Here is a 55465-nt window from a genome sequence, read left to right as displayed (position 1 = left end):
CGCGTCGATCGCCGTCTGGTCGACGCTGCCCAGCACGGTCGCGGTGCGCACCTCGGGGTAGCCGGCGCGGGCCCGCCGGAAGGAGTCCATGAAGGTGTTCGTGCGGTCGCCGAGGGCGGGCACCACACAGCCCCGCCCGGCCACGTCCGCGGTGACGCGCTCCAGGGCCTGCTCCGCCTGGCTGTGGTACGAGGTGGCGTCCTCCGCCGCCCGCTGGTCCCCGGCCGGCGCGTGCCCGCCCGCCTCCAGTCCCGAGTCGAGCAGCGGCGGCAGCTGGTCGCCCGCGATGGTGTCGGGCCTGATCAGGGTGACCGGCCCGCAGCCGTCGGCCAGGGTGCGGCCGAGACCGGCCAGCAGTGCCGGCTGGCCGCCGTTGACGGGGTAGGACAGGGGACTGGTGAACTCGTCGGTGGTGATGCCGTAACCGCCGATGTACGGGATGCCGGCGCCCTCCAGGGTGGGCAGGAACGAGTCGGCGTACTGGCTGTAGGAGCCGACGACCGCGACGGCGCCCTCCTGGACCGCGCGCCGGGCGCACCGCGCGGCGGTCACGGTGTCGTTCTTGTCGTTGCAGGTCAGCACGGTGAGCCGACGCCCGTTGATGCCCCCCTGGGAGTTGACCCAGCGGGCGTAGGCCTCGGCGAGCGCGGGCATCCCGGGCTTGTTGGTGGCCTCGGTGTCCTGGGGCGCCCACGTCATCACGGTGACGGGGCCGTCCCCGGAGCCCCCCGTGGCGCCGGGGACCACTCCGCACCCGGCGGCGAGCGACGCGCACGCCACCAGCGCGCCCGCGCCCAGGGCGCCGGTCCTGACGGGCCGGTGGAGGAGGCGGGGGAGGGGAATGCTGCGGATGCGTCGCCTGCCGGTCATGCTCCCGCACGATTCCGCCACACGGCCAACCCCGGAGCGACCCATGGTCGACGCAGGGTGACACAGGGGTGAATTGCGGGGTCCGCTACCACCCGTGCGGGGCGGAAACGTACGATCGACGATCGTGCAAGGTTCGGAGAACTCTTCCCGTCGCGGCCGTCGCTCCTCCACCATGGGCGGCATGCCACTCAACGACATGCCGTGGTGGCGCTGGCGCAGCAATGTGCGCTCCGCGCTGCACATGCTCTCCGATCCCGCCTTCCAGCGGGACGTCTGGCTGGCCGGGGTCGGCGGCTACGGCGACGTCACCGACGCCGTCTACCGGCTGGTCGAGGACACCTGGCTGGACAACTGGTCCGCCGAGAAGTACGTCGGCACGATCTTCCGCGACTCCCAGGAGGCGGCGCTCGTCGACACCGCGGTGCTGCGCGTCCTGCGGATCATGCATCAGGTCGGCCCGGACGCGCCGGTGGCCGCCTATCTCGAGCACGAGGGGTGGCCGGAGGCGGTACGGGCGGCGCGGGACGCGCACGTGCGGATGGCGGCGAGCGACGGCGACGACCCCGACGCGCCGCCGAGCACCCTCGACGCGCTGCGGATCCTGACGCGGTCCGCGTAGCGGAACGGCCGGCCGGCCGTGACCGCGCGTGTGGGACCCTTTTGTGCATGAGCGAGCAGTCCACCCGAGTCGCGGCCCCGGCCGACCAGTACGTCCTCACCCTGTCCTGCCCCGACAAGCAGGGCATCGTGCACGCCGTGTCCAGTTACCTCTTCATGACCGGCTGCAACATCGAGGACAGCCAGCAGTTCGGCGACCACGACACGGGGCTGTTCTTCATGCGCGTCCACTTCTCGGCGGACGCCCCGGTGACCGTGGAGAAGCTGCGGGCGAGCTTCGCGGCGATCGGTGACTCCTTCCACATGGACTGGCAGATCAACCGGGCCGACGAGAAGATGCGCATCCTGCTCATGGTCAGCAGGTTCGGGCACTGCCTGAACGACCTGCTGTTCCGCGCGCGGACCGGCGCGCTGCCGGTGGAGATCGCCGGGGTGGTGTCCAATCACACCGACTTCGCCGAGCTGGTGGCTTCGTACGACATCCCCTTCCACCACATCCCGGTGCCGAAGGACGGCAAGCCGGAGGCCGAGGCCCGGCTGCTGGAGATCGTGCGCGAGAACGACGTCGAACTCGTCGTCCTCGCCCGCTACATGCAGGTCCTCTCGGACGACCTGTGCAAGCAGCTCTCCGGGCGGATCATCAACATCCACCACTCCTTCCTGCCGAGCTTCAAGGGCGCGAAGCCGTACCACCAGGCGCACGCGCGGGGTGTGAAGCTGATCGGCGCGACCGCGCACTACGTCACCGCCGACCTCGACGAGGGGCCGATCATCGAGCAGGAGGTCGAGCGGGTGGGACACGACGTCACGCCCGAGGGGCTCGTCGCGATCGGCCGGGACGTGGAGTGCCAGGCGCTGGCGCGGGCGGTGAAGTGGCACGCGGAGCGGAGGATCCTCCTGAACGGGCGACGGACGGTGGTCTTCGCCTAGGAGCTCGATCCGTCCGGTTCGTCGGCGGGTGCGAGCGTGTGGGGGTTGTCCGCGCAGCTCCCCGCGCCCCTGGAAGGTGCGTTCACCGCACGTGCCCGAGGGGCGGGACTGTGCCGATGTGCGGCTCCGCCGCGCGGGCGCGAACGCCCCCCGCTCGCCCGCACCCGCCGACGAAACCGGACCCGCCCCTACATCCGGCTCATGCTCGCCGCCGCCGTCAGCACGTCCCTGATGGCGTCACGGTCCCCCACCTGCCCGGCGGCAGCCTCTCGCGGCGGCACGTGTCCCGCCGCCAGCCGGCAGAACTCCGCCCCGTCCAGCGCGACGTGCGCCACCTCGTGCTCCGCGGAGCCCTTCGCCGCGGGGGAGTCGAGCGGGATCAGCCACTCGCCCCCGCCGGACCCCTCGATCTCCAGCCGCAGGCTGCGTCCCGGCTCCCCGGCGGCGACCAGGCGCCGTTCCACGGGGGAGGCCAGCCCGTGCCGCCGGCGGTGCTCGAGGACGGCCGGCAGCATCCGCGCGGCCAGGTCGACGATGCGGTGCAGGTGCCGCCCGGAGGGCGGGTCGTACGGGTAGTCCACCGCCTCGGCGATGTCCTCCGCGTGCACCCAGCACTCGAAGGCCCGGTCCAGCATCGCGTCGTGCAGCGGCAGCTCGTAGTCGCCGTACGACACCGGCAGCCGCCCGGCGCCGCCGTCCGTGAAGGACACCGTCCGCACGAGGTCGTGGCTCTGCTTCCGCCAGGGCGCCCGTACGGAGCGGGTGGGCGGGAAGCGGGAGGCCCGCCAGTACGCCTCGGTGCGGTCCCCCGGGGTGGGCCGGACGGCCGTGGCGTCGCCGAGCGGGTCGTCGAGGCCGAGGGCGACCGCGACCAGCCCGTCGACCGTCAGCAGGTGCGCGATGACCCCGGCGACGGTGGTACGGCGGCTGCTCGCCTCGTCGGACTCGTACCAGCGCAGTCGCACCGGCGCGTGCCACTCGGAGTCGCCGAAGTCCTGGAGCAGCGCGTCCAGCCGCGCGGTCTCGGCGTCGTACGCGGCGGCCCACTCCGGCACGGGGGTGCGGGGCGGGCGCCGTTCCAGACAGGACTCCAGGACACGGGTGCGCAGGCCGGGGTCCAGGTCCAGGCTCTCGGGCCGCTGGAGCAGGCCGACCGCCGCGCGCAGCCGCAGCGCCTCGTCCGCGCAGGGTCCGCAGGCGCCTAGGTGCTCCTCGACGGCGTCCGTCTCCGCCGGCGCGCAGGCGGCCAGCGCCCAGGCGCCCAGCAGCGACTTCAGCACGTGGTGTTCCAGCACGAGCGGTCCGGGGTCCTCCCGCGGTGCGTCGTACGGCACGGCGTGGCCGGCGGGGTGCCCGCTCACGCGGCGCCCCCGATCCCGGGCGGGGCGCCCGGGGCCCCGGTGTCGTGCGCGGTGGCCAGCAGCTGCAGGCCGAGGCGGAGCCGGCGGCGCGCCTCGTCGTCGGTGACGCCCAGGTCGGCGGCGGTCTGGCGGTAGTCCCGGCGCTGGAGGTACGCCAGCTGCAGGGCGTCCCGCAGCGGCGCCGGCATGGACTGGACGATGTAGTCGGCGCGGGCCGCCACCGAGGCGTGCCGCACCGTGCGCTCCAGGTCCTCCGTGGTGCCGGGACCGCCGCGGGCGAGCGCCGCGGTCTCCGTGGTGCGCAGTCGCCGTACGGCCAGCCGGCTGGTCAGCGCGGCGAGCCAGGTGCGCAGGGGTTCCTGCGCGGGGTCGTAGGAGTCCGGGTGTTCCCAGATGTGGGCGAAGACGTCGCGGGTGACAGCGTCGGCGGCCTGCTCGTCGCCGACGACGCGGTGGGCGAGGCCGCGCACGAGCGAGGCGAACCGGTCGTAGAGCTCGCCGAGGGCGGCCGCCTCCCCCTGCGCGAGCCGCTGCTGCATCCTGCGGTCCCAGCGGGGCGGTACGTCCGTTTTCGGCATGCGGCCCCTCACCCCCTGTTCCTCCCCCGGCCCCGGGTGGTCGTGCCCGGGTCCGGCGTGTGGCCGGCGACACCAAGAATGTAGTCGGCACGGAGCGGGGCGCACGCCCCTTCATGGCAATGTGCGCCCCTGGAGGAGCCGCAGGTGCTAGAAGGCCGCCCGTCCATGTCGGACGCCGTCCGGGGCACACCCGCCCGCCTCCCTGTCGATCGGAATCGATCGAATCGGATCATGAATGACTAAAATAAGCCCTTTCTGTGCGGTATCCGTTTCTCGGCTCGCGTTTCGGGGAACGGCCGGTGGGCAGCCGCGCTGCAAGGAAGCGTAGGGAATGCTTCCGGTTCGGCGAGCGAGGGGCGTGGTGGTGACTTTCGAAGTGACCGACGAGGAGTACGGCGAGTGGGCCGTGCTCCGGGTGTCGGGCGAGCTGGACCTGCTGACGTCCCCGGTGCTGCGCCAGCGGGTGCACGACGCGGTGGCCGAGGGCCGGCACAGCCTCGTCCTCGACCTCTCCGAGGTGTGGTTCTGCGACTCCAGCGGGGTCGGCGTGCTCATCGCCTCCCGTCGGCTGCTCCGCTCCTGCCGGGGCAGCCTGCGGCTGATCCTCCCCGCGCGGGGCGCCGCCGACGGCAGTCACGTCAACAAGGTGCTCGGCGCCCTCGGGGTCCGCCGGCTCTTCGAGATCCACCCGGACGTCCCCTCCGCGGTCGACGAGGACTCCCGCCCGCTGTCGGCGTGACGCCACGCGCGGACGCTCACACGTGTCACACGCTTGTCCCGTCGTTCCCCCGGTCTTGGCCCGGGCGCCGCTTTCCGGCTCCCCGGCGGCCCTCCACCACGTACGCTCCCAGCGAGACGAACCCACTGACCTAAGGCGGCCCGAGAGAGACATGGTCACCAGCGAGTACGAGCGCAGGATCGCGGCCCGCTTCGCCGGCTTCGACCAGGACGGCAACGGCTACATCGACCGCGAGGACTTCAGCAGGGCGGCCAAGGCGCTGCTCGCCGAGTTCGGCACCGCGGCCCGCTCCGACCGGGGCCAGGCCCTGTACGTCGGCGCCGAGGCGTTCTGGCAGGGCATGGCGGGGATCGCGGACCGCGACGGCGACCAGCGCATCACGCGCGAGGAGTTCGTGAACGGCGCGGTCAAGCGGCTGCGGGACAACCCGGACCGGTTCGCCGAGATCGCCCGCCCCTTCCTGCACGCGGCGCTCGCCGTCGCCGACACCGACGGCGACGGCGCGGCCACCGTCGAGGACACCGCGCGGGTCCTCGAGGTGCTCGGCGTTCCCGGGGACCTCGCCCGTACGGCCGCCGCCGCGCTGGACTCCGACGGCGACGGCAGGATCGGCGAGGAGGAGATCGTCCGGTCCTTCGCCCGTTACTTCACCGTCCCGGAGTAGAACGCCCCCGCGCGGATGTCACGGATCGTGGCATTTCCATGATCACGGAGGGTCGGTACCGGCTTGTGTCCTGTGCGGCACTCGTCACGGCCCGGAGTCGGGCGTCCGCTCCGGTACCTTGTGTCAGATGCGAGTGGTCCCGGGCACGCACCGCGCCGGAGTCGCCCCCGGGGCGACTCCGTACCGGCCGGTGCCTGCGGCTGCCCGCCTGGTGGCCAGGCGGAACGCCGGCCCCCGTTCGACTTCCCGTGGCGAGCGTCGCACAGTATGCCGCACGTGTACTCCTTCGCGCTGGAATATGCCTGAAGCGCTTGTTGGGGTGACTGTACGTCAACCATGCTGTCCCACAGGGGATTCACGTTCCGTGACTCCCGTCCCGGCCGTTGTTCTGGCCATGCAGAAAATGGCTACGATCGTGGCCCTCGTGAGGCGCGAGTCCAAGTGTCCGCCGGTTCGGATGGTGTGAGCGGTGCAGGTGCTTCAAGTGCAGCTGGAGATCCGGCCCGACCCCGCTGAGGTGGGACGGGCCCGGCGGTGGGCCCGCTCGCGGCTGGCCGGTTCGGGCATAGGGGCCGACGAACCGCTCGCCGAGACCCTGATCCTGCTCGTCTCGGAGCTCGTCACCAATGCCGTGGTGCACACCGGCTGTCCGGCCGTCCTGCGGCTCTCCCTGCCGGGGACGGGCGCCGAGGAGGCCACCGTCCGCCTGGAGGTGGCCGACCGCAGCGAACGGGCGCCGGTGCCGCGCTGCGTGGGCGACGAGGCGACGGGCGGACGCGGGCTCGCCCTCGTGGACGGGCTGGCCGACCGCTGGGGCTGGAGCGCGGAGGGGGCCGGCAAGCGGATCTGGTGCGAGCTGGACCGCTGCGCGCAGGTGTCCGACGGGGCGTCGGCGTGTGGTGGGCTGGCGTACGGGGCGGTGTGAACACACGCGGGGCGTGTGGGCGGCGGAGCCGCACATCGGCACGGTCCCGCGCTCCCGCGGGGCACGGGTGCACGGCGGGTCGGCTGAACGGGTGGGGGTGTGACGCGGTGCGCCGGGTGTGCTTCGGTGCGCGGTGCCGACGAACAGGGCATATGACCCAACGATGCCGTTGCCGCCTGAATCGGTATTGACGTGCCGTGACCGTTTGATCACGCTGTTCGTCAGCGATTCGCCGCGAGGGGACGGCGAGGGCTCGACGACGGGAGCCCTCGACGAGCGTGGGTCGTGATTCGGCGTCGGCCCCCAGGGCCGAGGGGGAGCCCGGGAGGGAGCGCCGGAGCCGAAGAGCGGTGCGGCGCTGCCGTGCTCGGGGCGGACAGCGCCGCACCGCCACCGCCGACGGGAGCGCCCGCTCCGCCCACAGCCTGTGGACGATCTTCCGCTCATCCTCCGACTGTCGCGACCGCCCCCGGCGGTCGCCCGCCGGCCCGGAAGGTCCGCCGGTACGCGGTCGGCGGGACCCCCGTCCGCTCACGGAACACCTTGAGGCGGCACGGCGAGCGTCCCCTCCACGGAGGACGCTGCTCGGCACGGCGTCCCTCGCGCGGGGGAGCGGTTCGGCCCGCGGGGCTGATTCCTGGTCGTGCCTGCTTCACGAGGATGAAGCCATGAAGCCGAGGATCTTCCACACGCCCCCGCCCGTCGGTGACACCGAGCAACCGGTCCCCCGCTGGGCCATGCGCCTGGCCCACGCGCTTCCGCTGCTCCTGCTGCCGTCGTGCCTGTGGCGGCTGCCCTTCGCCCTGCACTTCGAGATGGGGCAGGCCCAGGAGTTCGGCATGCCGCCCTACTGGGTGAGCGTCCCGTACGTCCTAGGGCTCAGCGTGTTGTCGGAAGCGATCGCGTTCTTGACCATCGGACTGGTCCGGGGCTGGGGGGAGGTGACGCCCGCCTGGATCCCGGTCATCGGCGGCAGACGCGTCCGGCCGCTGGCGGCCGTCGTACCCGCAGTCCTCGGCGGTCTGGTCCTGACCCTGCTGTTCACCAGCGTCCCCGTCGGCGACGGCCGCAGCCTCACCCTGTACGGCGTCGTCGACACCGTCGGATACACCGATGACGCCTGGCAGACGCTCGCGACGGTGTGCATCACCCCGATCGCCGCATGGGGGCCCGTCACCATCGCTCTCGCGATCGCCTACTACCGCCGCCGGACCCGCGCCGTCGCCGGGGCAGGCCGGTGAGGGTGCCGGGGTGCCCTCTTCACCCGCTGGACAGGACGGTGCGGGAACAGGCACCCGGCGCCCCGGAACCCCGGAACCAAGCACTTGTTCCGGGAGGAAGCGCAGGGAGGAAACGACCTCCGACTGCCCGCGGTCATACGGGGAGCCGGGAGAACCCCGTCGTGCGCACCACTGCCCGGGCGATCCGCCGCGCGTCCAGCGCCAGCTCCCGCAGGTTGCCGCTGATCGGGGTGGTGAAGCCCGTGAAGTAGAGGCCGGGCGCGCCGGCCGGGGTGCGGGCGCCGTGGACGACCGGTCTGCCGCGGTCGTCGAGGACGCCGAGCCCGCCGACCAGACCCTCCAGACCGCGTACGTAGCCCGTGGCCGCCACGATCGCGTCCGGGCCGATGCGGCCGCCGTCCGCCAGGACGACCTCGCCCCCCTCGAACCCCTCCACCGCGGCCACGACCTCCACCGCCCCCTTGCGCACGGCGTCGACGAGGCCGACGTCCTGCACGGGGACGGCCCCCTCCAGCACCCGGCTGTACAGACCGGTCCCGGGGCGCGGGAGCCCCTGGGCCGACAGGTCCGGCAGCGCCACTCTCGCCTGGACCCGGCACAGCCGGTCGACGAGGCGGACCGGCAGCCGGCGCACCAGGACGCCCGAGTACTGCGCGGGCCAGCCCGCGGTCGAGCGGCGCACGATGTGCGGAGGGGTGCGCACCGCGAGGCGCACCCGGGAGGCGCCCCCCTCCGCCAGGTCCACGGCGATCTCGGCACCCGTGTTGCCGACGCCCACGACCAGGACGTCCCGGCCGGCGAAGGGCTTCGCGTCGCGGTACTCGGACGCGTGCAGGAACTCGCCGGCGTACGTGTCCCGGCCGGGCCAGTCGGGGACGCGGGGCGTGTGGTTGAAGCCGGTGGCGACGACGACCGCCGCGCCGGTCAGCTCGCGGCCCCCGGTGGCGTGCAGCAGCCAGCCGGTGCCGTCGGGGGTGCGCTCGACCCGCGAGACCTCGACCCCGGTGACGATCTCCAGCCGGTGGTGCTCGGCGTACTTCTCCAGGTACCGGACCACGTCGTCGCGGGCCGGCCACCGCCCGAACCGGCGCGGCATCGGCAGCCCGGGCAGCGCGGACAGGCGCCGGGTGGTGTGCAGCCGCAGCCGGTCGTAGTGACGCCGCCAGGAGTCCCCCACGCGGCCGGAACGCTCCAGGACGACGGCCCGCACCCCCCGGGCGCGCAGGGCGTACGCGACGGCGAGTCCGCCCGGTCCGCCGCCGATGACGTAGACGGGGCGGTCCGCCCGGTGCGGCGCGGCGGGCCGCGCGGGCGTGGAGGAGTCGGAGGAGTCGGCCATGAGCGCGAGCGTAATCACGCACCCGGTTGATGGGTCTCGGTCAAGACCGGAATTGGTTGCGGATTGATCACGTGCGCGGGGACCGCGCGCTCGAACGCCCCCATGCCCTCCTCACCCGACCGCACCCCGCCCCGGACCCTCCCCGGAGTCCGCGGTCACGGGCCGCGCCCGCGCGCCGGGGCCCTCCTCGAGGCCGGCCGCCGCGACGCGTTCCGCGACGCCCGTCCGCACGCCGGTCCGCGCGCCCGTCCCGTCACCGACCCGGAGCCCGTGTTCAGGGCCACAGCGATTCCCTGACCCAGCCCTCCGCCCCGCGCCGGTAGCGGAGCCGTACGTGCCGCCGCCGGGCCTCGCCCTGGAAGAACTCCACCTCGTCCGCCCGCAGCCGGTACAGGGTCCAGGACGGGGCCGGGGTGTCCGGCGCGCTCCGCGCCCGTTCCCATGCCGCCTCCGAGGCCCGCGCCAGCTCCTGGGCCGACCCGAGGACCGCGCTCTGCCTGCCGGTCAGCGCGGCCGCCAGCGCCCCGGTGGAACGGGCGTGCAGATCCGCCTGTGCCTCCTCGGGCGGGGCCGCCCCGACGGGCCCGCGCACCCGCACCTGGCGGCCCAGCACCGGCCAGTAGAAGGCCAGGGCGGCGTACGGGCGCGCGGCGAGGTGACCGCCCTTGCGGCTGTGCGCGTGGGTGGCGAAGGACCAGCCGTCCTCGTCCGCGCCGTGCAGCATCACGATCCGTGCGTCGGGCAGCCCCCGCGCGTCCGCCGTGGCCAGGGACATGGTGTGCGGCTCGGTCTGACCGGCGGCCACGGCCTCGGCGAACCACCGTGTGAACAGCGGCAGCGGCTCGGCGGGCGCGGCGGCCGGGTCGAACGCCGGCAGGTCGGTGACCTCCGGGTCCCACACCCGCAGTGACCTCAGCAGCTCGTGGAGATCGGGTTCCATGGGCCGATTGTCGGGCGTCCGGCGGTCTCACACCGATCCGAGGTCCGACGACACCCACCGTTCGGGCCGCATCCGGACGACGACCTGCTCGCCGTGGTTCTTCCAGGCGAAGTCGACGTACCCCTCGACCTTGTCGGCCGGCAGATAGCGCGCGGAGATCTCCCGCAGCCGCTCGATCGTGGCCGGAGCGGTGTCGAGCACCGGCCCCTCGACCGAGACGTAGCGGATGGTGGGTTCGAGGCGGTCGACCATGAGCGAGAACCGCCCCGCCGCGCCGATCAGCCGGTTCTTGCGCGAGTCCAGGCCGGTCATGATCCACACGTCGCCGCCGGGCTCGTACTGGTACCAGATCGGCACGGTGAGCGGGGCGCGGCCGTCCCCCGCGTCGACCGCCAGGGCCGCGACGTGCGGCTCGGCCAGGAACTGTTCGCGTTCTTCGCGGGTCAGGGCCATTCCGGGTTCCTCCTGCGACGTGTGCGTCGGGTGTTCACTCGGGTCTGCGATCGGCGTCGCCGATGCACAACACCGTTCGGGCGGCGCCGTGTTCCCCCTTCTCCCGGCACCGTGCGGAAAACGACGGGCGGCGGCCCACCGGAGTGAACCGCCGCCCGTCTGACAGGACTTGCGTGATGGTGCATCGGTGTGGGCCGCCGGGCGCCTACTTCGCCGGCTTCTTGCCGGTGATCCCCAGGTGCACCAGCAGGGCCAGGTTCGGTTTGAGCTCCGCCTGCTTCACGCCCCAGGAGGAGAAACCTTTCTGGTGGGAGGCGACGGCCGCGAGCATGGCCACCAGGGAGCCGGCGACCGCGGCGGGGTTCACGTCCTTGTCGATCCGTCCCTTGGCCTGCAGCTCGGTGACGGAGTCCGCCAGCGAGTTGTTCACGGAGTTCAGGATCTTCATGCGGATCTTGTAGAAGCGCTTGTCGCCCTCGGCCGCGCCGAGGTCCACGACCCGCAGGATCGCGTCGTTGTCGCGCCAGAACTCCAGGAATCCGTCCACGAGTTCCTGTGCCGTCTGCCAGCCGGCCTTCCCCGTCCAGGAGCGGCCCTCCAGCAGCTCGCTCAGCCCGGCGCTCTCGGCGGCCGTGCGCTCGGCGATCTCCAGGACGGCGCCCTCGACGTCCGGGAAGTACTGGTAGAAGGTCGCGGGCGAGGTGCCCGCCTTGCGTGCGACATCGATGACCTTGACGTCCCGGTAGGGGGAGGAGCTGAGCATCTCGCTGAGGCAGTCGAGCAGTTTCTGCCGGGTCGCCTGCCCACGCCGGCCGGCCACGCGGCCGTCGACGGTACGCACTTGTCCTGTCATGCCGTCAGCTTACCGACGGGTGATCCGAGCGCGATTCGGCCGACTGCAAATGGGGTGCGCGAGGCCGTGGAGGCTGGTGTGCCTGGTCTGCGGCCTGCGGGCGACGCGGTTACCTTGGCGGCATGGCCGAAAACAGGGCATCGGAGTACACGGAGGGCACCCCCTGCTGGGTGGACGCGCAGCTGCCCGACGTGGAGGCGGGCAAGCGGTTCTACGGCGGGCTCTTCGGATGGACCTTCGAGGACCAGCCCCGGGGGACCGTGCGGGCGTTGAAGGACGGCGCCCCCGTCGCCTCCCTCGCGCACAAGACGGACGGTCGGCTGCCCACCGTGTGGACGGTGTCCTTCGCCACCCCGGACGCCGGGGCGCTGTGCCGGCGGATCCGCGCGGCCGGCGGGCAGGTCGTCGCCCCGCCGGAGCCCTTCGGCGACCTCGGCGTCACCGCGCTGGTCACCGATCCCGAGGGGGCGGTGTTCTCCCTCTGGCAGGGCGCTCGGACCCCCGGCTTCGGGCGCCGCCACGAGCCGGGCGCCTTCGCCTGGGTGCAGCTGTACGCGCGGGACACGCAGACGGCCAACACCTTCTACGGCGGCCTCTTCCACGACGCCCTGTTCGGCCCGGACGCCGACCCCGACTTCGGCCGCGCGCCGGTCTCCGACGTCTTCCCCGCCGAGATGCCGCCGCACTTCCTCGTCCACTTCGCCGTCGAGGACCCCGGGGCCGCCATGGAGGAGGTGGTCCGGCTCGGCGGCCGGGTCCAGGTTCCGCCCTTCGGGACGTCCTACGGCACGGCGGCCGTGGTCACCGACGATCAGGGGGCGTCCTTCGCACTGCTGCACCGATGAACCGTTGAACCGTTTCCACCCCCTGTGTCGTGTGAAAACCTGGACATCCGATTTGTCGGCCGGTTCGCAACCGGGGGCGCGGACAGGAAGAATCGGGGTGCGTGCCGCCACGGCGGTGCGGTGGTGAGACGCTGCACTACGGTCGCGGGCACAGGTGGTGGCGCGACTCGTACGGGGAGGTGGCAGGCAAGTGGTGGATCAGCTGACGCAGCACGATCCGCGGCGTATCGGGCCGTTCGAGGTGCTGGGACGGCTGGGAGCCGGCGGCATGGGGCTGGTCTATCTCGCGCGCTCGGCGTCCGGGCGGCGGGTGGCGATCAAGACGGTCCGGACCGAACTGGCCGAGGACCAGCTGTTCCGGGTCCGCTTCACGCGCGAGGTCGAGGCGGCCCGCGCGGTCTCCGGTTTCTACACGGCGGCCGTCGTGGACGCCGATCCGCGCGCCGCCGTGCCGTGGCTGGCCACCGCGTACGTTCCCGCGCCCTCCCTCGAGGAGATAGTGAACGAGTGCGGGCCGCTCCCGGCCCAGGCGGTGCGCTGGCTCGCGGCGGGCGTCGCGGAGGCGCTCCAGTCGATCCACGGCGCCGGGCTGGTCCACCGCGACCTGAAGCCCTCCAACGTCCTCGTCGTCGAGGACGGCCCCCGGGTGATCGACTTCGGCATCGCCTCCGGCGTCTCGAACACCCGTCTGACGATGACGAACGTCGCCGTCGGCACCCCCGCCTACATGTCCCCGGAGCAGGCCAAGGACTCCCGCAGCGTCACCGGCGCGAGCGACGTGTTCTCCCTCGGTTCGATGCTGGTCTTCGCCGCCACGGGGCATCCGCCGTTCCATGGCGCCAACCCCGTCGAGACCGTCTTCATGCTGCTGCGCGAGGGCCCGGACCTCGAAGGCCTCCCGGACGAGCTGCGCCCGCTCATCGAAGCCTGCATGCAGATGGACGCCACGGCCCGGCCCAACCCCGCCGACCTCCAGGCCCAGCTCGCCCCGCACCTGTTCGGCTCCGGCTCCGACGACAGCGGTACGGCGTCGGCGTGGCTGCCCGAGCGGGCGGTGAGCCTGATCGAGGCGCGGCGGGGCGGCCGGACGACGGTCAGGCCCGCGCACGGAACCGGCCGCAGCGGCGGCGGGGCCCGCCCCCACGTCCCCCCGCCGCCCCCGCACGACCCGGTCGTCCCGCCGCCGCCCCCGTCCAGGCCCGCACCGGTGGGCGTCCCCACGGGCGCCTCCGACGCCGGCCCCGTACGGCTGGCGGGCGTGGCGGTGCCCATCGGACCCGGCCCGCGCGTCGCCGACACGCGCGCGGCCGCCGCCAAGGCGCCCTCGCCGGCCGCCGCCCTGGCCGCCACCTGGTCCAAGCCCCGCCCCGGCGTCAACGGCGCCGACCCGGCCGTACCGGCGCCCACCGCGGCGCCGGAGCAGCCCGGCGGCTGGCGCCCGTGGCGCTTCCGCATGTCCAACGACGTCTGGGGCACCCCGGCCGTCGACGGCGACCTCGTCTACGTCACCTCCTTCGAGGTGCACGCCCTCGACGTCGCCACCGGCCGGCGCCGCTTCAAGACCCGCGACGTCGCCTGGTCGATGACGGTCGCCGACGGCCGTATCCACGCCTCCGACGGACCCACCCTGTTCGCCCTCGACGCCCGCGAGGGCGGCGACCTGTGGCGGCTGCCCACGGACGCCTGGGTGTACTCCCTCAAGGCCGACCGCGGCACCGTCGTCACCGGCACGCGCGGCGGCGGCGTCCAGGGGTGGGAGGCGTCCACCGGACGGAAGCTGTGGGAGGTCGGCGGCTGCCAGACCGACTTCGAGTCCCCCGAGGCCGGCCCCGCCGTCCACGAGGGCACGGTCTACGTCTGGCAGGACGCCCGCCTGCGCGCCCTCGACGCCCGCACCGGCGACGAGCGCTGGTCGTACCCCATCGGTGACGCGGCCTCCTGCGGCGGAGTGCCCGTCCGGGTGACGCACGCCCCCGACGGCCACGTCTACGTCTGCGCCGGCACCCGCGTCCTCGCCCTGGAGGTCACCACCGGCCACGTCCGCTGGCACTTCGAGGCCCCGGCGGTCTTCCTCGCCCCGCCCGCGTTCGTCCCCGGTCCGGCGGTCACCGGCGGCGGCCTCTACCTCGCCGACTACCTCGGCACGGTCTACGCCCTCGACGCCACCGACGGCCGCGACCGCTGGCGCATCGCCACCGAGTCCCGCTCCTCCGTCGACCCGGTCCTGGTCGCCGCCGGCCACGTCCACGTGGGCAGCGGCAAGGGCCTGTACACCCTGGACGCGGTCACCGGCACGCCCAAGTGGCGCTTCCAGTCCGGCGGCGAGATCGTGGGCGCGCCCGTGGTCGCGGAGGGGCGCATCCACTTCGGCTCCAGCGACCACCTGCTCTACACCCTGAAGGCCGACGACGGCCGCCTGAGGTGGAAGCTGGCGACCGGCGGCGAGATCACCGGCTCACCGGTGGTCCGGGACGGCGTGGTGTACGCGTGCAGCAAGGACCGCTGCGTGTACGCGCTGGACGCGGAGAAGGGGACGGGGACGGCCCGCACGGCGTAGGCGGGGTGCGGGACGGCCGTCGTACCGGGGTGCACGGAAGGGCGGTCGGACGGCGGCCGTCGCTGCGGGGACCGGCGGCCCGCCGCTCCCCCGGCAGACGCTACGCCGGGTACGCGACGGTCGCCGGACGGTGACGCGCCCGTGACGCGGAGATCGGTGGCCTGACGGCCGTGAATCCTCGGGGAACACGCTCAAGCTCACAGCGGCTCCGGCACTCGTCGTCCTCACCCTCACCGGCTTCTCGACCGGCGCGGCCACGGCGACAGCGGCGACGGATGCAGCCGCTCCGGCCGGAACCACGACTCGTCGACCTCGGGCGGCGGCTCGCACCGGGACTACGACGATGACGATGACGACGACGACTACGACACCTCGGACGGCGGCGGGGACGGCGGAGAGGCGTCGACGTCCCCGCAGGACGCCACGGTGACACCGGTGGACCGCGCCTCGGAGGGGACCCCGTACGCCACGGTCGAGGTCACCGACGAGAACACCGCGGACGGCGTCTTCACCGTCACCGTGAGGTTCGAGGACGAGACCGGCGCGGAAGTCCTCACCCGCTCCCAGGACGTCGCCGTACCCGGGTCCGGGACGGTGCCGGTCCGGGTGGGGACCGGCGTCGAGCATGCGGAGGCGCGCGGTCGTCCCCGCGGGCGAGCCGGAGTCGCGGTCGACGAGCCTCAGCCGGTCCCGCGCCCGAACGGCGCCCGGCAGCGGCGCCTCCAGCACGAGGGAGAGGGCGGCCGGAGCGATGAGCGGCGGCCCTGAGGCGACCGTACGACTCGCGGTACTCCTTCACGGGAGCCGGTTCGTCGATGGTGTCCCCGGTGTGCGGGGACCCGGTGCGGACGGGCGGCGGGCGTCGGGAAAGGACGTGAGGACGAGCGCAGCCAGTTGTTCGAGTGAAGCGAGCGGTTCGCGTCGAAGACTGACCAGGAACCCGTGCGGACGCGCATCGGCCGCGACGGCTCCCCCTCCGCGCCGCCGCGGCCGATCCCCGTGCGGGAAAGGTCTACTTGCCGCCCAGGTCCAGAGCGGGCGGGGCGGGCATGTGGCTGTCGAGGGTGGTGATCGCGTCGTCCTTCGGCGGAGCCGGCATGTGGCTGTCCTGAGTGGTGGCCGTGCCGTCCTTCGGCGGAGCCGGCATGTGGCTGTCGAGCGTCGTGATGGTGTCGCGCTCGACTTCTTCGTTGCTGTTCGCGGTGTCGCTCATGACTGCGATCCCCCATGGAATGGACGGAACGACGGGCAGGTGACGCCTGTTCGGCGACTCTCCCCCGAAAGTCGCCGAACAGGCGTTGTGGGGCCGTTCACCCTACAGGCGAACCCCCGGCGATCCATCTGCCCCCCGACGCGATGGATCGATGCATTGAGAGTGGCAGCCGCCCATAAACGTTCGATGAACGCCCGGCGGGCTCAGGCGGCTCCGACGGGCCGGAGCAGTGTCCGCAGCTCAGCGGCTTCGGGCGCCTCCGACCGCTCGTAGATGGCCAGAGCGTCGCGCCAGCACGCACGCGCGCGATCGGTCTGGCCGAGAGCGCTGAGGGAACGCCCCAGGAGCGTGAGGATGTTGGCCTGCATCCAGTCACCGCCGATGCTCCCTGTCGCCAGTGCCTGTTCGGCGTGCTGTGCCGCCTGGGCCGGCCGACGAGCCGAGAGGTGGACCTGGGCGATGCGGAAGTGAGTGGCCCCTTCCCACAGGCGCTGCCGGTTCTCCACGAAGGTCTGGAGCGCGGTGGACAGCTCGGTCAGCGCCTCGACATGACGGGCCGCGTGGCTGAGCGCGATGCCCAGGGCGTACCTGGCGTTGGCCAGGCGGAAGGTCAGCCCGAGTTCGTCGTAGATCGTGATTCCCCGGCGGACCAGATCGATCGCCGAGGCCGTGCGTCCCACCGATACGAGGACACGCGAGAGGTTGCACAGCGCGCTCGCCTCACCGGGCCGGTTGCCGTCGGACCGAAACGCCGCGATGGCTTCGAGGAGGTGGGTTTCACTGACGGCACGCTGGTTCCTGCAATTGGCGATGATGCCCTGCTCGTTGTGGGCGTTGCCCCTTGTCCAGGGATCCCTGGTCCGGTTCCCGAGCTCGATGGCGATCTCGGCCTCCGCGCCTGCTTCGTCGAAGCGCCCGGCTCTGCTGAGGACCTGGGCCAGTGTCGTGCGCGCACGCCCCTCCGCATGAGCGTCTCCTGCGGCCGCCGTGGCATCCCTCGCGGCGAAGGCGGCTGCCTCGTAGCTGAGCGAACTCGCCCCTGATTCCGCCAGGTCCTTCGAAGCGAGCAAGAGGTCGACACCACGCCGCAACGTGCTCGGCTTCAGCGACTGCCTGACGCACGCCAGGATGCAGGCGGACTCGGAGTGGAGCCAGTCCAGCGCGTCGACGTCGTCGCTGAACCCCTTCCCCGGGAATTCGGTGGGCTCGAGGTGGTCCACCGTCCGGTCCCCCGGCCGCTCGATCGCGTACACCCCCGCCGCCGTCGCCAGATAGAAGTCCAGCAACCGCGACAACGCCGCCTCCCGCTCGCTCGGCGACTGCTCGTCCCTCTCCGCACAAGCACGCGCGTAGAGCCGCACCAGGTCGTGGAAGCGGTAGCGTCCCGGCGCCGCCGACTCCAACAGGGACGTGTCGACCAGGGACTCCAGCAGGTCCTCCGTGTCCTCCACGGGCAGGTCCAGTACGGCAGTCGCCGCCGCCAGCGAGATGTCCGGGCCGTCCGCCAGCCCCAGCAGCCGGAACGCCCGTGCCTGGGCCGGTTCGAGCTGCCCGTAGCCCAGCTCGAAGGTCGCCTTCACGGCCAGGTCGCCCGCCTGGAGTTCGTCGAGCCTGCGGCGTTCGTCGGCGAGCTTCGCCGCCAGGACCGAGACCGTCCACGTCCTCCTCGACGCCAGCCTGGACGCCGCGATGCGGATCGCCAGCGGCAGGAAGCCGCAGGCCGCCACCACGTCCAGGGCGGCCTCGCGCTCCGACCGCACCCGTTCCTCACCGACGATCTTCGTGAAGAGCGCCAGCGCCTCCTCCGGTGACATCACGTCCAGGTCGACCAGGTGCGCCCCGGCCAGGCCCACCATCCGCACCCGCGACGTCACCAGCGCCGCGCAGCCCGCCGTCCCCGGCAGCAGGGGCCGCACCTGCGCCGCGTCCCGCGCGTTGTCCAGCAGCACCAGGATCCTGCGGCCGTCCAGGACCGAGCGGTACAGCGCCGCCCGCTCCTCCAGCGAGTCCGGGATCGCCGAGTCCGCCGTACCGAGGGCGCGCAGGAAGGAGCCCAGGACCGTCTCCGGATCCGCCGACCTCGCGCCGGCGCCCTGGAGGTCGACGTACAGCTGGCCGTCGGGGAAGGCCGACCGCGCGCCGTGTGCCACGTGCACCGCCAGTGTCGTCTTGCCGACGCCGCCGATGCCCGCCAGCGCCGACACCGCCATCACCCGGGCCCCCTCACCGGACGCCGAGGCGAGCACCTCGCTCAGCTCCCGTACGAGGGACGCGCGCCCCGTGAAGTCCGGCACCGTCGCCGGGAGCTGGGCCGGGCGGACGGGGACCGCCACCGGTTCCGCCAGGGGGGCGGAGGGTTCCACGAGGGCCGGGTCGGCCCGGAGGACGCGTTGCTGGAGGTCCTGCAGACCCGGGCGCGGATCGACGCCGAGTTCGTCGGCGAGGAGACGGCGGGTGTCCGCGTACACCGCGAGCGCCTCCGCCTGGCGGCCGCTGCGGTACAGGGCCAGCATCAGCAGTTCGCGAAGGCGCTCCCGCAGCGGGTGCGCCGCCGTCAGCGCCGTCAGTTCCGAGACCGCCTCCGCGTGGCAGCCCTGTTCCAGGTCCATGTCCAGCCTGGACTCCAGCAGTTGGAGCCGCCATTCCTCCAGGCGGACCCGCTGGGCCTCCGCGTACGGGCCCGGCACCCCCGCCAGCGTCTCGCCGTCCCACAGGGACAGGGCGCGGTTCAGCACGTCCCGTGCGTGGCACAGGTCCCCGGTGTTCCGCGCCTTCTCCGCCTCCGCCGCCAGCTCCTGCGCCGCCGCGAGGTCCAGCGCGCCCTCGCCGAGCCCGCGCACCGCGTAGCCGCCGGACTCGCTGACCAGGACACCGGGGTCCAGCACCTTCCGCAGCCGGGAGGCGTAGGTGCGCACCGCCGCCAGTGCCTGGGACGGGGGGTTCTCGCCCCACAGGGCGCCGATGAGTTCGGCCGCCGTGGCCGTACGGCCCTCGCGCAGCAGCAGGGCCGCGAGCAGGGCGCGTTGCTGAGGGCTGCCGGTGGCGACCGGCTCGTCCTCGCGCCAGGCGCGCACCGGTCCGAGCACGCTGAAGCGCAGCGTCCCGGGCTCCGCCGAGGAGCCGGGACGCCGCTGCTCCGGTCCTCGCGGCCCACCGTCCATCCAGTCCCCCTCTACGTCCTGAGCAACTACGCCAGTTTGCCTTGTTCGTGGCGGAAGCGGCAGTCGTGCGAGACGGCGATCACACGGCGATCGCCCAGGGAACGGAGGGCCGTCACCGAGCCTGCACACGTTCTCCTCAGTCGTCCGGATCCACCCGCACCCGCACCCGGGGGTCCGCCTTGATGTCGCGGACGTACTGCGACCGTTCGCCGGACTCCGACACCAGCCGGAAGGGGTTCCCGGCCCCCCCGTTCGCCCACCGGGGTCCTGCGGGGCGGTCCGGAGGCCCGGCCGGCGGTCTGCGGGACCGCCTGGAACGGGAGCCGGCGCAGGACGGGGTTGATCCGGCGCGGGAAGGCGGTGGCGCTCCGGTACGTGTGTCCGGCGCGCGGGGTGCCGGAAGTCGCCGTGCGGCGGGCCTGCCGACGGCCGGAGAGGACCGGGACGACGCTGTGAGACCTTTGCGGTGAGCGGTGGACTGCCGTGTGGGAGAAGGGAATCGACGACAGATCATGAGACTCTCCTGGTTCGCCTGGATCATCCGGCACGTCAACGAGTTCGGTTTCAGCCACGGCCTCGTGAAAGGCGCGATCGGGACGGTCGCCGTGCTGCTCACCGCCGTGCTGCTGGGTCTGGCGCTGCACCGCCACCGGCCGGCCGATCTGGCCGTCGGCGGTGTCACGGTGGTCGTGGGGATCGGCTGGCTGGCCCTCCACTGAGGGCGCGAGGGGCCGAGGGGGGCCGGGAGTCGATCCCGACCGGTCGGTATGGACAGATGGGGGTCGCACGGGTATTGATGGGTCCGTCGTCCGCGTACGAAAGGCCGCCCATGCGCATCGCCGTCACGATCTTCCTCACCGACGAGACGATCACCCCGGTCCGGCTCGCCCGCGAGCTGGAGCAGCGCGGGTTCGCCGGGCTGTACCTGCCGGAGCACACGCACATCCCCGTCGAGCGGACCAGCCCGTACCCGGCGGGCGGGGAGCTGCCGCGGGAGTACGGCCGCACGCTCGACCCCTTCGTCGCGCTCGGGCAGGCCGCCGCCGTCACCGAGCGGCTGGGGCTCGGCACCGGCATCACGCTCGCCGCGCAGCACGACCCGATCGACCTGGCGAAGCAGGTCGCGACCCTGGACCACCTCTCCGGCGGCCGGTTCACGCTCGGCCTCGGCTTCGGCTGGAACGTGGAGGAGGCCGCCGACCACGGGGTGCGGTGGCGCACCCGGCGGGAGCTGGTGCGGGACCGGATGGGGCTGATGCGGGCGCTGTGGGCGGAGGAGCCGACGGCGTACGACGGGGAGTTCGGGAGCGTGCGGGCGAGCTTCGCGCACCCCAAGCCGGTGCAGAAGCCGCGCGGGCCGGTGGTCGGGCCGCGCACGCTGGTCGGCGGGGCGGCGGGCCCGAAGCTGTTCGCGAGCGTCTGCGAGTACGCCGACGGCTGGCTGCCGATCGGCGGGCGGGGCCTGACGGAGTCGCTGCCCGCGCTGCGCACCGCCTGGGCCGACGCGGGCCGCGATCCCGGCGCCCTCCAGGTGGTGCCGTACGCCGTCCTGCCCAACGCGGGCAAGCTGGCCCACTTCGCGGAGCTGGGCATCGAGGAGGTCGTGGTGCAGCTGCCGCCGGAGGGGGAGGCGGGGGTGCTGCGGGCGCTGGACGCGTTCCAGCCGTTCGTGGACGGGCAGGGGGCCTGATCGGTCCGAACGTATGCTCAAGGGATGACGACTTCCGTGACCACCGGAACCGGCGGCCCCACCGAGAACTCCCTGCGGCGCGCCCTCAGACGCGCCCGGGACGGCGTCTCCCTGGACGTCTCCGAGGCGGCGGTCCTGCTCCAGGCGCGCGGTGAGCACCTCCAGGACCTCTCCGCGTCGGCCGCCCGGGTGCGGGACGCGGGGCTCCGGGCGGCGGGGCGGCCCGGTGTCATCACGTACTCGAAGAGCGTCTTCGTCCCGCTGACCCGGCTGTGCCGGGACAAGTGCCACTACTGCACGTTCGTCACCGTGCCCGGCAAGCTGCGCCGGGCCGGGCACGGGATGTTCATGTCGCCGGACGAGGTGCTGGACGTCGCCCGCAAGGGCGCCGCGCTCGGTTGCAAGGAAGCCCTCATCACCCTCGGCGACAAGCCCGAGGACCGCTGGCCCGAGGCGCGCGAGTGGCTCGACGCGCACGGCTACGACGACACGATCGCGTACGTGCGGGCGGTCTCCGTCCGGATCCTGGAGGAGACGGGACTCCTCCCGCACCTCAACCCGGGCGTCCTGACCTGGACGGACTTCCAGCGGCTGAAGCCCGTCGCGCCCTCCATGGGCATGATGCTGGAGACCACCGCCACCCGTCTGTGGTCCGAGCCCGGCGGCCCCCACCACGGCTCCCCGGACAAGGAGCCGGCCGTGCGGCTGCGGGTCCTGGAGGACGCGGGCCGCTCCTCGGTCCCCTTCACCTCCGGCATCCTCATCGGCATCGGCGAGACCTACGAGGAGCGGGCCGAGTCGCTGTTCGCGCTGCGGAAGGTCGCCCGCGCCCACCACGGCATCCAGGAAGTGATCATCCAGAACTTCCGCGCCAAGCCGGACACCGCGATGCGCGGCATGCCGGACGCGGAACTCGACGAGCTGGTCGCCGCGGTCGCCGTCGCCCGGCTGGTCCTCGGCCCCTCCGCCTGTCTGCAGGCCCCGCCGAACCTGGTCGACGCCGAGTACGGGCGGCTGATCGCGGCCGGGATCGACGACTGGGGCGGGGTCTCCCCGCTCACCATCGACCACGTCAACCCCGAGCGCCCGTGGCCGCGGATCGAGGAACTGGCCCGGAAGTCCCGGGCGGCCGGCTTCGAGCTGCGCGAACGGCTCTGCGTCTACCCGGAGTTCGTACGGCGGGGCGAGCCGTGGCTGGACCCGCGGCTGCGCCCGCACGTGGCCGCGCTCGCCGACCCGGCCACCGGCCTGGCACGCCCCGACGCGCTCCCGCAGGGGCTGCCCTGGCAGGAGCCGGACGAGGCGTTCACCGCGACGGGCCGCACCGACCTGCACCGCACCATCGACACCGAGGGCCGCACCGGCGACCGGCGCGAGGACTTCGACGAGGTCTACGGCGACTGGGACGCCCTGCGCGAGGCCGCCGCCCCCGGCATGGTGCCCGAGCGCATCGACACCGACGTGCGCGGGGCCCTGCGCACGGCGGCCGACGACCCGACGAAGCTGACCGACGCGGAGGCGCTGGCGCTGCTGCACGCCGACGGACCCGCCCTGGACGCGCTGTGCCGGGTCGCGGACGACGTGCGCAAGTCGGCGGTGGGCGACGACGTGACGTACATCGTCACCCGCAACATCAACTTCACCAACGTCTGCTACACCGGCTGCCGCTTCTGCGCCTTCGCGCAGCGCCGCACCGACGCGGACGCCTACACCCTCTCGCTCGACCAGGTCGCCGACCGCGCCCGGCAGGCGTGGGACGTGGGCGCGGTGGAGGTCTGCATGCAGGGCGGCATCCACCCCGACCTGCCCGGCACGGCGTACTTCGACATCGCGAGGGCGGTGAAGGAGCGCGTCCCCGGCATGCACGTGCACGCCTTCTCCCCGATGGAGGTCGTCAACGGCGCGACCCGCACCGGCATGTCGATCCGGGAGTGGCTCACGGCGGCGAAGGAGGCCGGCCTGGACACCATCCCCGGCACGGCGGCGGAGATCCTCGACGACGAGGTCCGCTGGATCCTGACCAAGGGCAAACTGCCGGCGGCGACCTGGACCGAGGTGGTCACCACCGCCCACGAGCTGGGCATCCGCTCGTCCTCGACGATGATGTACGGCCACGTCGACCAGCCCCGCCACTGGCTGGGCCACCTGCGCACCCTGGCGGGGATCCAGCAGCGGACCGGCGGGTTCACGGAGTTCGTGACCCTCCCCTTCGTGCACACCAACGCCCCCGTCTACCTGGCAGGCATCGCCCGTCCCGGCCCGACGGTCCGGGACAACCGCGCGGTCACGGCGATGGCCCGCCTCCTGTTGCACCCGCACATCCCCAACATCCAGACGAGCTGGGTGAAACTGGGCGCGGAGGGCGCGGCGGAGATGCTCCGCTCCGGGGCGAACGACCTCGGCGGGACGCTGATGGAGGAGACGATCTCGCGGATGGCGGGCTCGTCGTACGGTTCCTACAAGTCGGTCAAGGACCTGATCGCGGTCGCGGAGGCCGCCGGACGCCCCGCCAGGCCCCGTACGACCCTGTACGGCGAGGTGCCGGAGGAGCGCCGTCGCGCGGCGGAGGCGTCGGACGGTCACCTCCCGGAACTGCTGCCGGTGCTGGACTGAGACGGGCCGGGGACGCACGGGTGCTGGCAGTAGGATGATCCGAACCGCGTTCGATCGGAACCCGCGGTCTTCGGACCGGAACCCGTGGCCTTCGATCGGGACCCGTAGCTGAGGAGATGCGTACCGGTGCCTGCCCGTCTTCCCTCGTGGGCCTGGGTGACCGGGCTGACCACGGGGGCGATTGCCGCGGTGGTGGTCCTGGCCGTCCAGGCGGACCAGGGGACGAAGCCCGTCGCCGCCACGCCCCGGCCGAGCGCGTCGGCGACGGCGGACGCGAAACCGTCCGCCGAGCCGCAGGAGGAGAAACCGGCGGCGGTACCGGCCGACTCGGGCACCGGCCGCCGGATCGTCTACTCCCTCGGCGAGAAACGGGTCTGGCTGGTGGACGCCCGCGACGCCCCCCTCCGCTCCTTCGCGGTCTGGCCGGGCACGGTCGCCCCGGACCCCGGCACGTACACGATCGGCAAGCGCACCGAGGCCACCACCGGCAGCGACGGCGTCCCGGTCGAGCACATCATGTACTTCGCCCAGAAGTCCGGCGTCTTCGTCGCCTTCTCCAACGCGGTCGACGGCTCCTCGCCCCCGCCCGCCGAGCCGGGCGCGCAGACGGGCGGCATCCGCGTCGCCAAGTCCGACGGCAAGGCCCTGTGGACCTTCGGGGAGGCGGGCACGACGGTCCGGGTCGTCGAGTAGGCGCGCCGGAGCACGGGAACACCGGTCGCGGCGACGTGCGAGGCTGCTCGGTGCCCTTCGGGCGGCGAGTGGACGCGTACACGAAACGAACCGTGCGGCGTGCCTCGTCGACGAGGCAGCGGACGCGGCCGCCCGCTGTCACCTCGTACTCCCACTGGGGGTGGTCCCGGCCGCCGGGGCCGCCGGTGGCCGGCCGGCCGCGGAGCCCGTGCCGACGGCCGGGCCGGCTCGGGACGGTGGATCGCGGCGCAGGGCTTCGAAGCGCCGACGTGCGTTCTTCGACAGTCCTGAGAGGGCGACCGTGGGAGTGGACACGGATCGGCAGTGCTTCGGAACATGTTCCGAAGTCAGTCGGGGTGATGCGCGGACCGCCCGCTCCGCCGGTCCGGCAGGTGGTTGACCAGCAGGACCACGCCGCTGAGGACGAAGACGCGCAGGGCCGCGTCCAGGCCGTTCCAGTCCTCCGACTGCCACATCGCGAACCACTCGCCGCCGACCGCCATGAAGCCGGCGCCGAAGAGGAGCATCACCATCAGCAGGCCGTAGGTGGAGACGCGGCGGGCGTGCGCGTGGTCGGGGCGGGTCCAGAGCCAGGCGCCGTACGCCAGGACCAGCGCGGCGGCCGTCTCCCAGACGATGATCGCGACGTACGCGGCGTCCTGCACGCCCCTGTTCGTGATCGCGCGCCACATCAGGTCGTCGTCCCTGAACGTGGTGTCCATGGCGAGCACGTGCCGGACGAACTCCTGGTTCGTCCCGAAGTCCGTGATGTTGCCGAAGGCGACCAGCGCCATGTAGAGGGCGACGGAGGCGGTGAGCAGCGTGGCGGTGAGGGGGAGGGAGCCACGCGGATGTGTGGTGGGCATGGCGGTTTCCTTCCCCGTGCAAACAGCTTGTACCCGAGGGGAGTTGAACCAGAACGAGGGCGGTCGGGACACGGGTGGGGGGCGTGCGCGTGGTGCGGGAACGACTGTCGACGCAGCGGATCGCCCGACGGCGCCGACGCGCCGGGCTCGTGGCCCGCGGCGCCGAGCACGAGCTGTTCCGGGCGAATGCGACATCCCGCCCGAGGGGGAACGGCGCCGCGACGGCCGAGACCCCCTCAGGCCCTTTCCGGCCGCTGACTTCACACGCCCCACACCCCGCGTACCGCATCGCTCCCCGAACCGGCCGTTCCCGTTCGATTACAGTGCTGGGCGTCGTACGTACGGACGGTGCCCGGGAGGTCTTGGTGGGCGGTACTGCCGGGCTCGTGTGGGGGCGTCGCGAGCAGCAGGACTTCCGCGGCCGGGTGCGCGGGACGCTGCTCGGGGTGGCCCTCGGGGACGCGCTGGGCGCGCCCGTGGACGGGGTGACGGCCGACGGGATACGGGAGGCGCACGGCGCGGAGGGCCTCGTCGACCTCGCCCCCGCCCACGGCCGGCGCGGCGCCGTCACCCACCACACCCAGCTCACCCTCTTCACGGTGGACGGCCTGATCCGCGCCCAGGTGCGGCGCGACACCGGCGCCTGGCACCCGCCGACCGATCTGCACCGGGCGTATCTGCGCTGGGCCACCACCCAGCGGGACTGGGGCCCGGACGAGCGGCGCGAGGACGACGGATGGCTGGCGCGCGAGGAGTGGCTGTACGCCCGCCGGGACCCCGCCCGCACGCTGCTGCTGGGACTCGGGGACGACACCATGGGGACGCTCGAGGCGCCCAAGAACCCCGGTGAGGCGGGGCCCGAGGCCGCCGCCCGGTCCGCGCCGTTCGGACTGCTCGTCGGCTGGGATCCGCAGCTCGTCGCGCAGCTCGCCGTGGAGTGCGCGGCGCAGACCCACGGCCACCCGGTCGCCTGCCTCACGGCGGGCGCGTACGCCGTGATCGTGCACGCGCTGGCCCGGGGCGAGGGCCTGGACGCGGCGGTGCGGCGCACGCTCGGGCTGCTGGCCGCCCGGCCGGGGCACCAGCCGGTGTCGGACGCGCTCCAGCACGCGCTGGGTGCCGTACGGCAGGGGAGGCCCGCCCCGCGGCGGGTCACCGAGCTGGTCGGGAACGCCACCGCCGAGGGGCTGCTCGCCGCCGCCGTGTACTGCGCGCTGGTGGGGGAGGACGTACGGCAGGGGCTGTGCCTGGCCGTGAACCACGACGGACCCAGCGCCGCCGCCGGGGCGCTGACCGGCGGGCTGCTCGGGGCGCTGCACGGCGAGACGGCTCTCCCGCCGGCCTGGCTGGCCGAGCTGGAGGGCCGTCCCACGATCCTGGAACTCGCCGACGACTTCGCGATGGAGATGACCCAGGGGTCCGCGCTGCACGGACCCGCCGGCTCGTCCCCCGCCTGGCTGGCGAGGTACCCGAGGGGCGCCTGAGGGCCGTCAGTCCCGCACCCGGGCGGTCTTCTCCGCCGGGGCCGGCGCCGGGACCGCAGCCGCGGCCGAGTCGTCGTCGCCGTCGGTGTTGACGCGTTCGATGACGGCCATCCGCTCCGGGGTGTCCTCCGGCTTCACGTAGCCGATCAGGACGTACAGGATCAGCGAGACCGCCAGCGGGATGGAGACCTGGTACTCCAGCGGCACGCCGCCGTCGACGGCCCAGTGGATCGGGTAGTTCACCAGCCAGAAGGCCAGCAGGCCCATGCCCCAGCTGGTGATGGCCGCCGTGGGACCGGAGCGGCGGAACGGGCGCAGCAGGCCCAGCATCATCGGGATGGCGATCGGGCCCATCAGTCCGGCCACCCACTTGATGACGACCGTGATGATGTCCTTGAAGGTCGGCGAGTTGACCTGCGTCGCGACCGCCATGGACAGGCCGAGGAAGACCACCGTCGTGATCCGGGCCGCGAGCAGGCCGGACCGCTCGCCCCACGCCCGCGCCCTCGCCGACAGCACCGGCGCCACGTCACGGGTGAAGACGGCCGCGATGGCGTTGGCGTCCGAGGAGCACATGGCCATCGTGTGGGAGAAGAAGCCGACGATGACCAGGCCCAGCAGACCGTGCGGCAGCAGCTGCTCGGTCATCAGGGCGTAGGAGTCGGAGCCGTCCGCCTTCTGGGACTCCACCAGCAGCGGCGACATCCACATCGGGAAGAACAGGACCAGCGGCCAGACCAGCCACAGCACCGCCGACAGCCGCGCCGAGCGCTCCGCCTCCTTGGGGGTGGGGGTGGCCATGTAGCGCTGGGCCTGGTTGAGCATGCCGCCGTTGTACTCGAACAGCTTGATGAACAGGAACGCCAGCAGGAAGATCGTGCCGTACGGTCCGGCCAGCGGTTCCCCGTGGCCCTGGAGCTCCGGCTCGTCCCACGCCCCGAGGAACCCGCCGTGGTCGCCGAGTTCGACCAGCACCGCGAAGAACATCGCGAGACCGGCCAGCAGCTGGATGATGAACTGGCCGAGCTCGGTCAGCGCGTCCGCCCACAGGCCGCCGATGGTGCAGTAGATCGCCGTGACGACGCCGGTGATGAGGATGCCCTGGTTGAGCGAGACACCGGTGAACACCGACAGCAGGGTGGCGATCGCCGCCCACTTCGCGCCCACGTCCACGATCTTCAGCAGCATGCCGGACCAGGCCAGCGCCTGCTGGGTCTTCAGGTCGTAGCGGTTCTTCAGGTACTCCAGCGGTGAGGCCACGTGGAGCCGGGAGCGCAGCCGGTTGATCCGCGGGGCGAACAGCTTCGACCCGATGGCGATGCCGAGGGCGATGGGGAACGACCAGGTGACGAAGGACGTCACACCGTAGGTGTAGGCGATGCCGGCGTAGCCGGTGAACATCACCGCGCTGTACCCGGACATGTGGTGGGAGATACCGGAGAGCCACCACGGCATCTTGCCGCCGGCCGTGAAGAAGTCGCTGACGTTGTCCACCCGCTTGTGCGACCAGACACCGATGCCGACCATCACGGCGAAGTATCCGATGAGAACCGCCCAGTCGAGACTGTTCATGTCCCCCCTTCCAGGGTCTTCCTTGTGAACTCCGCTCAGCTGGTTGGCACTTCGCCTGAGCGGGGTAGGGACGAGGAAGGCCGCGAAGTGCCCGCTCATCGTGGGCGTTATGGCGCGATCATGACAATAAAGCGTCAGGTCAAGAGAACGTAAAAATGTTCGACTCATTGACCCGCGTTCATGTTTGTGAACGGGCGGGAGGGGGTGGAACCCCGGGGTCAGCGCGGCTCGTCCGGGGTCAGCGCAGCTCGTCCGGGCAGGGCGTCCCCCGGTCCCACCGGTACGGAGCCGCCAGGCGGTACGTCCCCGGCTCCGGCGCCAGCAGCATCGTCCAGGTGTCGCCCTCCGCGTCCTCCTCCGTCTCCATCAGGCAGCCGTGGACGTTCTCGTACGTCCTCGGCTCACCTTCGGGACGGTTCTCGGACTCCTCCGTCTCCTGCGGCGGCTCCAGCTTGTTGCCCTCCGCGTCGACGAGGCTCAGCCACGGCGAGTACGGGACGCGGATCAGGACCCGGCCCGCCTTCTCCACCCGCAGCGTCCACTCGCCCTGCTCGGCCCGCTCCACCACCGTGTTCGGCTCCGCGAGCGGGGTCGGGTCGTCCACCTCGAACAGCTGCCAGTTGGCGTCGCCCCAGATCTGCTTCAGGTACGGCAGACCGCGCTGCACCAGCTCCCGCTCCCGCTGACCGCCGTCACCGTCCGGCTCGTCCTTGGGCAGCACCACGAAGCGCACGCCCCAGCGCTTCAGCCACTCGCGGTAGTTCGCCGAGTTGAGGGTGTCGTCGTAGAAGAGCGGGTTGCGCTCCATGTCGGCCTGCCGGTTCCAGCCCCGGGCCAGATTGACGTACGGAGCGAGCGCGGACGCCTCACGGTGCGAGCGGGCCGGGACGACCTCCACCCGGCCCCGTCCGGCGCCGGCCTCCTGGAGCTCGTTCACCAGCGGCGCCAGTTCACGCGCCCAGGCCGCGCGCGGCGTGGTGTGCACCACGTCGTCGACCGACTTGAAGCCGATCCAGCCGGTGAAGCCGATGAAGGCGACGACGATCGCGTACCACTTGAGGGACTTCGGCACCGCGAACGGCAGCGCCGCCACCAGCGCCACCCCGCCGAACAGCATCGCCAGCCGGGTCATGTTCGACCCGATCTGCGAACTGATCAGCCAGACCAGCACGATCCCCAGCCCGTACACGGCGGCCGTGATCCGTACGGTCCTCCACTCCGCGGGGACCAGGACGTACACCAGGACCGAGTACAGCAGCGGCAGGATCACCGAGCCGATGCCCATCGGCTGCGTTCCCGAGAACGGGAACAGCCAGGCCGACACCGCCACCACCGCGGCGGGCGCGAGACCCAGCGCCCAGGCCCCCGGCAGGCGCTTCTGCAGGAACAGCGCCACCGCCACCAGGCCCACGAACAGTCCCGCGACCGGCGAGGCCATCGTGGCCAGCGCCGCCAGCGGGGCCGCGCACAGGGCCTTCGCCCAGCGCTTGTAGCGCCAGCGGTGGGGCCAGCAGAAGACGACGGCGACCGCGCCGAGCGCGAACATCGTGCCGAGCCCGTACGTCACCCGCCCCGAGGCCGCGTTGCACAGCAGCGCGAACACCCCGGCCAGCGCCGCCCACAGGGGGTTGCGCACCGCCCGGCTGCGCATCAGCACCAGCGTCAGCAGCCCTGCCGACACCGTGCCCGCGATCATCATCGTGGTCCGCACCCCGAGGACGGACATCAGGTACGGCGACACCACGCTGTACGACACCGGGTGCATGCCGCCGTACCAGGCGAGGTTGTACGCGGAGTCCGGGTGCCGGCCGACGAACTCGGCCCACGCGTCCTGCGCGGCGAGGTCGCCGCCGCTGTTGGCGAACGTGAAGAACCAGACGATGTGCAGCAGGCCGGCGAGCGCGGTGACGGACAGCACCGGGTGCGGCAGCATGCGGGCGCGCACGGCGAGGACGGCGGCCACGGGGGCGCCGGGGGTGCCGGAAGCGCCCGGGGTCTCCTCAGCGCCCTCGGGGGTCCGCCGTGTCCCGGACACCGGTATTCGTGGGCCGGATCCCGGGTCCGGATCTGCGTCGTCGGCGCGTGTCGGCTCCGCTGTGGCCACCTGAAGGCACTCCCCGTATCCCGTTCCGCTTGCCCGTTTCGTGACGCTAGCACGCAGCCCGGCGGCCGTCGCCCGGGTGGGCGGCGGCCGCCGGCTCCGTACGGTCCCGGATCAGGTGAGACGCGTCAGTCTCTCCGTGAAGCCGGGCTCCACGAGGTCCTTCTGCAGAGCGACCGGCACCTCGACGGCGCCGCCCGTGCCGTCGCCGACGGTGAGCGTGCCGACCTTCGTGCCGGCCTCCGCCGTGTGCGGCAGCTCGTCCGCGGCGAACGTCAGCTTCACCGACAGCCCCGCCCAGCCGACGGCCTTGACGTCCTCGGTGACGGCGACGGGCGTACGGCCGCCGAGACCGTCGTCCGCGTACCCGACGACGTCGCCCTTCTTCAGGATCTTCGTCGAGGTCAGCGCCTCCTGGGCGGCGCGCAGCGCGGGCTCGCTGACCTCGTTGACCGTCTCCAGGATCGACGGGCCCTTGTGCTGGCCGAGGATCGCGCCGACGACGGTGACCGTCTGACCGTCCACCTCCTTGCGGGCGGCGAAGAGCAGGTTGCCGCCGGCCTTGGTGGTGGAGCCGGTCTTGATGCCGATCGCGCCCATGGTGTAGGGCAGCTCGTTGTAGTTGGTCCAGTACTTCCCGGTCGGGTCCGTCCAGCTGGCCGCGCTGGTGATGGCCACCATGGCCGGAATTCTCATGGCCGCGATGCCGAGCTTCGTCTGGTCCTCGGCGGTGGAGACGGTGGTCTCCTTCAGCCCCGAGGGGTCGGTGTACGTCGTGTCGGTCATCCCGAGCTCCTTGGCGGTGTCGTTCATCTTCTTGACGAACGCCTCCTCGGAGCCCGCGTCCCAGCGCGCCAGCAGACGCGCGATGTTGTTCGCGGAGGGGATCATGACGGCCGACAGCGCCTGCTTCTCGGTGAGGAAGTCGCCGGCCTTGACGGTGTGGAGCGTGGACTCGCCGTCCTTGTAGTAGCCGCCCTCCTCCTCCGCCTTCGCGTCGACCTCGATCTTCGGGCCTTCCTCGCCGGGCTTCAGCGGGTGCTCGCGCAGGATGATGTACGCCGTCATGGTCTTGGCGACCGAGCCGATGGCGACCGGCTTCTGCCCACCGAAGTGGTCCATCGTGCCGATGCCGTCGCCGCTCATCCAACCCTGGCCCTCGTCCGGCCAGGGCAGCTTCACCTGGTCGCCGTCGAAGGTGTGGGTCTCCTCCGCGGTGAGCACCAGGGTGGGAGCCGGCAGCGGGCGCACGTTCTGTACGACCGCAAACACGATCACCAGCAGCAGGACCAGCGGCGTCCAGATCTTGACCCGCCGCACGGCGGTCCGCAGCGGGGTCTGCGGCGGGGGCGGGGTGTTGGTCAGCTCGGCCAGCAGGTCCAGCGGCGGCTTGGGCGGCAGCGGCTGCTGCGTGGTCCGCTCGGGTCCGATCTGCGGGAGCGAGGTGGCGGGCGTGGCGGAAGGCCTGCGGACGCCGAGGTCCTCGTCCCGCTTGAGCGCGACGAACTTGCTGGTCCGCTCGGCCTCGGCCTCGGCCTCACGACCCGCCGCGCCCAGCTTGAGCATGGTGGTGGGCTGGTCCACGGCCGGAGCGGAGGGCCGCCCGGTCCGGAACACGGCGGTGGGCTGGTCGACGGGCCCCCCGGCCTTCGGACGGCCGTCCCGGTCCTCGTCCTCGTCCTTCGCGCCGACGGCCTCGGGGGCGTCGTCCGCCGCTCCGGTCCCGTCCTCGTCGTGCCGGCCGCCGCCCTCCCCGGCGGAGGCGTCGTCGGCCGCATCCCGGGCTCCCGGGGCCGGCTCCCCGTCGCCGTCCTCGGACGACGGACCCGCCTCGGGGCCCTCCTCGCCCGGGTCCGCGCCCGCGGAGGCGGCGGTCTTCGCCGTACCGGCGTCCGCGGGGGAGCCATCCTCCTCCGCACCCGCGCCCGGTCCGTCCTGCACGGCGTCCCCGGCCTCGTCCCGGGGCGCGTCCGCGGGCGTTCCGGCGTTCCCGGGCCCCTTCACGGCACGGGACGCGCTGTGCGCGGCACCGGCGGCCTCGGGCGCGTCCGCGTCCGCGCCGGTCCCGGAGGCGGCCTTCCCGGCCTCGTCCCGGCCGCGGGACGCGTCGTCCTCGGGGGCGGCGGTCTCGGGTGCGTCCGCGTCCGAGCCGGCCCCGGAGGCGTCCTTCCGGGCCTCCTCGGGCCCGTCCTGGCCGTGGGAGGCGCCGACTGCGGACGTCGACGTGTGCGCGTCCGCGCCGGTCCCGGAGACGGCCTGCGCGGCGCTCTCGGGCCCGTCCCCGGCGCGGGACGCGCCGGCCGTGGCGGTGGACGTCTCCCGCCCGGCGTTCCCGGGGTCCTCCTGATCGCGGGAGGCGTCCGTCGTGCCCGCGTCCGCGTCCTCGTCCGCGTCCTCGTCCTCCGGCTCCGCGGCGGCAGCCGTCCGCTCGGAGGCGTCCTCGTCCGCGGTGTCCGCCCGGCCGGACTCCGGCTCCGCCCCGGGCTCCGGAGCGTTCGCGGCCGTACCGGTCCCGGAGGCGTCCTCCGCCCCGTCGGCGGCGTCCTCCGGCCCGTCCTCGTCCGGTTCCGCCGAGCGGACCCACGTGGCCGCCGCCTCCCGCAGGCGACCGGACCCGTCGCCCCCGTCGGCGGGTGCGCCGTCGTGCGCGGACAGCACACGGGTGGCCGTGTCGACGTTCCCGCGGCTCTCCGAGGACTCGGCCTCGCGGCTCACCGCCAACCGGGGATCCCGCTTCCCGGGAACCGGGCCCCCGTTCCCCGACGTCGTTTCTTCCGACGACTCGCGCTGCTTCGACCTGTCGGGGGACTCGCCCGCCACCGATGCCTCCTCATGTGCCGCACGTCCCGCGTGCGCCAACCGAACCGTGAACCGCCCCGCCCGCGACAGCACTCCGCAGCGCTGTCCGAACCAGTACCAGTGTCCTGTGTGCGGGCGTCCCCCACGTGGTAGACGAGAACGACATACCTACTGGTTCCACTACGAACCGGTCACGCACCCTCGACAGACCAATGTGAGAGGGGTCACCCTGTCATTCATCCACGCGGGGAGGCATGGATGGGCAGGAGCCGCAGAACACTTCCGGAGGAGCTTCTGTTGCTGGCACTGGACCCGGCCACGGGTACCACTGCACAGCCGCAGTCGCTCGACCTGGGTCTGGCCGGAGCACAGCTAGTGGAGCTGGCGCTGGCCGGACGGATAGCCCCAGACGGGGATCGTATCGCCGTGGTGGTGCCACGGCCGACTGGAGACCCAACACTGGACTGCGCGTTGGAGTTGCTGCGAAGGCGCGGCGCTCCGGTACGGGCGGTCCACTGGATCGGCGGGCCGCGTCTCGGGCTGCGCCAGACCTACCTCTCACATCTGGAACGGTGCGGCATGGTGCACGCCGTGGCCGGACAGATGTGCGGGGTGCTGCCGACGACTCGCTACCAGGCGACGGACACCGAGATCAGCCGGGAGATCAGGGCCCGGCTGGACTCCGCGATCCGCACCGGCGTACCGCCGGACCCGCGGACCGCGGCGCTCGCCGCACTGGCGCACGCGGTCGGCCTCGGCAAGCACCTGTACCCGGGGAACGAGGGGCGCTCCTCGCGTTCCCGGTTGCGGGACCTGATCCGGCACGACCCGATGGGCGGACTCGTCGCGCACGCCGTGATGGACGTCCAGAACGGCGCGGCGGCCCAGCCGCGCCGCAGCCCCGCTCCGGCAGGCCGGCAGGCCCCCGTCGGCGGCCGGGGCGCACCGGAACCCGCCCGAGGCGTTCCGGCGCAACCGCACCACGGATCCATGGCACGGGCCGCGGCCCACTGAGCCGTACGTCACCCGAGGCCGACAGCACGACACGGCCGGCGGATCCGCGGCAGAGGGATCCACGGCCGACAGACCCGGTCACGGGAGCCGCAGTCCGAGCGGGGCGGGGAGAACGCACGGGTTCTCCCCGCCCCGCTCGGCGCACCCGCGTCCGGCGCCCTCGCGGGCCGACACCCGCCGCCGCACCGTGAAGTGGCGTGTGCCCGCCGTATATCCGCTGTTTCCCAGCGGCGGGAAGCGCCGTGGTGGCAGTCTGCTCGACAGCAGACACGCAAAGTGGCAGTAGTACGAGGCACGCAGCCGGAGGTGCACGTCCCGTGGCGTCCAATGTCAATCCCACCGTCAGGCGGCGCCGACTGGGCCAGGAGCTGCGCCGGCTCCGCGAGGTCAAGGGCATGACCGCCGAGGAGGTGGCGGAGCGGCTGCTGGTGTCGCAGTCGAAGATCAGCCGCCTGGAGAACGGCCGGCGGAGCATCAGCCAGCGTGACGTCCGCGATCTGTGCGGGGTCTACGAGGTGGAGGACCAGCGGATCGTCGAGTCGCTGATGCAGATGGCCAAGGACTCGCGCCAGCAGGGCTGGTGGCACGCCTTCGGCGACATCCCGTACAGCGTCTACATCGGGCTGGAGACGGACGCGGAGTCGCTCCGCGTCTACGAACCCCAGATCATCACCGGCCTGCTGCAGACCCGCGCGTACGCCGAGGCGATCGTCCAGGGCGGTTCGCCGGAGTCGTCCGAGCAGGACAACGACAAGCGGGTCGAGGTCCGGCTGCGCCGGCAGAGCCGGATCACCGCCGAGAAGGACCCGCTGCGGCTGTGGGTGGTGCTGGACGAGGCGTCGCTGCACCGGGTCGTCGGGAGCCGTCAGGTGATGCGGGAACAGCTGGAGCACGTCATGGAGCTGTCCCAGCTGCCGCACGTCACCGTGCAGGTGCTGCCGTTCGAGGTCGGCGCGCACGCCGGCATCAACGGCCAGTACTCGATCCTGGAGTTCGCCGACGCGGCCGACTCCAGCGTCGTCTACATCGAGGGCGTCACCAGCGACCTGTACCTGGAGAAGCCGCACGACGTGCAGAAGTACACGGTGATGTACGAGCACCTGCGGGCCCAGTCGCTGAACGTGGAGGCGTCCCGGCAGCTCGTCGAGCGCCTCGCGAAGGACTACGCGCGCTGAAGAACGGCCGGGAGGCGGCGGGATGGTACACCCCTGACATGCCGGCTTGGAAGACTCACCTGGTATATGCCACCCGGTCGAGTGAACAGCCGCTCCGGAACACGATGTCGGCGAGTAGCGTCGATCACGCCAACCACCAGTAAGGGTTGGCGAAATCCGTTCTGCGGGTCCACGCCGGAACACGCGGGACGGGGACAGCGACTCAGCATCTGGCTACGGAGCGAACATGGCAATTCGTCTGGGCGCCACGGAAACGTGGACGACGTCCTCCTACACCAACAACAACGGCGCGTGCGTGATGGTCAGGTCGACCACCGAGGTGGCGCTGGAACTCGGGGACACCAAGGTCCCCGAGGGGCCGAAGTTGTCCTTCCCCGCGGACGCGTGGAGCGCCTTCGTGGCCTCGGTCAGGAGCTGACCGCCGGTCCGGCGACCGACCACCGGGCGACACCGGACCGGCACGAGCACCACCGACGGGGCCCTCTCGACCAGTTCGCCGTCCTAGCCGAGAGGGCTCGGCCCGTGGCCCTTCGGTTCAGCCCTCCGCAGGGGCCACCGGGAAGGCCACGTCGCACACCGGTTCCTCGGGACCCGCGGCGCCCCAGTCGGCGAAGTACACCTCCCGGCAGGGGCCCGTCGGCGTCAGCCCCTCCGCCTCCATCCACTCCTCCACCGCCTCGAAGGCGGCCAGGATCTGCGGATGCGCCACCTGCGCCTTGGCGACCCGGGTGCGGGCCAGCCGCGGTGCCGGCTCCACCCGCACCGCCGTCCCCCGGGCCCGGCCCCGCCGCTCCGCCCAGGCCCGCGCCGCCGCCTCGCCGACGACCTCGGCGATCCGGGCCAGCGGCATGTCGAACTGCCGCGACAGCGCCACCGGCCGGGCGCGTTCGACCTGGCCGGGCCGGTGGAACCGGTAGCCGGTGGCCCCGTCGACCCGTGCCGGAGCCAGCCGCCCCAGCCGGTCGTACAGGCGCGGCACCTTCGCCGACAGCCGCGCCCGCGCCGCGAACGCCCCGATACCGCTCAGTTCCTCGCCCACGTCGGCATCCTCCGTCGCCGGACGGTCCCTCCGCCCGGCGACGGACACGCTCAGCCCTGCCCCCGGGGGCAAGGCCGACGGTCAGCCGAGCGCCTTCTCCACCGCCGTCACGACCTGAGCGGACTCCGGCTCGGTCTGCGGCGAGAACCGGGCGACGACCTCGCCGTCCCGCCCGATCAGGAACTTCTCGAAGTTCCAGCGGATGTCCCCGCTGTGCCCCTCCGCGTCGGCGAACCCGGTCAGCCGCTCGTACAGGGCATGCCGCCCGTCCCCGTTGACCTCGATCTTCTCGGTCATCGGGAAGGTCACGCCGTACGTCGCCGAGCAGAACTCGGCGATCTCCTCCGCGCTGCCCGGCTCCTGCCCGAGGAACTGGTTGCAGGGCACGCCGAGCACGGTGAAGCCCTGCTCCGCGTACCGCTCGTGCAGCCGCTCGAGACCGGCGTACTGCGGGGTCAGCCCGCACTTGGAAGCCACGTTCACCACGAGCACGACCTGCCCCGCGTACCGGCCGAGCCCGGCGGAGCCACCGCCCAGCGCACCGATCTCGACGTCGAGGGGAGAGGAGCCGTTGTTCTCTGCAGTCGTCATGAACGGGAGCCTAGTCCCACGGCGCGCGGCGGGGCGGCGCTCCTAGGCCTTGCGGCCCACGCCGCAGTAGGCGTCCACGGTCGCCGCCGTGTCGTCGTCGTCCGTGTCCGGTCGCCACTCCGGCACCCGTACGACGCCCGGCTTCACCAGTTCCAGTCCGTCGAAGAACCCGGCGATCTCGTCGACGCCGCGCACGTGGTACGGCACGGCGCCGCTGGAGTTGTACGCCGCGGACGCGGCGATCACGCCCTCGCTGGTGGCCGTGCTGTCGCCGATCACCAGGTGGCTGCCCGCGGGGAGCCCCGCCATGAGCCGGCGCACCAGGTCGCGGGCCTGCTCGTAGTCGGCCACGTGGCCGAGCGTGTTCAGGATCACCAGGGCGACCGGCCGGGACAGGTCGAGCGTTCCGGTGGCGGCCCGCAGCACCGCCTCGGGGTCGTACAGGTCGGCGTCGAGGTACGCCGTCCTCCCCTCGGGGGCGCTGGTGAGCAGGGCGTTCGCGTGGGCCAGCACGATCGGGTCGTTGTCGACGTACACGATCCGGGCGTCCGGGGCGACGCGCTGGGCCACCTCGTGCGTGTTGTCGGCGGTCGGCAGTCCCGTGCCCACGTCCAGGAACTGCCGTATGCCCTGCTCACCGGCGAGGTACCGGACGGCCCGCCCCAGGAACCGCCTGCTGGTGTGCGCCACGTCCACCAGACCGGGGAAGATCTCCTCGATCCGGTCGCCTGTCTCCCGGTCGACCTTGTAGTGGTCCTTCCCGCCGACGAAGTAGTTCCAGAACCGCGCCGAGTGCGGCTTGGTCGTGTCGATCCGGACACGGGTCGCGGAACCGGAGCCGTCCTGGGTGATGTCCCCGGGCACGGGTGAGTCTCCTGGGGTGGGCGGTCAAAGGCCAGTTGCCTCGATCTAGGCGAACCGGATTTTGAACAGGGGGAGTTCGCGAACGTGAGAACGCCGCGCCGGCACGGCCCCGGCGTACCGCTCGTCGCACGGCTGGGCGCCGGCTCGCCGGTTCCCGCGGCCGCACAGCGGAGCGCGGGTGGGCACCCGGTACCCACCCGCACGCACTCGTCCTCCCGCGGGGCCGCTAGCCGCCCACGTACCAGCTGAACCCGCCGTTGTTCGCGGCGACGAGCAGCAGCACGAGCCACAGGACCACGTCGACGATGCCGAGGACGATGCCGGCCTTCGCCATCCCGGCACCGTTCTTGACCGACGCCTGGCGGCGGGCGACGGCACCGAAGACGATGGCCAACGGGCCCAGGATGATGTTCAGGACGAACAGTCCGACGATGCCGCAGCACAGACTCGCGACCGCCAGGCCGTTGGTGCGCGAGCCGGAGGACGCGGCGGAAGAGCTGCCGTAACTCGTCATTGGATACTCCCGGTTGTCGGTTGCACGGACCGAACGGGCCGCAGTTTCCTTACTCTTGACTTGCTCGTTCCGAATGCCCCCTCGCCGCGCTCCCATGTCAGCCGGCCGTACGCCCGGTGCCCTGCAGGGCTCCCGCCGGGCCCTTCACCCGCGGCGACCTGGCCGTCGGTGCGAGGGCGGTGGCCGGGGGGCGCCCTGCTGCTGGCCCAGGCGCTGCACAGGGCGGACGCCGGCACCACGTGACCCGCCCCGGCCGGCACCCGGGCGGCCTGCACCGTCTTCCGACCGGCCCCTGGAACGCGACCCCGACCGGAGCCGGCCGAGGGGAGGTCCGGTGGTACTGGGCCTGTGCCGGGGCAGCGCAGGAGGAGACGTCGACAGCGGGACGAGGCGCGGCGGACCGCTGCCCGGTTCGCACCCGGCGCGGGCCGCTGGGAAGTGCTCTTCGAGACCCGGGACGAGTCGGAATGGCACGCCCACATCCGCCGCCTGCGGGCGTCGGACGCAGGGACCGACCGGACGGCGGTGCGGGCGGACACGCTCTGTGGACGCCTGGCACACCCGACCGTCTTCCGCCTGAGCCTCTTCGTCCCGGAGCCCGGGCCCGCCCCGGACGGAGACTCCTCCCCGTAGCCACACGCGTGGCGCACGACCGCGAGCACCGCGAAGGGCCGGCAGGACGCGCGCCTGCGGCCCTCCTTCAGGGGAGAGGCTGAACGGTCCCGCTCCTGGGCTGCCGCTTCGTCGGCCGAGGAAGGGGGGACCGCCACTCGACCCCAGGACCTCGGAAAGCACGGGTTTCGGACTCACCTGTCTTGCGGGACCCATGCCATGTCCCATAAGTTACTGGCGAGTAGATCGCTCGTCGAAGGAGCCGCCATGCCCTCGCTCGACCGTCGGGAAAACGTCTTCGTCCTCGATCTGGGGGACGGCGAGAACCGCTTCCACCCCGACTGGATCGACGCGGTCGGTGACGCGCTCGACGAGGTGGAGAAGGCGGAGGGACCCCGCGCTCTGGTCACCGCCGCCACCGGCAAGTTCTACTCCAACGGGCTCGACCTGGAGTGGTTGTTCGCCCACGCCGACCAGTACCACGACTACGTCGTCTCCGTCCACGAGCTGTTCGCGCGGATGCTGTCGCTGCCGGTCGTCACGGTGGCCGCGCTGCAGGGCCACACGTTCGCCGCCGGCGCGATGTTCTCCCTCGCCCACGACTTTCGCGTCATGCGCGCCGACCGCGGCTACTGGTGCCTGCCCGAAGCGGACATCGACATCCCCTTCACCCCCGGCATGGCCGCCCTCATCCAGTCCCGGCTGGCGCCGCGGACCGCGCACGAGGCCATGGTCACCGCCCGCCGCTACGGTGGCGCCGACGCAGCCGCTGCCGACATCGTCGACCGGGCGGTCCCCGAGGAGGCCGTGCGCTCCACCGCCCTCGAGATCGCCCAGGCCCAGGTGAACAAGGCCGGCGCCACCCTCGGCACCATCAAGGCCCGCATGTACGCCCCGGCCCTGGCCACCCTGCGCGACACCACCGACCCGCTCGGCTGACCGGCACCACGCCGATGTCCCGCACCCCGGTCGCCGACGTCCCGGAACAGCGCACCCGGTGGCACGCCCGCGGCCCGGCCTCGCACACGTCGAGGGGCCGGCCTGGCGCCGACGGCCTGAACCCTCACCTCGGGAGCCGCGAAGCTCCGGGTCCAGTCGAGGCGCTGACCTGGGCGGACGGAAGACGGGCGCCCCTTTGGACCCCATCTCGCCTGCCGTCGCTCCCCGCTCGACCCGGTGCGCCTGCCGTACAGGGCTGCCGTGCCGCATGCCGGGTGTCCGCCCCTGCATGCCGGCCATCGTGTACCGGTCCTCGGGGCCATGAGGCCGTGCACCTTCGTCGTCCGGTCTCGAACGGGTCCAGTCAAGCGCCGGAGTGTCTCAGCCCTTCGGCTGGGTGAAGCGGATGCGGTTGCCGAAGGGGTCGCGCAAACCGCAGTCGATCCCGTAGGGACGCTCGGTGGGTTCCTCGGTGAACTCCACCCCCTTCCCGAGCAGCGTCTCGTAGGTCTTGCGGCAGTCGTCCGTGGTGAGGATGAGCCAGCCGCCCATGGCTCCCTTGGTCACCAGTTCGCGCACCTGCTCCGCCGTCTCCTCCGACATCGCCGGCGCCCCCGGCTTCTCCAGAAGGATCTGCCGCTCGGGATGGCCGGGAACGCTGACGGTCAACCAGCGCATGAACCCCATGTCGATGTCTGCGGTGATCTCCAAGCCGAGCTTGCCGACGTAGAAGTCGATGGCCTCGTCCTGGTCGAGGACGTATATCTGCGACTGCGTGATGGCGTTGAACATGACACTGACACTAGCGATCGGTCAGGGCGAGAACTTATCCAAAACTGCTCAGTCGTCAGGGCGTTCTGCCGGCCGGTCAGGCATACGGCCGGGTCCACGTCATCGTGAAGCACGTCGGCACGCCCGCGGCGACCGCTTCCTTGCGGTACGTCCGCGGCGACCGGCCGACGATGTCGCGGAACGTGCGGCTGAAGGTGCCCGGGCTGGTGAAACCGACCTCGAAGCTGATGTCTGTCACGCTGCGGTCGGTCTCCCTCAGCAGGAACATCGCCCGTTCCACGCGGCGACGCTGCAGGTAGCGGTGTGGTGTCTCACCGAACGTGGCCCGGAAGACACGTGTGAAATGCGCCGGTGACACATGCGCGATGCGGGCCAGAGCGGGGACGTCCAGCGGCTGCGCGTAGTCGCGGTCCATCACGTCACGCGCTCGGAGCATACGGCGATTGGTCTCTTCTGCAGCGCGGCTCACGACCCCATCTCCTCACGGTCCACTCGGACAGACCCTGGGCGGCGGAGCTTCCGGGACTTCCCGAGCCACTCCCTTCCCAGCTCCCCTCCCGGCAGCCTGGGTCGACGGCAGATCATACGGGTGGAGAACGCCACGCTGCCCGAGCCCGCGGCCGGGCCGGACCGAAGGAGAACCAGGAGATGCTCGGCCGCCCCTCCACCACCATCACAGCCGACACGTACCCGAGTCCGCTGCCCGAGGCGGACCCGGCGATCGCCGAGGCCGCAGTCCGACTCGTACCGTGTGCCCGCGCCACCTCCGGGAGCACTGCTCCCGAAGCGGGGCCACAGAGCCCGATGACGTGGAGAAGTCCGTGCCGGATGACGCTGATCCGTCGGGGATATTTCGGAGATCAACTCTCCGTCCGCTCACGCAAACGGCCCCGGACGAGAAGTCCGAGGCCGACCAGAGCGCCTCCCTGGTGGGGGAGACACCAGGTCAGAGCAGTAATGCAGTGTGCCTCCGGCAGGACTCGAACCTGCGACCCCGCTTCAGGAGTTCGATCGTTCCTCGGCACTGCCAGGGAACCACCCGCCCACACTGGCCGTGTCGGGCCGCCTAGGACTGCCGGCGTCCGGTGTCGTTGATGTCACGCGTGGATGTCAGGGCGGAGCAACCCGCGCGCTCGCTGGCACGATGAACCCGTGGTCGACCTGGAGCGCATCCAAGCAGAGACCGTGACGTGCTTTCGAGCACTCGATGAGAACGCCACCCTGCGGCACCACTTTCGTCACGCTGACGAGGAGGGTGGCTTGTGGTACATCGAGGCCGTACCCGACCGCGGCGAGTTGGTCGCCATCAAGCAAGCCGAGCTGACTTCGGCCGGCCGGCTCCACCGGTACAGCTGGGAGCACCTGGAGGACGAGCACGGCGGCCTGACAGACCAGGCGGTCGACCCTGAAGAGGGCCTGCTGGAGATCATCCCGACCGAAGAGTTCCAGCGGGTGTGGACGCAGTGAACACCGTCTGGTCCCGCACCGTGGTGCAGCCCTGCAAAGCAACTCGGCAGAGGCACACACGTGTTGAATACGTGCTGGTGGGTGCCGCCCGGTGAAGGTGCGGGTTGCCCGGCGGAAGCCGGCGAGCAACCCGAGCGAGGTGCACGTGTCCCGTCAGACCTTCTCGACCCGTACGGGGCGGCCTGCGAGAAGCTGGTTCAGATCGTCGGTGTCCGAGGTGAAGACGGTTGCCTGGGCTCCCCGCTCGGCTTCCCGTGCGGCCACGGCCGCGAGGACGGCGTCGATGGCGTACTTGTGTCCGTGCAGACCGGCGGTTTTCACCATGTCCCGTGCCGTGGCGATCACCCGGTCGTCCGTGTGCACGATGCGGATCCGGGACAGCGTCCAGTTCCACAGTGCCTGCCTCGGCGTTTCGCGAGGATCCCATGCCTCCAAGGTGGTGAGGGCCGAGGTGACGACGGGGATGTCGAGCCGCGGAGCCGCCTTGATCAGCGCGACCATCTCCCGATCTCCTTGAATCGCCTTGGAAAGGGCCTCGGAGTCGAACACGAAGACGCGTTGTCGTGGCTGGTGCAGCTTTGTTCGGGCGCCGCGGCTCATGCGGACGCACCGGGGCGCGATCGCCGCTCGTCATGCCAACCGTCGATGGCGGCGATGCGGTCCAGCGCTGCCTGCTGCTCGTCGTCCGTCACCGGCCCGTGCTCCTCCTCAAAGCGTTCGGCCAGCTCGCGCAACCGGTCCATGGCGTCCTGATGGGCGGCGGCGGCCGCGATGTAGCCGGACACCCCTCGTGCGTCGACACGCTCCTTGATCGATTCGACAAGCTCTTCCGGAACGGTGATGGTGATCTTCCGAGTTGCCATACTTGAAGTATGCCACGCTCTGCGTCAGGCGACCTGACTTTCTCCACGGCCCGGCCCGGAAGTCCCTGTCGTCATCCCCGTTCAGGGCACCGGTCTCTCCAGGTCACCGCCAGGCGATCAGAGGTATTAGGTCCTCCGGGTGATCGAGGAAGGGCGATCTCTGACGTTCCTCCCGATGAATCGGGCGCGTACCCGCGGACGACGTGGCGACAGCCGTCCTGCGCGGTCCTCGAAACGGCGAAGGGCCGGCCCCGGAGAAAAGCTCTCTCGAACCGGCCCTTCTGGCTGTGCCCCCGGCAGGATTCGAACCTGCGACACCCGCTTTAGGAGAGCGGTGCTCTATCCCCTGAGCTACGAAGGCGGAGGGCTTGGAGGGGCCCTGGAGGAGATCCAGCGAGTGGATCTTCGGCAAGGAGGCCAAGCCCGCCGGCCGGACGCGGTGCGGACCCTGCTGAGCAGCATTGCTGCCTGACAGGGGCCACGCCAACGGCTGACCAGGGAACAGGGTAGCGGATGGGCGTCCGTGGGGGGACTCGGATAGTGCGCGCTGGGCGGAGCGGCGGGTGGACCACTTGCTGACCTGCGGGTTCTTCAGGCTGCTCCCTTGCGAGTACGTGCGGGAGGGGTCAGCCCGTCGGCGTGTTCCGGCGGCCGGTGGTGGCGCGGAGGATCACGGCGAGGGCGACCAGGACGATGCCGAGCCGGATGACGCTCGTGACGCCCGCGTGGTCGGCGAAGAGGCCGCCGACGAGGGCGCCCAGGGCGATGCAGGTGTTGTAGGCCATGGTGTTGAGCGACATGGCGGCCTCGAAGGTCTCGGGCGCGGCCGCGAGCGTCATGGTGATCTGGCTGAGCTGGACGACGCCGAAGGCGACGCCCCACAGGACCATGGCGGCGATCACGCCGATGTCGTTCGTGCCGAGGGCCAGCAGCACGACGAGTGCGGTGACCAGGAGCAGGCCGCCCCCGACGAAGCTGCCCCGCGGGCTCCTTCCGACGGTCCGGCCGCCGATGAAGTTGCCGATCGCGCCGCCGGCGCCGAAGACGACGAGGACGACGGTGACGAAGCCGGCGGTGGCGGAGGTGCTCTCCTCCAGGTAGGGACGGACGAAGGTGTAGGCGCCGAAGTGGCCGAGGACGAAGAGCACGACCATGACCAGGACCACGCGCAGGGGCACGTTCCTGACGGGCAGTTCGAAGACCTCGCGGACGGAGACCGTGTTCGCGGACGGCAGCGACGGGATCGTGAGGGCGACGGCGAGGAACACCAGAGCGCTGAGGCCGGCCCAGATCAGGAAGGTGGTGCGCCAGTCGCCGGCGCTCTCGAGCAGGGTGCCGAGGGGAATGCCGACGACGGTGGCGATCGAGATGCCGGACATCACCACGGCGGCGGCCCGGTTGGCGTGCTTCTCCGGGACGATGCGCATGGCCATGCTGACGCCGATGGCCCAGAAGACGCCGCTGGCGAAGCCCATGATCAGGCGGGTGCCCAGGATCAGCGGGTAGTTCGGGGCGACCGAAGTGATCAGGTTGCCGACGGCCAGGACGGCCAGCAGCGCGGTCAGCAGCCGACGGCGGTCGACGCGGCGGGTCCAGGCCACGATGAACGGCACGCCGAGACCGGCCGCGACACCCTGCGCCGTGACCATCAGGCCGGCCGCGCCCACGGAGACCCCGAGGCTCTCGCTGAGCGGGGTGAGCAGGCCGATCGGCATCAGTTCGGTGGTGAGGAAGACGAACAGGCTGGCGGTGATGGCGGCCACGCCCAGCCATCCCCGGGCCGGGGACACCTGCTTCTGCGGCGTGACGGGCGTGTGCGTCTCTTCTTGAACGGTCATGTCGTCTCTTCGGATGTGGTCGGGTGCGGTGCCCCGGTGTCCCAGGGCGCCGGGTCCGACAGAGGTCATGGCACGGGCGGGCGCGCCCGCCGTTACCCGCTGCGTTCCTGTTCCGGAGCGGGACGGTCGGGGAGGCGCGGAGTGGTGCGGTGCGGGGCGGGGCCGGGGAGCCGGCGCCGGGCCGGTCGGGGCCGCCGTGAGGACGTGTTCTGTCCGCTCTTCATGTGGAACGCGCCGGTGCGGTGCTCATGGCGGTCGCTCGTCCTTTCGGTGTCGCGGGCACGTGGGCGCGCGGGCATGCCTCGGCGGAGTGCGCCCAGGTGCGGGAGGCGGGGAGAGGACAGGGGCGGTGCGGCTCGCGGGCACGCCGGAGGAGCCCGATCGGAGGGCCCGCCCGGCGGAGTCGGCCCGAGGACGTTCCTGCCGTGTGCGGTCCTCATCAGTCTCGGCCGGGGTCGTCGATGAGTCCAACACATGCTTGTCACGTCATCCATCGCGTAACACGATGGATCCGTGGAGCTCCAGCAGATGCGTTACGTGATCGCCGTGGCCGAGACGAACAGCTTCACGAGGGCGGCCCGGCGCTGCCTGGTGGTGCAGTCCGCACTCAGCCACCAGATCGCGCGCCTGGAGAAGGAGCTGGGAGCGAGGCTCTTCGAACGCACCAGCCGCCGGGTCCGGCTGACCGCGGCGGGCGCGGCCTTCCTGCCCGCCGCCCGGCAGTGCCTGGACGCGGCGGAGCGGGCCGCCGCCGAAGTCGCGGCGGTCGTCGGGGAGGTGCGCGGGCGCCTCGCGCTGGGACTGATCCCCAGCGTCACAGCCGTGGACGTCCCCGCCGTGCTCGGCGAGTTCCACCGGCGTCATCCGAAGGTCCGGATCAGCCTCAGTGTGGGAGGGAGCGACGGACTCGTCGAGCGGGTCAGGCAGGGCGGGATCGAGGTGGCCTTCCTCGGTGTCCCGGTCACGGCCCGGCCCCGGGGCGTCATGGCCCGGGAGCTGACCCGGGAGCGGCTGGTCGCCGTGGTCTCCCCGGACCACCCGCTCGCCGGCGAGGCGTCGGTCGACCTCCGCCGGCTGTCCTCGGAGGTGTTCGTGGACCTCCCGGCGAAGACCGCCGGCCGGGCCCAGTCCGATCTGGCTTTCGCCGCCGCCGGTCTCACCCGCGAGGTCGCCTTCGAGGTGACCAACGCGGACTACCTGACCCGCCTGGTCGGCGCGGGCCTGGGCATGGCCCTGCTCCCGCCCGCGTACGTCGAGGGCCTCGCCGGTGTGGTCACGATCGAGGTCACGGACGCGCCGGCCCGCGCCGAGTACGTGATCTGGAGCCGGGAGGGCCGTACCCCGGCGGCCGCCGCCTTCCTGGAGCTGCTGGGCATCGAGGAGGAGTGAGCGCGGGCGTCCCCGGCCCGTTCCCGGCCGGTGCGGTCACGGCTCGGGTCCGGGCCGCCGGGCCGGGGCCGGGCAGCGCGCGCCGGCGCGGAGGGGGCCGGGGCCGGCCGGAGAGCCGGCGCCGGGGATCAGCTCCGGGAGGCGCGGGTCACCCGTATCCGGTATCCCTCCGCCCCCGCCGCCGTCACCGCCACCCGGATGCCCGCCCGGCGGTCCACGAAGCTCTCGCCCGGGGTGAAGGTGGCGTCCGAGAGTTCCGCGTGGACGTTGGGGGAGCGGGTGCAGCCTCCGCTGTCACGGCGGGCGTCGTAGACGGTGATCGGGCCCATGCCGGTGTCCACGTTGGCGTCGACGCGGTAGACGAGGACGCCGGGGCGGCAGACCGCCTCGTCGTTGCCGGCGCGGGTGCGCAGTTCGACGGCGTAGCCGGAGTGGCCGTTCAGGGGGAGGAAGACGAGTTTCGGGCCGCCCGCCCGCGCCAGGGGGGTGAGGACGTACTCCCGTGTGCCCGGGCTCGCCGCGCAGCCGACCTGGGACGCGTCCAGCCAGCCCAGCTTCCACTTGTGCCAGGCGAGGAAGTCGTTGTTGGCGCCCCAGTCCTCGCTCATGATGTCCCAGTGGCCGACCGCGCCGCCGCCCTCGGCGGTGTACAGGTCGGGCAGGCCGAAGACGTGGCCGTTCTCGTGCGGCAGCACGCGGTAGCCGGTGCGGTCGTAGGAGCCGGAGCCGTCGTCCTGGCGGGAGTAGACGAAGGACGCGTTGGAGACGGGGACGCCGTCGGCGCTCGGGGCCTCCTTGTTGCCGGCGAAGGTGACGGACAGGACCGTGTCGAGGGCGGCGGGCCCCGCGTTGGGGGTCACCAGCACGTTCAGCAGGTCGTACGACTGGAAGTCCACCTCGGGATCGGCCTCGGCCACGATGTCGCGGACCAGGTCGCGGTAGCCGGGGTCGAAGGGGGCGCCGCGCTCTATGCCGTACGCGCGGAACGACTTGGGCATCCGGAGCCAGTCGGGGACGGGGAGTTCGGGGCGGTAGTCGAGGCGGCCGTAGGAGCTGGTGGTGAACCACTCGCGGGTCTGGGGGAAGAACTCGCGGTAGCGGTCGAGGGCGTCGCCCTCGCCGGGCGCGTCGGAGAAGTCGATCATCAGGGTGAGGGCGCGGACCGTGCCGGTGGAGCGGGTGTAGCCGGGGGCCGTGGGGATGCCCTCGGACATCTGGATCTCCCGGTCCGCGGTGATCATGCAGGGGCCGTGGGCGGAGGTGCGGGACAGGGCGGCGGGCCCGGCGCCGGCGGTGGAGGCGTCGGAGGAGAGCCGGCCGTTGCCGGCCGAGGTGCTGACCGCGAGGGTCAGGACGGTCACCGATGCCAGGGCGGCCAGCCGGCGCGGAGGTATCCGGCGTCGGCTCGGCTGCGGCTGCATGCGGGGACCTCCGCTCCACACGGCAGCCGCCGGTCTCCGACTGCACCCTTCTGCTCACCCTGCGTCACCGGATGGGCGGACGCCCGCCGGGAGGTCCGATCGTGGGGCCGTACCGCCCAGTCGACGTGACTCAGGTCACAGGGAAAGAATTCGGGAGCGGGAAATAACCGGGGATCGTTTCCCCGTTTGGAACGGTGTCCGCACGAAACGGGGACTCCCTCCCCGGATCGCGCACATGACACGAAGATCACGCCACCATGACCAGGAGCGCACCGTGCAGACCGCCACCCCCGTCACGCGCAAGGCACCCCGGCCCCGCGCCGACGCCCTGCGCAACCGGGAGCGGATCGTCACCGCCGCCCGGGAGATGTTCGTCGAGTTCGGGCCCGACGTGCCGCTCGACGAGGTCGCCCGCCGGGCCGGTGTCGGCAACGCCACGGTGTACCGCAACTTCCCCGACCGTGACGCGCTGGTGCGCGAGGTCGTCTGCTCCGTGATGGACCGTACGGTGCGGGCGGCCGAGCAGGCGCTCAGCGAGACCGGGGACGCCTTCGAGGCACTGGAGCGCTTCGCGCACACGGCCGCCGACGAGCGGATCAGCGCGCTGTGCCCGATGGTCTCCAGCACCTTCGACCAGCACCACCCCGACCTGGAGGACGCACGCCGGCGCGCCGAGAGCCTCGTCGCGCAGCTGATGGACCGCGCCAAGGCGGCCGGTCAGCTCCGTACCGACGTGGAGTACGGCGATCTGATGGTGGGCGTCGCCCAGCTGAGCCGGCCCCCGGCCGGTACCGGCTGCGTGAACGCCGACCGTTTCGTCCACCGCCATCTGCAGCTGTTCCTGGACGGGATGCGGGCCCCGGCCCCGGCCGCCCTGCCGGGTGCGGCCGTGACCGTGGAGGACCTGCGCCGCTGAGCGACTCCCCTGACACCGCATACGCCGCCCGCCTGACCACGGGCATCACTTCCGACGGCCGTCCACGGGGACGAGTCGCGCCTCGAGCACACCCGATTTTTCATCACACGTTATTTATTTCCGTCACGAGTACCGAAGTGGGTACCCCCATGTCTGATACAGCCTCGACGGCCGGAAAGGCCCCGAGAGTTCCGGGCGGTCCGGACGCCAACCGCTGGAAAGCGCTCGTCTTCATCGCGCTCGCCCAGCTGATGGTCGTCCTGGACGCCACGATCGTGAACATCGCCCTGCCCTCCGCCCAGCAGGACCTGGGCATCTCGGACGGCAACCGCCAGTGGGTGGTCACCGCCTACGCCCTCGCCTTCGGCGGACTGCTGCTGTTCGGCGGCCGGATAGCCGACCTGTGGGGGCGCAAGCGGGCCTTCGTGCTCGGTCTGGGCGGGTTCGCCGCGGCCTCCGCGCTCGGCGGCGCGGCCACCAACGAGGCCATGATGTTCGGCGCCCGCGCCCTCCAGGGCGTCTTCGGCGCGCTGCTCGCGCCCGCCGCGCTGTCCCTGCTCGCGGTGATGTTCACCGACGGCAAGGAGCGCGCCAAGGCGTTCGGCATCTACGGCGCGATCGCCGGCGGCGGCGGCGCCGTGGGTCTGATCCTCGGCGGTTTCCTCACCGAGTACCTGGACTGGCGCTGGACGTTCTACGTGAACATCCCGTTCGCCGTGGTCGCCGCGGCCGGCGCGTACTTCGTCATCCGTGAGCCCGCCGGCGGCCGCAACCGCTCGCCGCTCGACGTCCCCGGCGTGGTGCTGTCCACCGTGGGCCTGGTCGCGCTGGTCTACGGCTTCACCCGCGCGGAGTCCGAGGGCTGGAGCGACTCGCTGACGATCGGCATGTTCGTCGCCTCCGCCGTGCTGCTCGCCGCCTTCGTGGCCGTCGAGGCAAAGGTCAAGGCGCCGCTGCTGCCGCTGCGCGTGGTCACCGAGCGCAACCGCGGCGGGATCTACCTCTCGCTGGGCCTGGCGATCATCGCGATGTTCGGCCTGTTCCTCTTCCTCACCTACTACCTGCAGGTCGTGAAGGGCTACTCGCCGGTCAAGACCGGCTTCGCCTTCCTGCCGATGATCGCGGGCATGATCACGGGCTCCACCCAGATCGGCACCCGGCTGATGACCCGGGTCGCGCCCCGGCTGCTGATGGGCCCCGGCTTCCTGGTCGCCGCGCTCGGCATGCTCTTCCTGACCCAGCTGGAGATCGACACCTCGTACGCGGGCGTCCTGCTGCCCGGCATGCTGCTGCTCGGCCTCGGCATGGGCACGGCGTTCATGCCGGCCATGTCGCTGGCCACGCTGGGCGTCGAGCCGCGTGACTCCGGTGTCGCCTCCGCGATGGTCAACACCTCGCAGCAGGTGGGCGGCGCCATCGGCACGGCCCTGCTGAACACGATCGCGGCCTCGGCCACCACGTCCTACGTCGCCGACCACATCGGCGGCGCCACGAGCCGCTCCCAGCAGCAACTGGTCCAGCTCCAGGGGCAGGTGCAGGGCTACACCAGCGCGATCTGGTTCGCGGTCGGGATCCTGGTGGCGGCCGCGGTCATCGCCCTGGCCCTGGTCAACGCCGGCCGGCCGGGCGGCACCGCGGTCGCCGGGTCCGCCGACGCCGACGAGACCGTCGGGGACGAGATGGCCGTGCCGGTGGTCATGCACTGACGGTCCGCGCGTCCCTCACCACCCGTACGGAAGAGGAGGGGACGCCTCCTCCGTACGGCTCCCCGGACCTGCCCCGGCTCCCGCCCCGTCAGCGGAGCCAGGGCAGGTCCGCACCCGCTCCGCTCGGCTGAAGTCCCTCGGCGACGATCCGCATGATCTCGCCGAGGGACTTCTGCTGCTGGGGGGTGAGCCGGTCGAAGACCGCCTGGCGCACGGCGTTCACATGGCCGGGCGCGTGCCGGTCCAGCACCTCCTGGCCCTCGTCCGTCAGCACGGCGAACTGGCCGCGCTTGTCGGAGGGGCAGTCCTCACGGCGTACCCAGCCGTTCTTCTCCAGGCGCGCGACGGCGTGCGAGAGGCGGGAGCGGGTGATCTTCGCGGACATCGCCAGTTCCGTCATCCGCAGCCGGCGGCGCGGGGCCTCGGCGAGCTTGACCAGCAGGCCGTAGTAGACGTGCGGCATTCCCGCGTCGCGCTGGAGCTGGCGGTCGAGGTGGTCCTCCAGGAGGGTGGTGGCCTCGATGTACGAGCGCCAGACGCACTGTTCCTCGTCGGTGAGCCAGCGGGGTCCGTCGGCGGGTGCCGATGATGCTGCGGGTGCCGTGTTCATGTACTCCACTGTACGGCCACTCTCCTTGAACATTAAACAAAACTGGCGTACGGTCGGTAGTTGAAGTTGAGAGTTCAAGCAATTTCGGAAGTCCTCGGAAGTCCTCGGAAGTCCGCCGAAGGGAGTCGCCGTCATGACCGCCGCCACTCAGGAACGCATGCCCGCGCTCTACCTCAGCCACGGCGCCCCGCCCCTGGCCGACGACCCGGTCTGGCCCGGCGAACTGGCCGCCTGGTCGGCCGACCTGCCCCGCCCGAAGGCGATCCTGGTCGTCTCCGCCCACTGGGAGGAGGCCCCGCTCGCCCTCGGCGCCACCGAGACCGTCCCCCTGGTCCACGACTTCTGGGGGTTCCCCGAGCACTACTACCGGGTCACCTACGGCGCCCCCGGCGCCCCCGCGCTCGCCGACTCGGTGCGCAAGCTGCTGCGCGCCCCCGGCACGCCCGTCCAGGACGTCCCCGACCGGGGTCTGGACCACGGCGCCTACGTCCCGCTGGTCGAGATGTACCCCGGGGCCGACGTCCCGGTGCTCCAGGTCTCCATGCCGACGCTGGACCCGGTGAAGCTGATGGAGATCGGGCGCCGGCTCGCGCCGCTGCGCGACGAGGGCGTGCTGATCATCGGCTCCGGGTTCTTCACCCACAACCTGGCCGCGCTGCGGCAGGGCGGCATCCCCGCCTGGTCGACGGAGTTCGACGCCTGGGGCCGGGAGGCCCTGGAGGCGCGGGACGTGGACGCGCTGCTGGACTTCACCCGCAAGTCCCCGGCGGGCCTGCTCGCCCACCCGCGCACCGAGCACTTCGCCCCGCTCTTCGTGACCATGGGCGCCGCGGACGCCGCGGGGGAGCTCGGTACGCAGAAGTCCGTGATCGACGGGTTCTGGCTGGGGCTGGCCAAGCGGTCGGTGCAGTTCGGCTGAGGCCGGCGAGGGGGCGCGGCTCCTTCTCGTACGGGACACGTCCCGCCGGCGGCCGAACGTGCGGCCCACCTCCCGGCACGTGCCGACGTGCCGGAAGCCGAAACGCCCGTGCGGCCGCGCCGAGGCGTCGTTCGGCCGGGCGAAGCCGGCGCGGGCGCGGTGGAGGTCCTCGCCCGCCAGGGCTCGAAGAGGGCCCTGTGGAGGAGCGTGCCGATGCCGCGCCGGCCGGCGCCGGTGGCAACCATCAGGCGGTACGGGCCGTCTACAGGGATGGGAGGGCAGCCGGGGGCGGTGCTCCTCCGGAGTGAAGGGCGCCGTGTCGAATGTGATCGCCGCCTCACCTGCGGAGTGGTCGTACAGGTCGGTGAGGGCCGTCAGGTCACCCTCGGCGCCCGGTCTGACCTGGACCTCTTCGTGCTCCGACGGCATCGCGCCTCCTCGCGTGGCCGGACAGGGTACTGCATGATCAGAAAAATCGGGGGGCGGGTTGGGAATTCTGTCCGGATTCCAGTCGTTGTTTCCATTGGATGCAGGGCACTCGACCAGAGTCCGGAGGGACCTGAGAGACGTGTCAAGCGTCCGCAGGACCACCCGCTGACCTCATCATCGCAAGGGAGCACGCATGGCAACCCGCGCCGTCGCCCGTCGTCAGTCCGCCACCGGCGAGACGGCCGACTCGGCACGCAATGTCCGCGCCCATGGCGGCGAGATCGCCGACCGCGACCTGGTCGGTATGTACCTGGACGAGATCGCGCGCACGCCGCTGCTCGACGCCGCCAAGGAGGTCGAGCTGTCCCAGATCATCGAAGCGGGTGTGTTCGCACAGCAGATCCTCGACGGCCTCGAGGAGAACAAGGCCGGAGCCACCCCCGAGGAGCTCCGGGCCCTGGTCGACGCGAGCGAGCGGGCGAAGGACGTCTTCATCCGTTCCAACCTCCGCCTGGTCGTCGCCGTGGCCCGCCGTTACCCGCGCAGCGGTCTGCCGCTGCTCGACCTGATCCAGGAGGGCAACGCCGGCCTGGTCCGCGCGGTCGAGAAGTTCGACTACCGCAAGGGCTTCAAGTTCTCGACGTACGCGACCTGGTGGATCCGGCAGGCCATCACCCGGTCGATAGCCGACCAGTCGCGCACCATCCGCCTGCCCGTCCACCTGGTGGAGGAGCTGGGCCGGATACGGCGCGTGCAGCGGGAGTTCAACCGCGAGCACGGCCGTGAACCGGAGCCCGCGGAGATCGCCGCCGAGCTCGGCTCCACCCCGGAGCGCGTGATCGACGTGCTCGACTGGGCCCGTGACCCGGTCTCGCTGAACATGTCGGTGGACGACGAGGGCGAGACCCAGTTCGGCGACCTGCTGGAGGACACCTCGGCGGTGTCGCCGGAGCAGTCGGTGCTGACGCTGCTGCGCAGCGAGGAGCTGGACGACCTGATCGGCCGCCTCGACCAGCGCACGGCCTCCATCATCAAGATGCGCTACGGCATCGAGGACGGCCGCGAGCGCACCCTGACCGAGGTCGGCAAGGAGCACGGCCTGACCCGCGAGCGCATCCGCCAGATCGAGAAGCACGCACTGCTGGAGCTGAAGAAGCTGGCCCGTGACACCGGCTTCGACGCGGCGGCGTGAGGATCCGGACGGAGCGGGAGCGTGCGGACCCGGGCGGCGCGGCGGCGTGACGGCCGGACCGCCGGAGGTGAACGCGGCGGTGCGGCCGTCGGGTTCGGCACGACGGTGCCGACGCCGCCGCGCGGAGACCGGGGGAGCGACGGTGACCGCGTGAGGCCCCGGCCGCGTACGCCGGGTGGCGAAAGACAGCGCAAAACATGGCCGTTCCCCGTCGCTTCAACCCGTCGGACCCTGGGAACAAGAATTCCAGGCCAGGAGTTCGAACGTCGGAGCCTCTGAGATCCTGGACCCACCGAGCCACGTCCCGACGCACAACCCCCCCGGCGCCGGGACTTCCCGAGCCGGGCTCGGCGCCCTCCCCCCGGGCGCCGGGCCCGGCTTTCTCGTGCGGGCGAGCGGCCGATCGAGCGGGTCACCCCGGACCTGAACCCCGGGGTGGCCCGCCAGATGGCAGATTGTGTCACATGGGCATAGCCTGCCGGGCGTGAGCAGCACCGCCCCGACGTCACCCCCTCCGCCTCCCGCGGTCTCGCTGACCGAACGGCGCAAGGCCGAGACCCGTATGGAGATCGCCCGCGCGGCGGCCGGTCTCTTCGTCCGGCAGGGCCTGCGGGCCACCCGTACCGAGGACATCGCCCAGGCGGCCGGCATCGCCCCGCGCACCTTCTACCGGTACTTCGCCAGCAAGGAAGAGGCCATCGGCCCGCTCTACGCCACCGGCGCCCAGCGCTGGGTGGCGGCGGTGCGCGCCGCACCCGCCGGAGCGCCCCTGCCGCGGGTCCTGGAGGACGCCGTGCGCCATACGCTGACCCCTGGCCTCGGGGTGTCGGCGGCCTCCTGGGACCGGGTGCGCACCCTGATCCGGCTGGCCGAGGCGAACCCCGCCCTGCGCCGGGTGTGGGCGGAGGCGTGCCGGGCGTCGGAGCGGAGCCTGGCGGAGGCGCTGGCGGAACGGCTGACGGCCGCTCACGTCCCGTACGACGCCGACAACGTTGCCGACCGCGCCCGGCTGTGCTTCACCGCCGCCGTCGCGAGCGCGGCCGTGCGCACGGCCATGGAGAGCTGGGCGGCGGGCGACGGTCCCGCCGAGGGGCCCCGGGGTCCGGCCGAGCTGGCGGTCGCCAACCTGGCGGCGCTACGGGGCTTCGCGTGGGGGACGTGACACCGACGCACGGCCCTCCCGGAGGGCTCGGCGGCGACGCGCGTCCGCCCCCGACGGGCCCGGCGCCGGAGCGCGGCTCCTCCTCGGAAGGGCCGGTGCAGGGGCAGGGGTCCTTTCCGCACGGTCCGACGCCGGGTCACGGCTCCTCCGGGAGGCCCGACGCCGCGTCGCCCGCCGCCCGGCTCATCCGTGCCCCCAACTCCCGCACCACCTCGACCAGCTCCGCGGGCTCCTGCACCGTGAACTCGTACCCCAGCGTCGCCAGCCGTACCGCCGTCCACTCCTTGGCGCCGCTCACCGTGGCGCGCAGCCGGCAGCTGTTCTCGTCCAGCGGCTCGGGCGGGCCCAGCCAGCCCGGGAGGCGGGCCGCGACCGCCCCGGCCGGTGCGGCGAAGGTGACGACCATCTCGTACGACTCCTGCGCGCGGTACATGGATCGGCGCAGGAACTCCGCCGCGCTCCCGGTGGGCAGCTCGCGCGGGGTGAACCGTGCCCCGGTCGCGAAGGGGTCGCTCACCCGGTCGACACGGAACGTCCGCCAGTCCGCGCGGTCGAGGTCGTACGCCACGAGGTACCAGCGCCGCCCGGTCGACACCAGCCGGTACGGCTCGGTCACCCGTCGCGACCCGGTGCCGTCGGCGGCCCGGTAGGCGAACCGCAGCCGCTCGCGCCCGGCCACCGTGGAGGCCATGACGGTGAGCGTCTCCGGTGCGATCGTCGCACCGTCGCCGCTGGTCAGCGGGGTGGTCGCGGCCTGGAGCGTGCTGACGCGGTGGCGCAGTCTGCCGGGCAGCACCTGCTCCAGTTTGGCCAGCGCCCGCACCGACGCCTCGTCCACGCCCTCCAGTGCGTGCCCGGCGCCGGCCCGCAGCCCGACCGCGATGGCCACCGCCTCCTCGTCGTCGAGC

50 protein-coding genes, 1 tRNA gene and 2 pseudogenes (2 of these 53 running past the window's edge) are annotated in these 55465 nt (G+C 72.4%); 25 read left to right on the top strand and 28 right to left on the bottom strand.

Features of this window, described 5'->3' with window-relative positions:
- Positions 1–870: the 5' portion of an ABC transporter substrate-binding protein gene (locus tag ACZ8ZB_RS14825; RefSeq protein ID WP_470738196.1), read on the bottom strand. The gene continues 441 nt to the left of window position 1, outside the view; 870 of the gene's 1311 nt are visible here — the first part of the coding sequence; the start codon lies at positions 868–870; its stop codon lies beyond the left edge, outside the window.
- Between the two features lie 172 nt (positions 871–1042).
- Here ACZ8ZB_RS14825 and ACZ8ZB_RS14820 point away from each other — a divergent pair, with 172 nt between their 5' ends.
- Together ACZ8ZB_RS14820 and purU are read left to right on the top strand one after the other, a co-directional pair.
- Positions 1043–1489 carry an SCO4402 family protein gene (locus ACZ8ZB_RS14820; RefSeq protein WP_470741487.1) on the top strand — a complete coding sequence of 149 codons (447 nt, stop codon included), beginning with the start codon at positions 1043–1045 and terminating at the stop codon, positions 1487–1489.
- A gap of 47 nt (positions 1490–1536) precedes the next feature.
- On the top strand, positions 1537–2418 hold the full coding sequence (gene purU / locus ACZ8ZB_RS14815; protein ID WP_470738195.1) for a formyltetrahydrofolate deformylase: 882 nt from the start codon (positions 1537–1539) through the stop codon (positions 2416–2418).
- Positions 2419–2606: 188 nt separating this feature from the next.
- Here the strand turns inward: purU and ACZ8ZB_RS14810 are convergent, their stop codons facing one another.
- Entirely contained in the window at positions 2607–3779 is a 1173-nt protein-coding gene (locus ACZ8ZB_RS14810) for a maleylpyruvate isomerase N-terminal domain-containing protein (protein WP_470738194.1), read from the bottom strand.
- The gene (locus ACZ8ZB_RS14805) at positions 3776–4357 is read right to left on the bottom strand and encodes an RNA polymerase sigma factor (protein WP_470738193.1); all 582 of its coding nucleotides are present in this window, start codon (positions 4355–4357) and stop codon (positions 3776–3778) included. The genes ACZ8ZB_RS14810 and ACZ8ZB_RS14805 overlap by 4 nt, the downstream gene beginning before the upstream one ends.
- Before the next feature lie 358 nt (positions 4358–4715).
- Between ACZ8ZB_RS14805 and ACZ8ZB_RS14800 the strand changes: the two genes are divergently transcribed.
- The 4 genes from ACZ8ZB_RS14800 to ACZ8ZB_RS14785 all read left to right on the top strand — a co-directional run bounded on the left by ACZ8ZB_RS14800 (position 4716) and on the right by ACZ8ZB_RS14785 (position 7926).
- Entirely contained in the window at positions 4716–5096 is a 381-nt protein-coding gene (locus ACZ8ZB_RS14800) for an STAS domain-containing protein (RefSeq protein ID WP_470738192.1), read from the top strand.
- A gap of 151 nt (positions 5097–5247) precedes the next feature.
- On the top strand, positions 5248–5760 hold the full coding sequence (locus ACZ8ZB_RS14795; protein ID WP_470738191.1) for an EF-hand domain-containing protein: 513 nt from the start codon (positions 5248–5250) through the stop codon (positions 5758–5760).
- Between the two features lie 484 nt (positions 5761–6244).
- Positions 6245–6685 (top strand): ATP-binding protein, encoded by a 441-nt coding sequence (locus ACZ8ZB_RS14790; RefSeq protein ID WP_470741486.1) that lies wholly within the window; start codon positions 6245–6247, stop codon positions 6683–6685.
- Positions 6686–7353: 668 nt separating this feature from the next.
- On the top strand, positions 7354–7926 hold the full coding sequence (locus ACZ8ZB_RS14785) for a hypothetical protein (protein WP_470738190.1): 573 nt from the start codon (positions 7354–7356) through the stop codon (positions 7924–7926).
- 133 nt (positions 7927–8059) lie between these two features.
- On the opposite strand, the gene ACZ8ZB_RS14780 is transcribed toward ACZ8ZB_RS14785, so the two are convergent.
- The 4 genes from ACZ8ZB_RS14780 to ACZ8ZB_RS14765 form a co-directional block, all read right to left on the bottom strand.
- Positions 8060–9265, bottom strand: a complete 1206-nt coding sequence (locus tag ACZ8ZB_RS14780; protein WP_470738189.1) for a flavin-containing monooxygenase — start codon at positions 9263–9265, stop codon at positions 8060–8062.
- Between the two features lie 274 nt (positions 9266–9539).
- Entirely contained in the window at positions 9540–10205 is a 666-nt protein-coding gene (locus tag ACZ8ZB_RS14775) for a pyridoxine/pyridoxamine 5'-phosphate oxidase (protein ID WP_470738188.1), read from the bottom strand.
- Between the two features lie 27 nt (positions 10206–10232).
- Complete coding sequence (locus ACZ8ZB_RS14770) at positions 10233–10658, bottom strand: pyridoxamine 5'-phosphate oxidase family protein (RefSeq protein ID WP_470738187.1); 426 nt, start codon at positions 10656–10658, stop codon at positions 10233–10235.
- A gap of 205 nt (positions 10659–10863) precedes the next feature.
- On the bottom strand, positions 10864–11499 hold the full coding sequence (locus tag ACZ8ZB_RS14765; RefSeq protein WP_470741485.1) for a TetR family transcriptional regulator: 636 nt from the start codon (positions 11497–11499) through the stop codon (positions 10864–10866).
- Between the two features lie 134 nt (positions 11500–11633).
- Here ACZ8ZB_RS14765 and kbpA point away from each other — a divergent pair, with 134 nt between their 5' ends.
- From kbpA to ACZ8ZB_RS14750, 3 genes are all read left to right on the top strand, one after another.
- The gene (gene kbpA, locus ACZ8ZB_RS14760) at positions 11634–12356 is read left to right on the top strand and encodes an AfsK-binding protein KbpA (RefSeq protein ID WP_470738186.1); all 723 of its coding nucleotides are present in this window, start codon (positions 11634–11636) and stop codon (positions 12354–12356) included.
- A 190-nt stretch (positions 12357–12546) separates the two neighbouring features.
- Positions 12547–14913 (top strand): protein serine/threonine kinase AfsK, encoded by a 2367-nt coding sequence (gene afsK, locus ACZ8ZB_RS14755; RefSeq protein WP_470738185.1) that lies wholly within the window; start codon positions 12547–12549, stop codon positions 14911–14913.
- Between the two features lie 435 nt (positions 14914–15348).
- On the top strand, positions 15349–15681 hold the full coding sequence (locus ACZ8ZB_RS14750; protein ID WP_470738184.1) for a hypothetical protein: 333 nt from the start codon (positions 15349–15351) through the stop codon (positions 15679–15681).
- A 244-nt stretch (positions 15682–15925) separates the two neighbouring features.
- Here the strand turns inward: ACZ8ZB_RS14750 and afsS are convergent, their stop codons facing one another.
- The 3 genes and pseudogenes from afsS to ACZ8ZB_RS14735 all read right to left on the bottom strand — a co-directional run.
- On the bottom strand, positions 15926–16126 hold the full coding sequence (gene afsS / locus ACZ8ZB_RS14745; RefSeq protein ID WP_470738183.1) for a regulatory protein AfsS: 201 nt from the start codon (positions 16124–16126) through the stop codon (positions 15926–15928).
- A gap of 203 nt (positions 16127–16329) precedes the next feature.
- Positions 16330–19287: an SARP-family global regulator AfsR gene (afsR, locus tag ACZ8ZB_RS14740; RefSeq protein WP_470738182.1), complete on the bottom strand. Its 2958-nt coding sequence runs from the start codon at positions 19285–19287 to the stop codon at positions 16330–16332.
- Between the two features lie 151 nt (positions 19288–19438).
- Positions 19439–19631, bottom strand: a pseudogene (locus tag ACZ8ZB_RS14735) (nitroreductase/quinone reductase family protein); the annotation flags it as partial.
- 168 nt (positions 19632–19799) lie between these two features.
- Here ACZ8ZB_RS14735 and ACZ8ZB_RS14730 point away from each other — a divergent pair.
- The 4 genes from ACZ8ZB_RS14730 (at position 19800) to ACZ8ZB_RS14715 (ending at position 24283) form a co-directional block, all read left to right on the top strand.
- Positions 19800–20006 (top strand): hypothetical protein, encoded by a 207-nt coding sequence (locus ACZ8ZB_RS14730; protein WP_470738181.1) that lies wholly within the window; start codon positions 19800–19802, stop codon positions 20004–20006.
- Positions 20007–20116: 110 nt separating this feature from the next.
- On the top strand, positions 20117–20977 hold the full coding sequence (locus tag ACZ8ZB_RS14725; RefSeq protein WP_470738180.1) for an LLM class F420-dependent oxidoreductase: 861 nt from the start codon (positions 20117–20119) through the stop codon (positions 20975–20977).
- Positions 20978–21001: 24 nt separating this feature from the next.
- Complete coding sequence (locus ACZ8ZB_RS14720) at positions 21002–23590, top strand: bifunctional FO biosynthesis protein CofGH (protein WP_470738179.1); 2589 nt, start codon at positions 21002–21004, stop codon at positions 23588–23590.
- Between the two features lie 126 nt (positions 23591–23716).
- Positions 23717–24283 carry a L,D-transpeptidase gene (locus ACZ8ZB_RS14715; RefSeq protein ID WP_470738178.1) on the top strand — a complete coding sequence of 189 codons (567 nt, stop codon included), beginning with the start codon at positions 23717–23719 and terminating at the stop codon, positions 24281–24283.
- Between the two features lie 347 nt (positions 24284–24630).
- Here ACZ8ZB_RS14715 and ACZ8ZB_RS14710 read toward each other — a convergent pair whose 3' ends face one another.
- On the bottom strand, positions 24631–25149 hold the full coding sequence (locus ACZ8ZB_RS14710; RefSeq protein ID WP_470738177.1) for a DUF2165 domain-containing protein: 519 nt from the start codon (positions 25147–25149) through the stop codon (positions 24631–24633).
- Between the two features lie 365 nt (positions 25150–25514).
- On the opposite strand from ACZ8ZB_RS14710, the gene ACZ8ZB_RS14705 reads away from it, so the two are divergent.
- Positions 25515–26633 carry an ADP-ribosylglycohydrolase family protein gene (locus ACZ8ZB_RS14705; protein WP_470738176.1) on the top strand — a complete coding sequence of 373 codons (1119 nt, stop codon included), beginning with the start codon at positions 25515–25517 and terminating at the stop codon, positions 26631–26633.
- A 6-nt stretch (positions 26634–26639) separates the two neighbouring features.
- Here ACZ8ZB_RS14705 and ACZ8ZB_RS14700 read toward each other — a convergent pair whose 3' ends face one another.
- From ACZ8ZB_RS14700 to ACZ8ZB_RS14690, 3 genes are all read right to left on the bottom strand, one after another.
- Positions 26640–28205, bottom strand: coding sequence for a sodium:solute symporter family protein (locus ACZ8ZB_RS14700; RefSeq protein WP_470738175.1), 1566 nt, complete (start codon positions 28203–28205; stop codon positions 26640–26642).
- A gap of 238 nt (positions 28206–28443) precedes the next feature.
- A complete protein-coding gene (locus tag ACZ8ZB_RS14695) occupies positions 28444–30309 on the bottom strand; it encodes an MFS transporter (RefSeq protein ID WP_470738174.1) in 1866 nt (621 codons plus the stop codon).
- Between the two features lie 111 nt (positions 30310–30420).
- Positions 30421–33021 carry a D-alanyl-D-alanine carboxypeptidase gene (locus tag ACZ8ZB_RS14690; RefSeq protein WP_470738173.1) on the bottom strand — a complete coding sequence of 867 codons (2601 nt, stop codon included), beginning with the start codon at positions 33019–33021 and terminating at the stop codon, positions 30421–30423.
- A gap of 342 nt (positions 33022–33363) precedes the next feature.
- Between ACZ8ZB_RS14690 and ACZ8ZB_RS14685 the strand changes: the two genes are divergently transcribed.
- The 3 genes from ACZ8ZB_RS14685 (at position 33364) to ACZ8ZB_RS14675 (ending at position 35712) form a co-directional block, all read left to right on the top strand.
- Positions 33364–34119, top strand: coding sequence for a GOLPH3/VPS74 family protein (locus tag ACZ8ZB_RS14685; protein ID WP_470738172.1), 756 nt, complete (start codon positions 33364–33366; stop codon positions 34117–34119).
- 317 nt (positions 34120–34436) lie between these two features.
- Positions 34437–35294 carry a helix-turn-helix domain-containing protein gene (locus ACZ8ZB_RS14680; RefSeq protein ID WP_470738171.1) on the top strand — a complete coding sequence of 286 codons (858 nt, stop codon included), beginning with the start codon at positions 34437–34439 and terminating at the stop codon, positions 35292–35294.
- A 226-nt stretch (positions 35295–35520) separates the two neighbouring features.
- Positions 35521–35712 (top strand): DUF397 domain-containing protein, encoded by a 192-nt coding sequence (locus ACZ8ZB_RS14675; protein WP_470738170.1) that lies wholly within the window; start codon positions 35521–35523, stop codon positions 35710–35712.
- Between the two features lie 117 nt (positions 35713–35829).
- Here the strand turns inward: ACZ8ZB_RS14675 and ACZ8ZB_RS14670 are convergent, their stop codons facing one another.
- The 4 genes from ACZ8ZB_RS14670 to ACZ8ZB_RS14655 form a co-directional block, all read right to left on the bottom strand.
- A complete protein-coding gene (locus tag ACZ8ZB_RS14670; RefSeq protein ID WP_470738169.1) occupies positions 35830–36333 on the bottom strand; it encodes a MerR family transcriptional regulator in 504 nt (167 codons plus the stop codon).
- An 81-nt stretch (positions 36334–36414) separates the two neighbouring features.
- Positions 36415–36924: a glutathione peroxidase gene (locus ACZ8ZB_RS14665; RefSeq protein WP_470738168.1), complete on the bottom strand. Its 510-nt coding sequence runs from the start codon at positions 36922–36924 to the stop codon at positions 36415–36417.
- Between the two features lie 42 nt (positions 36925–36966).
- Positions 36967–37788: an SAM-dependent methyltransferase gene (locus tag ACZ8ZB_RS14660; RefSeq protein ID WP_470738167.1), complete on the bottom strand. Its 822-nt coding sequence runs from the start codon at positions 37786–37788 to the stop codon at positions 36967–36969.
- Positions 37789–38014: 226 nt separating this feature from the next.
- Positions 38015–38302 carry a DUF4190 domain-containing protein gene (locus ACZ8ZB_RS14655; protein WP_470738166.1) on the bottom strand — a complete coding sequence of 96 codons (288 nt, stop codon included), beginning with the start codon at positions 38300–38302 and terminating at the stop codon, positions 38015–38017.
- 879 nt (positions 38303–39181) lie between these two features.
- On the opposite strand from ACZ8ZB_RS14655, the gene ACZ8ZB_RS14650 reads away from it, so the two are divergent.
- Entirely contained in the window at positions 39182–39853 is a 672-nt protein-coding gene (locus ACZ8ZB_RS14650; protein ID WP_470738165.1) for an enoyl-CoA hydratase-related protein, read from the top strand.
- A gap of 381 nt (positions 39854–40234) precedes the next feature.
- Here the strand turns inward: ACZ8ZB_RS14650 and ACZ8ZB_RS14645 are convergent, their stop codons facing one another.
- Positions 40235–40645, bottom strand: a complete 411-nt coding sequence (locus ACZ8ZB_RS14645) for a VOC family protein (RefSeq protein WP_470738164.1) — start codon at positions 40643–40645, stop codon at positions 40235–40237.
- Positions 40646–40721: 76 nt separating this feature from the next.
- Entirely contained in the window at positions 40722–41114 is a 393-nt protein-coding gene (locus tag ACZ8ZB_RS14640) for a helix-turn-helix domain-containing protein (RefSeq protein WP_470738163.1), read from the bottom strand.
- 683 nt (positions 41115–41797) lie between these two features.
- Here ACZ8ZB_RS14640 and ACZ8ZB_RS14635 point away from each other — a divergent pair.
- Positions 41798–42112 carry a hypothetical protein gene (locus tag ACZ8ZB_RS14635; protein ID WP_470738162.1) on the top strand — a complete coding sequence of 105 codons (315 nt, stop codon included), beginning with the start codon at positions 41798–41800 and terminating at the stop codon, positions 42110–42112.
- 153 nt (positions 42113–42265) lie between these two features.
- On the opposite strand, the gene ACZ8ZB_RS14630 is transcribed toward ACZ8ZB_RS14635, so the two are convergent.
- From ACZ8ZB_RS14630 to ACZ8ZB_RS14615, 4 genes are all read right to left on the bottom strand, one after another.
- Entirely contained in the window at positions 42266–42712 is a 447-nt protein-coding gene (locus tag ACZ8ZB_RS14630) for a hypothetical protein (protein WP_470738161.1), read from the bottom strand.
- The gene (locus ACZ8ZB_RS14625; RefSeq protein ID WP_470738160.1) at positions 42709–42975 is read right to left on the bottom strand and encodes a hypothetical protein; all 267 of its coding nucleotides are present in this window, start codon (positions 42973–42975) and stop codon (positions 42709–42711) included. Before ACZ8ZB_RS14625 ends, ACZ8ZB_RS14630 begins: the two co-directional genes overlap by 4 nt.
- Before the next feature lie 288 nt (positions 42976–43263).
- Positions 43264–43336, bottom strand: a tRNA-Arg gene (locus ACZ8ZB_RS14620).
- 265 nt (positions 43337–43601) lie between these two features.
- Positions 43602–44813 (bottom strand): MFS transporter, encoded by a 1212-nt coding sequence (locus ACZ8ZB_RS14615; RefSeq protein ID WP_470738159.1) that lies wholly within the window; start codon positions 44811–44813, stop codon positions 43602–43604.
- Positions 44814–45326: 513 nt separating this feature from the next.
- On the opposite strand from ACZ8ZB_RS14615, the gene ACZ8ZB_RS14610 reads away from it, so the two are divergent.
- Complete coding sequence (locus tag ACZ8ZB_RS14610) at positions 45327–46202, top strand: LysR family transcriptional regulator (RefSeq protein ID WP_470738158.1); 876 nt, start codon at positions 45327–45329, stop codon at positions 46200–46202.
- A gap of 128 nt (positions 46203–46330) precedes the next feature.
- On the opposite strand, the gene ACZ8ZB_RS14605 is transcribed toward ACZ8ZB_RS14610, so the two are convergent.
- A complete protein-coding gene (locus ACZ8ZB_RS14605; protein ID WP_470738157.1) occupies positions 46331–47623 on the bottom strand; it encodes a M6 family metalloprotease domain-containing protein in 1293 nt (430 codons plus the stop codon).
- A 274-nt stretch (positions 47624–47897) separates the two neighbouring features.
- Between ACZ8ZB_RS14605 and ACZ8ZB_RS14600 the strand changes: the two genes are divergently transcribed.
- Both ACZ8ZB_RS14600 and ACZ8ZB_RS14595 read left to right on the top strand, forming a co-directional pair.
- Positions 47898–48539 (top strand): TetR/AcrR family transcriptional regulator, encoded by a 642-nt coding sequence (locus ACZ8ZB_RS14600; RefSeq protein ID WP_470741484.1) that lies wholly within the window; start codon positions 47898–47900, stop codon positions 48537–48539.
- Positions 48540–48688: 149 nt separating this feature from the next.
- Positions 48689–50245, top strand: a complete 1557-nt coding sequence (locus ACZ8ZB_RS14595) for an MFS transporter (RefSeq protein WP_470738156.1) — start codon at positions 48689–48691, stop codon at positions 50243–50245.
- Between the two features lie 88 nt (positions 50246–50333).
- Here the strand turns inward: ACZ8ZB_RS14595 and ACZ8ZB_RS14590 are convergent, their stop codons facing one another.
- Positions 50334–50855: a MarR family winged helix-turn-helix transcriptional regulator gene (locus ACZ8ZB_RS14590; protein ID WP_470738155.1), complete on the bottom strand. Its 522-nt coding sequence runs from the start codon at positions 50853–50855 to the stop codon at positions 50334–50336.
- Between the two features lie 157 nt (positions 50856–51012).
- Here ACZ8ZB_RS14590 and ACZ8ZB_RS14585 point away from each other — a divergent pair, with 157 nt between their 5' ends.
- The gene (locus ACZ8ZB_RS14585) at positions 51013–51774 is read left to right on the top strand and encodes a dioxygenase family protein (RefSeq protein WP_470741483.1); all 762 of its coding nucleotides are present in this window, start codon (positions 51013–51015) and stop codon (positions 51772–51774) included.
- A 33-nt stretch (positions 51775–51807) separates the two neighbouring features.
- Here the strand turns inward: ACZ8ZB_RS14585 and ACZ8ZB_RS14580 are convergent.
- Positions 51808–52203: pseudogene (locus tag ACZ8ZB_RS14580) on the bottom strand (GNAT family N-acetyltransferase); the annotation flags it as partial.
- 193 nt (positions 52204–52396) lie between these two features.
- Here ACZ8ZB_RS14580 and ACZ8ZB_RS14575 point away from each other — a divergent pair.
- The gene (locus ACZ8ZB_RS14575; RefSeq protein ID WP_470738154.1) at positions 52397–53395 is read left to right on the top strand and encodes a sigma-70 family RNA polymerase sigma factor; all 999 of its coding nucleotides are present in this window, start codon (positions 52397–52399) and stop codon (positions 53393–53395) included.
- 484 nt (positions 53396–53879) lie between these two features.
- Positions 53880–54557 (top strand): TetR/AcrR family transcriptional regulator, encoded by a 678-nt coding sequence (locus tag ACZ8ZB_RS14570; protein WP_470738153.1) that lies wholly within the window; start codon positions 53880–53882, stop codon positions 54555–54557.
- A gap of 136 nt (positions 54558–54693) precedes the next feature.
- Here the strand turns inward: ACZ8ZB_RS14570 and ACZ8ZB_RS14565 are convergent, their stop codons facing one another.
- On the bottom strand, positions 54694–55465 hold the 3' portion of the coding sequence (locus ACZ8ZB_RS14565) for a helix-turn-helix transcriptional regulator (protein ID WP_470738152.1). The gene runs 221 nt beyond the window's last position; only the last 772 of its 993 coding nucleotides appear in the window; the start codon falls outside the window, past its right edge — the gene reads right to left on this strand; it ends in the stop codon at positions 54694–54696.

It is taken from the genome of Streptomyces sp. 12E (assembly GCF_055633275.1).
The sequence above is the reverse complement of the archived record's forward strand: the minus strand, read 5'-3'. Positions and strand labels throughout refer to the sequence as shown.

Excerpts from the sequence above, each read along its gene's own strand:
- ACZ8ZB_RS14795 (WP_470738191.1), top strand. The coding sequence starts at position 5,248 with ATGGTCACCAGCGAGTACGAGCGCAGGATCGCGGCCCGCTTCGCCGGC.
- ACZ8ZB_RS14665 (WP_470738168.1), bottom strand. The coding sequence starts at position 36,924 with ATGACGACTGCAGAGAACAACGGCTCCTCTCCCCTCGACGTCGAGATC.
- ACZ8ZB_RS14655 (WP_470738166.1), bottom strand. The coding sequence starts at position 38,302 with ATGACGAGTTACGGCAGCTCTTCCGCCGCGTCCTCCGGCTCGCGCACC.
- ACZ8ZB_RS14700 (WP_470738175.1), bottom strand. The coding sequence starts at position 28,205 with ATGAACAGTCTCGACTGGGCGGTTCTCATCGGATACTTCGCCGTGATG.
- ACZ8ZB_RS14585 (WP_470741483.1), top strand. The coding sequence starts at position 51,013 with ATGCCCGCGCTCTACCTCAGCCACGGCGCCCCGCCCCTGGCCGACGAC.
- ACZ8ZB_RS14625 (WP_470738160.1), bottom strand. The coding sequence starts at position 42,975 with ATGGCAACTCGGAAGATCACCATCACCGTTCCGGAAGAGCTTGTCGAA.
- kbpA (WP_470738186.1), top strand. The coding sequence starts at position 11,634 with ATGGCCGAAAACAGGGCATCGGAGTACACGGAGGGCACCCCCTGCTGG.
- ACZ8ZB_RS14685 (WP_470738172.1), top strand. The coding sequence starts at position 33,364 with ATGGGCAGGAGCCGCAGAACACTTCCGGAGGAGCTTCTGTTGCTGGCA.
- ACZ8ZB_RS14575 (WP_470738154.1), top strand. The coding sequence starts at position 52,397 with ATGGCAACCCGCGCCGTCGCCCGTCGTCAGTCCGCCACCGGCGAGACG.
- afsR (WP_470738182.1), bottom strand. The coding sequence starts at position 19,287 with ATGGACGGTGGGCCGCGAGGACCGGAGCAGCGGCGTCCCGGCTCCTCG.
- ACZ8ZB_RS14590 (WP_470738155.1), bottom strand. The coding sequence starts at position 50,855 with ATGAACACGGCACCCGCAGCATCATCGGCACCCGCCGACGGACCCCGC.
- ACZ8ZB_RS14595 (WP_470738156.1), top strand. The coding sequence starts at position 48,689 with ATGTCTGATACAGCCTCGACGGCCGGAAAGGCCCCGAGAGTTCCGGGC.
- ACZ8ZB_RS14775 (WP_470738188.1), bottom strand. The coding sequence starts at position 10,205 with ATGGAACCCGATCTCCACGAGCTGCTGAGGTCACTGCGGGTGTGGGAC.
- purU (WP_470738195.1), top strand. The coding sequence starts at position 1,537 with ATGAGCGAGCAGTCCACCCGAGTCGCGGCCCCGGCCGACCAGTACGTC.
- ACZ8ZB_RS14710 (WP_470738177.1), bottom strand. The coding sequence starts at position 25,149 with ATGCCCACCACACATCCGCGTGGCTCCCTCCCCCTCACCGCCACGCTG.
- ACZ8ZB_RS14720 (WP_470738179.1), top strand. The coding sequence starts at position 21,002 with ATGACGACTTCCGTGACCACCGGAACCGGCGGCCCCACCGAGAACTCC.
- ACZ8ZB_RS14675 (WP_470738170.1), top strand. The coding sequence starts at position 35,521 with ATGGCAATTCGTCTGGGCGCCACGGAAACGTGGACGACGTCCTCCTAC.
- ACZ8ZB_RS14820 (WP_470741487.1), top strand. The coding sequence starts at position 1,043 with ATGGGCGGCATGCCACTCAACGACATGCCGTGGTGGCGCTGGCGCAGC.
- ACZ8ZB_RS14780 (WP_470738189.1), bottom strand. The coding sequence starts at position 9,265 with ATGGCCGACTCCTCCGACTCCTCCACGCCCGCGCGGCCCGCCGCGCCG.
- ACZ8ZB_RS14805 (WP_470738193.1), bottom strand. The coding sequence starts at position 4,357 with ATGCCGAAAACGGACGTACCGCCCCGCTGGGACCGCAGGATGCAGCAG.
- ACZ8ZB_RS14730 (WP_470738181.1), top strand. The coding sequence starts at position 19,800 with ATGAGACTCTCCTGGTTCGCCTGGATCATCCGGCACGTCAACGAGTTC.
- ACZ8ZB_RS14770 (WP_470738187.1), bottom strand. The coding sequence starts at position 10,658 with ATGGCCCTGACCCGCGAAGAACGCGAACAGTTCCTGGCCGAGCCGCAC.
- afsS (WP_470738183.1), bottom strand. The coding sequence starts at position 16,126 with ATGAGCGACACCGCGAACAGCAACGAAGAAGTCGAGCGCGACACCATC.
- ACZ8ZB_RS14630 (WP_470738161.1), bottom strand. The coding sequence starts at position 42,712 with ATGAGCCGCGGCGCCCGAACAAAGCTGCACCAGCCACGACAACGCGTC.
- ACZ8ZB_RS14615 (WP_470738159.1), bottom strand. The coding sequence starts at position 44,813 with ATGACCGTTCAAGAAGAGACGCACACGCCCGTCACGCCGCAGAAGCAG.
- ACZ8ZB_RS14605 (WP_470738157.1), bottom strand. The coding sequence starts at position 47,623 with ATGCAGCCGCAGCCGAGCCGACGCCGGATACCTCCGCGCCGGCTGGCC.
- ACZ8ZB_RS14725 (WP_470738180.1), top strand. The coding sequence starts at position 20,117 with ATGCGCATCGCCGTCACGATCTTCCTCACCGACGAGACGATCACCCCG.
- ACZ8ZB_RS14650 (WP_470738165.1), top strand. The coding sequence starts at position 39,182 with ATGCCCTCGCTCGACCGTCGGGAAAACGTCTTCGTCCTCGATCTGGGG.
- ACZ8ZB_RS14785 (WP_470738190.1), top strand. The coding sequence starts at position 7,354 with ATGAAGCCGAGGATCTTCCACACGCCCCCGCCCGTCGGTGACACCGAG.
- ACZ8ZB_RS14645 (WP_470738164.1), bottom strand. The coding sequence starts at position 40,645 with ATGTTCAACGCCATCACGCAGTCGCAGATATACGTCCTCGACCAGGAC.